Below are 57,671 nucleotides of genomic sequence, written 5' to 3'. Positions count from 1 at the left end.
CTCGGCCAGCCAGTGGGCGGCCCGCTCGCGCGCCTCGCGCCGCGAGGCGCCCGCGCTGCGGGGGCCGAACGCGACGTTGTCCGCCACCGACAGGTGCGGGAAGAGCCGCGCCTCCTGGGCGAGCAGGGCCACTCCGCGCGCGTGGGGCGGGACCCAGGTGCCGGAGCCGCGGGAGGAGGAGAGCACCCGATCACCGAGGCGGACCTCACCGCCGTCGGGACGCAGGAGCCCGGCCATGCAGGCGAGGGCCGTGGACTTTCCGGCACCGTTGGCGCCGAGGAGGGCGAGCGTCCGCCCCCGCGGCACCTGCAGCCGGAGGTCGAGGTCACGTCCGGTGACGCGCAGGGTGGCGTCGAGGCCCGCCCCGAGGGTCGGGCCCTCAGCCGGGTCGACGGCTGGGTCGACGGACCGGTCGGACGGCGGGTCGACGGTCACAGGGCGCTCCGCGAACGACGGGTGACGGTGATGACGACCGTGGCGACGACCACGAGGACGAGCGAGAGGGCGACCGCCGCCTGCGGGTCGGTCTCGCGCTGCAGGTAGATCTCCAGCGGCAGGGTCCGGGTCACGCCCTGCAGGCTGCCGGCGAACGTGATCGTCGCACCGAACTCGCCCAGGGCCCGGGCGAAGGCGAGCACCGCGCCCGAGGCCAGCCCGGGCAGGACCAGCGGCAGGGTGACGCGCAGGAACACCGTGGTCGGGCGGGCGCCGAGCGTCGCCGCGACCTCCTCGTAGCGCTGCCCTCCCGTGCGCAGGGCCCCCTCCAGGCTCACGACGAGGAAGGGCAGCGCCACGAACGTCTGGGCCAGGACGACGGCAGCGGTCGAGAAGGCGACCTGCAGTCCGAGCACCTCGAGGGTGTGGCCGAGCAGCCCACGGCGGCCGAACGTGTAGAGCAGCGCGATGCCCCCGACCACCGGGGGCAGCACCAGCGGCAGCAGGACCAGCGACCGCAGCACCGACTGCCCCCGGAACTGCGTACGGGCCAGCACCACGGCCATCGGCACGCCGAAGGCCACGCACAGCACGGTGCTGGCCGCCGAGGTCCGCAGGCTGAGCAGCAGGGCGGCCCGCGAGGAGTCCGAGGTCACGAGCTGGGGGAACTGGGTCCAGTCCACCCGGGTGAGCATCGCGAGCAGCGGCAGCACGACGAATGCCGCACCGAGGACCGCAGGGACGAACACCCAACCGGGCACCCCCAGCCGGGGACGGTGGGTGCGGCTCACGGCGCCTCGGCGAACCCGGCAGCAGCCAGGACCTGCTGACCCGCCGAGCTGGTGACGGCGGCCACGAACGCGTCGGCGACGGCCTTGTTCCTCGACGACTTGAGGGAGGCGACCGGGTAGGAGTTCACCACGGCCGAGGACTGGGGAAAGGTGATGCCCTGGACGGAGTCGCCTGCGCCCTTCACGTCGGTGACGTAGACCAGCCCGGCGTCCGCCTCCCCGGCGCTGACCTTGCCGAGCACGTCGGTCACCGACTGCTCCTCGCTGACCGGCTTGATGTCGACGCCTGCCGCCTGCTCGACCTTGGCGGCAGCTGCTCCGCAGGGGACGGCCGGGGCGCACAGGACGACCTTGACCCCGGGCCTGCCGAGGTCGGCGAGGGAGGCGACCTTCGCAGGGTTGCCCGGCGGGACCGCGATCTCGAGGGTGTTGGAGGCGAAGACGACCGGGGTGGCCGCGGTGAGCGACTCTGCGGTGGCCTTGTCCATGTTCTCGGTGTCGGCCGAGGCGAACACGTCGGCCGGCGCCCCCTGCTGGATCTGGGCGACGAGGTCGGAGGACCCCGCGAAGCTGAACGTCACCGTCGTGCCCGGGTGCGCCTTCTCGAAGTCGGCGCCGATCCGGGTGAACGTCCTCTTCAGCGACGCCGCCGCGAAGACGGTGATGCTGCCGGACAGCCCCAAGGACGAGCTCGACGAGCGGCTGGACGTCGTACCGCCCGCGGAGCCCGTGGAGCCGCCGCAGGCCGCGGTGCCCAGGGCGACCGTCGAGGCGGCCGCGACCAGGGCGAGGACAGCTGGGCGGCCGCAGCGGGAGCGGCTGGTCATGATGCTCCCAAGGGGGTCTCGACGATGACGGTGGTGGACTTGACCACGGCGATGGCCACCGAGCCGAGCTCGAGACCGAGGTCGCGGACGGCCTCGCTGCTCATGAGGGAGACGACCCGGAACGGTCCGCACTGCAGCTCGACCTGGGCCATGACGGTGTCGACCTTGAGGTCGGTCACGAGGCCGACGAACCGGTTGCGGGCCGACCGCCCGACGTTCGAGGGGTCGGTCGCGGTGTGCGCCTGGTCCCTCGCGAGCTGGGCGACCTGGTAGCCGTCGACGACCTTGCGGCCCGCGTCGTCGGTCTCCGCCGCGAGGGCCCCGCTGTCGACCCACCGCCGCACGGTGTCGTCGCTCACCCCGAGGAAGGTGGCGGCGTCACGGATCCGTAGCTGCGGCATACCCAGCAGCATAGATCCGCAGGTACGGTCCTGACGAGGGGTTCAGCCCGCTTCTGCGGGCTCCGGCGGCTCCTCGACGCCGTCCCGCTCGTCGCGTTCGGCCCACTCCACGAGCTGGTCGATCTCGAAGACGGCGTCGTCGATGCCGGCGTGCAGGTCGCCGAGCTCCGCGTAGCGCGCCGGGACCGTGGCGATGGTGAAGTCGCCGGGGCTGACGGCGTCGACCTCGTCCCAGCGGATCGGCGTCGAGACGGTGCCCTCGGGGTTGCCGCGCACCGAGTAGGCGCTCGCGATCGTGTGGTCGCGCGCGTTCTGGTTGTAGTCGACGAACAGTGCTGCAGGGTCGCGGTCCTTGCGCCACCAGGTCGTCGTCACGTCCTCGGGCGCGCGGCGCTCCACCTCGCGGGCGAAGGCGAGGGCGGCGCGCCGTACGTCCTTGAAACCCCACTCGGGCTTGATCCGGACGTAGACGTGCAGGCCAGAGCCGCCGCTGGTCTTGGGCCACCCGACGGCACCCAGGTCGTCGAGCACCTCGTGGGCGACGTGGGCCACCCGCTGCACGCGTTCCCACGGGCACTCCGGGCCCGGGTCGAGGTCGATCCGCCACTCGTCGGGCCTCTCGACGTCGGCCCGCCGGCTGTTCCACGGGTGGAACTCGACCGTCGACATCTGCACCGCCCAGATGACGTGGGCGAGCTCGGTGACGCACAGCTCGTCGGCGGTCCGGTTGTAGCGCGGGAACTTCACGCGCACCGTCTCCAGCCACGGCGGAGCGCCGTGGGGCACGCGCTTCTGGTGCACCTTCTCGCCGGCCACGCCCTCGGGGAAGCGGTGCAGCATGCAGGGGCGCTCGCGCAGCGCGTTGACGATGCCGTCACCGACCGACAGGTAGTAGTTGACGAGGTCGAGCTTGGTCTCGCCGCGCGCGGGGAAGTAGACACGGTCCGGGTTGGAGATGCGCACGTCGCGCTCGCCGACCTCCACCTCGACGGCGGGCGACGAAGCCTTGGCTGCCATGCAGCCAACCTAGGGCCGGTACGCCGCGGCGTCACCCGCGTGCCCTGTCGGCGCCCTCGGGGCCGGTCGTATGCTCGCCCCATGCTCGAGCAGAAGCGCGTCCTCGCCACCAGCATCCCCGGCCCGAAGTCCCAGGCCCTGCAGCAGCGCAAGAACGCTGCGGTCTCCGCCGGCGTCGGCACCGGCCTCCCGATCTACGTCGAGCAGGCGTCCGGCGGCATCCTGCGCGACGTCGACGGCAACCAGCTCATCGACTTCGGCTCGGGCATCGCCGTGACCACCGTCGGCAACGGCAACCAGCGGGTCATCGACGCCGTCACCGCGCAGGTCAACGACTTCACCCACACGTGCTTCATGGTCACGCCGTACGAGGAGTACATCCAGGTCGCGGAGGCGCTCGCCGAGCTCACGCCGGGCACCCACGAGAAGCGCTCGGCGCTGTTCAACTCCGGGTCCGAGGCCGTCGAGAACGCCGTCAAGGTGGCCCGCCACCACACCGGCCGTCAGGCGGTCGTCGCGTTCGACCACGCCTACCACGGCCGCACCAACCTGACGATGGCGCTGACCGCCAAGAACATGCCGTACAAGCACCGGTTCGGGCCGTTCGCCAACGAGATCTACCGCGTGCAGATGGCCTACCCCTACCGCTGGCCCACCGGCCCGGAGCGCTGCGCCGACGAGGCCTTCGAGACCTTCGTCGCCGACGTCCACGCCCAGGTTGGCGAGGACAACACCGCCGCCGTCATCCTCGAGCCGATCCAGGGCGAGGGCGGGTTCATCGTGCCCGCACCGGGATTCGTCAAGAAGGTCGCCGACTGGTGCACCGAGCACGGCATCCTCTTCATCGCCGACGAGGTGCAGACCGGCTTCTGCCGCACCGGTGACTGGTTCGCCTCCGAGCACGAGGGCGTCGTCCCCGACCTCGTCACCACCGCCAAGGGCATCGCGGGAGGTATGCCGCTCGCGGCGCTCACCGGGCGCGCGGACGTCATGGACTCGATCCACACCGGCGGCCTGGGTGGCACCTACGGCGGCAACCCCGTCGCGTGTGCTGCAGCCCTCGCCTCCATCGAGACGATGAAGGCCGAGGACCTGCGCGGCCGGGCGAAGCAGGTCGAGGCGATGTTCCGCCCGCGCCTGGAGGCCCTGGCCGACAAGTACGGCGTCATCGGCGACATCCGCGGTCGCGGCGCCATGCTGGCGGTCGAGCTCGTGAGCGACCTGGCGAAGAAGACGCCCGACGCCGACCTCACCGGCCGGATCAACAAGGCCTGCCACGCCGCCGGCCTGGTGACGCTGACCTGCGGCACGTTCGGCAACGTCTTCCGGTTCCTGCCGCCGCTGTCGGCCGGCGACGAGCTGCTGTCCGAGGGCCTGGACATCCTCGAGGACGCCTTCGCCGCCTCCGTCTGACCTCCCGGGCCACCACTGCTGACGTCGTGTCAGTAGTGGTGGCGCCACCGCCGCCTGTCCTGCCACCACTACTGGCGCAGGGGCGGCACCGGTGCCGTCGGCCACTGTTCATCCGGCCGTCGCGTGTCGGTGCCTGCACCCTGCCGTCGCCCCTGTTAGACAGGTGGTGACCCGGCCAAGTATGAGTTGGCCGGGTCCATTCATGCCCGCGGGACGGGGCGGTCGGGGGAGACTGCGGGGATGTCGCTGCCGTCCTTCCTCGACCTGTCCGGCCGCACCGCCCTGGTGACCGGGGCCGGCAGCCCGACCGGGATCGGCTTCGCCACCGCGCGCCACCTGGGCGCGCTCGGCGCCGGGGTCGTGCTTGCCGCCACCACGCACCGCGCCCTGGAGCGGGCGCGCGAGCTCGAGGATCTCGGTGTCGACGCCCTGGGCCTCGTGGGCGACCTCACCGACGCTGGCGTGGCCGCCGACCTCGTCGACGCCGCTGCCGAGTGGGGCGGCCGCCTCGACGTCCTGGTCAACAACGCCGGGATGGTCTCCACGAGCTGGCCGGACTACCTCGAGGGCGACCTGGCCGCCACCACCCCACGGCGCTGGTCGGAGTCGATGCAGCGCAACCTCGACACCGCGTTCCACGTCACCCGGGCGGCGCTCCCGCACCTGCGCACGAGCGGGTCGGGACGGGTGGTCATGGTCACGAGCGTGACCGGCGCCGTGATGGGGATGCGGGGTGAGGTGGCGTATGCGGCCGCCAAGGCAGGGCTCGTCGGGCTCACCCGTGCGCTCGCGGTCGACGAGGCGGCCCACGGCATCACCGTCAACGCGGTCGCACCCGGCTGGGTGGCCACCGGCTCGCAGACGGCGGCCGAGGCGGCCGAGGGCCTGGCCACGCCGGTCGGGCGCTCGGGGACGGCCGAGGAGGTCGCTGCGGCGATCGCCTTTCTCGCCAGCCCGGGCGCGAGCTACACGACGGGGCAGGTCCTGGTCGTCGACGGCGGCAACAGCGTCGCCGAGGAACGCGCGATGCCCCGCTGAGTGCAGGCACTCGAACGGGGCAGCGGCGGCCGGACGGTGTCCGGGCAGGGGCGTGGGTGCGTCAGCGGGGCGGCATCCGCAGCGCGCCGTCGAGGCGGATCACCTCACCGTTGAGCATCGCGTTGTCGACGATGTGGGCCACGAGGTTGGCGTACTCCTCCGGCCGACCGAGGCGAGAGGGGTGCGGGACCTGCTTCTCCAGGACCGCCTTCACGTCGCCGGGCAGCCCCGACAGCATGGGCGTCTCGAAGGTGCCGGGAGCCACGGTCATGACCCGGATGCCCTTGTCCGCCAGGTCGCGGGCGGCGCTGAGGGTGAGGCCGACGACGCCGCCCTTGCTCGCGGCGTACGCAGCCTGGCCGATCTGGCCGTCGTAGGCGGCGATGGAGGCGGTCATGACCACGACGCCGCGGTCGCCGTCGACCGGCTCGTTGTCGAGCATCGCGGCGGCCGCGAGACGCAGGACGTTGAAGGTGCCGACGAGGTTGATGCTGACGACGTTCGCGAAGTCGTCGAGCGGCAGGGGGCCGCGCTTGCCGACGACGCGGCCAGGGGTGCCCACACCGGCGCAGTTGACGACGACGCGCAGGGTGCCGAGCTGGCGCGCGGCGTCGATGGCCGCCTGCACCTGCGCCTCGTCACGCACGTCGGCCGGCGAGAACGTGACCATGTCGCCGAGCTCGTCGGCCAGCGCCTGGCCGGGGGAGCCAGGGAGGTCGACGATGACGACGGCAGCGCCCTCGGCGTGCAGCCGGCGGACGGTCGCGCCGCCGAGGCCGGAGGCGCCGCCGGTGACGAGGGCAACGGTGGAGTCGTTGATCTGCAAGGGTTTTCGACCTCTCGGTGGGCGCCGCGGACAGCGACGGGTGGCTCTGCTGGTGGGGGAGCTCTGCTGGGGAGTCGGGTCAGCCGCGGAGCAGCTGGCGGCTGATGACGAGACGCTGGATCTGGTTGGTGCCCTCGAAGATCTGGGTCACCTTCGCCTCGCGCATGTAGCGCTCGAGCGGGAAGTCCTGGGTGTAGCCGGCGCCGCCGAGGACCTGGACCGCGTCGGTGGTGACGCGCATGGCGTTGTCGGTGGCCACGAGCTTCGCGACCGCAGCCTCCTTGCCGAACGGCCGTCCGGCGTCGCGCAGCCGGGCCGCGTGGAGGTACGCGGCGCGCGCGGAGGTGACCGCGGCCTCCATGTCGGCGAGCAGGAAGGCCAGGCCCTGGTTGTCGCCGATGGGGCGGCCGAACTGCTGGCGGTCCTTGGCGTAGTCGACCGCGCGGTCCAAGGCGGCCTGCGCGAGACCCGTTGCGGCTGCGGCGATCCCGAGTCGTCCGGAGTCGAGCGCGGCGAGGGCGATCGACATGCCCTGCCCCGGCTTCCCGACGAGGCGGTCGGCGGAGACCTCGACGCCGTCGAGGTGCACCTCGCCGACCGTGTCGCAGTGCAGGCCCATCTTGCGCTCGGGGGTGCCGAACGACAGCCCCGACGCGTCGCCCGGGACCACGAAGCAGGACAGGCCGCGGGCGCCGTCGTCGCTCGTGCGGGCAAACGTCGTGTAGAAGTCGGCGTGACCGGCGTGGGAGATCCACGCCTTGGTGCCCTTGAGCCGGTACGCCGTGGGGTCGGCTGCGTCGTCGGCCGTCGCCTTCGTCGTCATGGCGGCGACGTCGGAGCCGGCGCTGCGCTCGGAGAGGCAGTAGGCGCCGAGCTGGTCGCCGGAGAGCATGTCCGGCAGCAGGGCCGCCTTCTGCGCCTCGGTGCCGAAGGTCGCCACGGGGTAGCAGGTGAGCCCGTGCACGGAGACGCCCACCGCGACGCTCATCCACACCGACGCGATCTCCTCCACGACCTGCAGGTAGACCTCGTACGGCTGGTCGGCGCCGCCGTGCTCCTCGGGGTAGGGGAGCGAGAGCAGCCCTGCACGGCCGAGGACGCGGAAGGCCTCGAGGGGCGGGGCCGGGGTCGTCGCCGCGGCGCGCTCCGCCTCGTCGACCAGCGGCGCGAGCTCCTTGGCGCAGATCTCGCGGGTGAGGTCGATGAGGTCCTGGCCCTCCTCGGTGGGCATCAGACGGGTGGCAGGCATGGCGTCGATGGTAGTAGTAGGACGTCCTACTACCTGAATCGCCGAGGTCAGGGCCGTGCGCCCCGGGGGTCGGCCCGAGTCCGGCCCGAGTCCGGCCCGCACACCAGGGTGCAGGGATCAGGGACGGCGCGCGGCCGGCTCCACCGGGATGAGCTCCGGGCGCTTGGCGGTGACCGTGTCGCCGGAGGACTCCCCGCGCAGGCGCCGCTGCACCCACGGGGCGAGGTGGGTCCGCGCCCAGGCGGCGTTGGCCGCGGTCGCCTCCCGGCGGCCCACCGGTGGCAGCGGCGGCAGCGGGGTGCTCCAGTCGGCGCGGTCGGTGGGGTGTCCGAGCGCGGACAGGGCGTTGAGCGCGACGCGACGGTGTCCCTCGCTCGTCATGTGGATGCGGTCCTCGGACCACAGCCGGAAGTCCTTGAGGGCGTCCATGCCCCACTGGTTGATGACGTAGCAGCCGTGCTGCTGGGCGATGCTGAAGATGTTGGCGGAGTGGATCGCGTGCCGACCGCGCAGGTGGCGCAGCAGGGGGGCGCCCTCGGGGTCGGTCGGGGTCGCCACCAGGACGTCGGCGCCTGCCGCGCGCAGGCGCACGACCGCGGCCTCCAGGCGCGCGGCGATGGCGTCGAGGTCGGCCTTCGGCCGCAGGATGTCGTTGCCCCCGCCGACCATGGAGACGAGGTCCGGCCCCAGGGCGAGCGCGGCGTCGAGCTGCGGGCCGATGACGTCGGCGAGCAGACGGCCCCGTACGGCGAGGTTGGCGTAGGAGAGGTCGCCACCGGCCTCGTGGGCGACGGTGGCGAGGTGGCCCGCCAGGCGGTCGGCCCAGCCGATGTAGCCGTTCGCACGCGTCGGGTCGGCGTCCGACATCCCCTCGGTGAAGGAGTCGCCGATCGCGACGTAGCGGTGCCACACCTTGCCGCCGCTCTCGGGCAGGTGGGTCTCGTTCTCCGGCAGGTCGTTCTCGGGCAGCTCGGTCACGGCAGGCTCCAGTCGACGGGGTCGGCCCCCTGCTGGGCGAGCAGCTCGTTCGCCCGGCTGAACGGGCGGGAGCCGAAGAACCCCGAGTGGGCGGACAGGGGTGAGGGGTGGGCGCTCTCGACGCGAGGGACGTCGCCGAGGTGGGGTGCGAGGTTGCGGGCGTCCCGGCCCCAGAGGATCGCGACCAGGGGGCCGCCGCGGGCCACGAGCGCCGAGATGGCCTGGGCGGTCACGGTCTCCCAGCCCTTGCCCCGGTGGCTGGCGGGGGCGCCGGGGCGGACGGTGAGCACGCGGTTGAGCAGCAGGACGCCACGGTCCGCCCAGGGGGAGAGGTCGCCGGTGGTGGGCCGCTCGACGCCGAGGTCGGCCTGCAGCTCGGTGTAGATGTTGGCCAGGCTCCGCGGGACCGGCTGCACGTCGGGCGCCACCGAGAACGACAGGCCGACCGCGTGGCCCGGGGTCGGGTAGGGGTCCTGGCCGACGATGAGGACGCGCACGGCGTCCAGTGGCTGCTCGAACGCCCTCAGCACGTGGCCGCCTGCCGGGAGGTAGCCGCGGCCGGCCGCGGTCTCGGCGCGCAGGAACTCGCCCATCGCCGCGACCGTCCCCGACACGGGCTCGAGCGCGCTCGCCCACGACGGGTGCACGAGCTCGGCGAGGGCGGCGGGCGGCATACCCAGAAACGTATCCCCGAGCGCACGAGCGAGCGCGGAGGGGGCCGGTCACCCGCGCTGCGGGCGGGCGTCGCGGCTGCCTACGCTGGCCCGGTGACCTCCCTGCGCTGGCCCGTGGTGCTCTTCGACTTCGACGGCACCCTGGCCGACACCATCCCCCTCATCGTCGCCTCCTACCGCCACACGCTCACCGCGGTGCTGGGTGAGGAGGCGCCGGAGCACGAGGTGCGGTCGTGGATCGGCCGACCGCTGCAGCCGGTGCTGGAGGAGCGGTACCCGGGGCGCGGGCAGGAGCTCACCGACGTCTACCGCAGCTGGAACCTCGCCAACCACGACGCCCTCATCCGCACCGTCGACGGTGTGCCGGCCCTCCTCCACGAGCTGCACGCCGCCGGCGCGCGGACAGGGGTCGTGTCGTCGAAGAAGGCGGAGACCGTGGAGCTGGGGCTGCGGGCCGTCGGCCTCGCCGAGCGCATCGACGTGCTGGCAGGGCAGGAGGCCACGCCGCACCACAAGCCGCACCCGGCCCCGCTCCTGCACGCCGCGGCGCGGCTCGGCGCCGCCCCGCAGGACTGCGTCTACGTGGGCGACGCGACGGTGGACGTCCAGGCCGCACTGGCGGCGGGTATGGGCGCGCTGGCCGTGACGTGGGGAGCCGGCCTGCGTGCCGCGCTGGAGGCCGCGGGACCGGTGGCCACGGTGGACGACGTGGCGGCCCTGAGGGCGGAGCTGTTCGCGGTGGCGCGGGCCTAGACTTCGCCGCGTGCACGGCTACAGCGACCAGCAGCTCGAGACCCTCGGCGACGCGATCCTCGCCTACTCCGCCGACCGGCTGAAGCTCGACCCGGTCCCCCTCGACGGCCCCCGGACGCTCGCCGAGCTCGACGTCTCGGCGGGCCTGACGATCACCCCCGAGGGCATCGGCGGCCTCGCGGCGCTCAAGCTGTTCGAGGAGGACCTCGCCCCGGCCTGCATCTCGACCGACCACCCGCGCTACCTGTCCTTCATCCCGTGCGCCCCGACCGAGGCGTCCGCGATGTTCGACCTCGTCGTGGGGGCGTCGTCGATCTACGGCGGCTCGTGGCTCGAGGGTGCCGGGGCCGTCTTCGCCGAGAACCAGGCGCTGCGCTGGATCGCCGACCTCGTGGGCATGCCGCCGGAGGCCGGAGGCGTCTTCGTCCCGGGCGGCACCATCGGCAACCTCTCGGCGCTCGTCGCTGCGCGCCACACCGCCCGCATGGAGGCGACCCAGGCGGGCCGACGGGGGGAGGGGGCTCGGCCCTGGCGGGTCGCTGCCACGCACGGCGCGCACTCCTCGATCCAGTCGGCCTGCGACGTCATGGACGCCGAGTTCGTCGGCGTGCAGGTCGACGACAGCGGTCGACTGACCGGCCCCGAGCTGCGGGAGGTGCTGCTCGAGCACGGACCGGAGACGTTCTTCGCCGTCGTCGCGACCTCGGGCACCACCAACTTCGGCATCGTCGACGACCTCGAGTCCGTCGCTGCGGTGTGTCGCGAGTTCGGCATCTGGTTCCACGTCGACGGCGCGTACGGCGGTGCGGGTCTCGCCGCGCCCTCGGTGCGCCACCTCTACGAGGGCATCGAGCACGCCGACTCCTTCATCGTCGACCCGCACAAGTGGCTGTTCGCGCCGTTCGACTGCTGCGCCCTGCTCTACCGCGAGCCCGCGCTGGCCCGCGCCGCGCACACCCAGCACGCGTCGTACCTCGACGTCCTCACCGCGGCCCCCGACTGGAACCCCACCGACTACTCCGTCGGGCTGACCCGGCGGGCCCGCGGGCTGCCGTTCTGGTTCAGCCTCGCCACCCACGGGACCGATGCCTACACCGAGGCGGTCGAGCGCACGCTGGAGGTCACGCGGTTCGCCGCCGCCGAGATCGCCCGGCGCGACCACCTCGAGGTCGTCCGCGAGCCGGACCTGTCGGTCGTGGTGTTCCGGCGGATCGGGTGGACCGCCGCTGACTACCAGGAGTGGTCGGACCGGCTGCTGGCCGAGGAGTTCGCGTTCGTGGTGCCCACCTCGCACGAGGGGGAGACGCTGACGCGGTTCGCCATCGTCAACCCGCGCACCTCCGAGGACGACATCGTCGCCATCCTCGACACCATGGCCTGAACGGCCTGCCGAGGGTGACGTAGGGCCCTGCCGCGAGACCCCCGTGCGCAGCAGGGTGGGCGTGACGGAGGTGTCCCATGGCGACCACGACGCCCACGAAGCAGTCCCGGCCGTTCTCGGTGCGGCTGACGATCAGCCTGCTGGTGTTCCTGGGCGTGACCGCGGCCGCCGGCGGCTTCGTCATGGCGACCGCGTGGGGCGGCGAGCAGGTGCGGCCGCCCCGCGAGTGGCTCGACGGCATACCCCTCGTCTCGAGCTGGGTGGTGCCCGGTCTGGTCCTCGGCCTGGGCTTCGGGCTGGGCTCGCTCGTGGTCGCCTGGGGGATGGCGCGGCGCCCGCGCTGGCCGTGGCTCGGCTGGGTGGAGCGCCGGACCGGTGAGCACTGGTCGTGGCTGGCCGCCGTGGTGGTGGGTGCGGGGCAGGTCGTGTGGATCGCCCTCGAGCTCGTCTACCTGCCCGCCCTGTCGTGGTTCCACCCGCTGTACGGCGCGGTCGGGCTGGCCCTGGTGGCGGCGCCCCTGAGCCGTTCCGGGCGAGCAGCCCTGCGGGTGCGCGGTGCCGGCCACCAGCGGGCCGAGACTGGGGCGCTGCGCACGTCCTGAGGCTGCTGTGACCGGTGGGACCAAGGGGTCACGAACCGTTCTGCGAAACCTCCGGAGTGGAATGACAAGCGTGTGATTCGGTCCGTATAGTTGGCCTCGCACGCACCACCACGAAGGGTCGAGAGTGAACGCCGCACACGAGCAGGATCACGTCAGCGCCTCAGCCTCGCTGAGCGAGCGCGACCGCGAGATCATCGCCTTCGAGCGGCAGTGGTGGAAGTACGCCGGGGCCAAGGAACAGGCCATCCGCGAGCTCTTCGACATGAGCGCCACCCGTTACTACCAGGTGCTCAACGCCCTCATCGACTCCCCGGCCGCTCTCGAGGCCGACCCCATGCTCATCAAGCGGCTCCGCCGGCTGCGCGCCTCGCGCCAGCGCGCCCGCAGCGCACGCCGGCTCGGCATCCAGCTGTAGCCCCCCAAGCACAGGAGCGCCCGTCCAGAATCGACTGGACGGGCGTTGCTGTGTCCGCGGGCGGGGCGCCGGAGGCTCCTCGAGTCCTGCGGGGCCACAGACCGGCCCGGTGCACGAGCGCGTCACGCCCTCAGCGTGCTTGACTGCCGCCGTGACCGACGTGCGCACCCGTCCCGCAGGTCCTGACGACGCCCTCGTCGTCGCCGGCCTGACCCTGCAGTGCGCCCTGCACCGCGGCGGCGCCACCGAACCCGGCTTCCTCGACCGCTACGCGCGGTCGTGGTCCGCCCAGCTGCGCACCCGCCCGACGTGGATCGCCGAGGTCGGCGACCAGCACGCCGGCTACCTCCAGGCCACCCTGCTGCCCGACCTCCCGTGGCCCGGTCGCCGCGACGGCGGCGGGGTGCTGGCGGTCGACACCTTCTTCGTGCGGCCCACCCACCGCGGCATCGGCGTGGGGGAGCACCTGCTGCGCGCCGCCGTCGGGTGGGCCCGGGTCGAGGGCCTCGGCGAGGTCCGGATGGCGGCGGGGACCCACACGCGGCCGATGGTCGAGCGCGTGGGGCTCCGGCCGCACGAGGCTGCCTACCACCTGGAGCTCCGGTGAGCGTCGGGCTGCGGATCGGCTCCATCGTCCTCAACGTTGCCGACGTGCCCCGGGCCACGGCGTTCTGGGCGGCGGCCCTCGGCTACGAGCCCCGCTACGAGCCCGAGCCCGACTGGGTCATCCTCCAGCCCCGCGACGGCAGTGGCCCCAACCTCTCCCTCAACCTCGGTGACACCCGGCCCGACCCGGTCCCGCACGTCCACCTCGACCTCTACGCCGCGGACCAGGCGGCTGAGGTCGAGCGCCTGGCCGGGCTCGGCGCCGACCGGGTCGAGGACTGGCCCTACCCCGACGAGCCGATCGACTACGTCGTCCTGCAGGACCCCGACGGCAACCGGTTCTGCGTCGTCGACGCCTCGCAGGACTGACTCCGTGCGCCCGGGCCCGACCAACACCCTGACCGACGTGCCCGGGCTGCGGGTGGGGCACGCGACGCGTACCGAGCCGGGCTGGCTCACCGGGACCACCGTCGTCCTGGCACCCGACGGGGGCGCGGTCGCCGGTGTGGACGTGCGGGGCGGCGCACCCGGCACCCGGGAGACCGACCTGCTCGACCCCCGCAACCTCGTCGACCGGGTGGACGCGGTCGTGCTGACCGGCGGAAGCGCGTTGGGCCTCGCGGCGGCCGACGGCGTCCTGCGGCGGCTGTTTGTCGCCGGACGTGGCTGGCCGATGGGCGAGCCGGGTGAGGTGGTGCCGATCGTCCCGGCCGCCGTCCTGTTCGACCTCGGGCGCGGCGGGGTGTTCGACCACGCCCCCACAGCCGAGGACGGCGCCGCGGCCGTCGACGCCGCCCACGCCGGGGCGGTGGAGCAGGGCTGTGTCGGTGCCGGGACGGGCGCCGAGGCGGGTGGTCTCAAGGGCGGCGTGGGGTCGGCCAGCGCCGTCCTCGACGACGGCACGACCGTGGCGGCGCTCGTCGTGGTCAACGCGATCGGCGACGCCGTGGACCCGCGGTCGGGCGAGCTCCTCGCCGCCCGCCACGGCCTGGGCGACGAGTTCGCCCGGCTCCGGGCGCCCGACCGCGCCGAGCTGGACGCCGCCCGGGACCGGGCCGCGGCGGCGCACGCGGAGCGCTCCATCCGGCCCGGGACGGCCACCACCATCGGCGTCGTCGCCACTGATGCCACCCTGACCAAGGCGCAGTGCCAGAAGGTGGCCGGGCTGGGCCACGACGGGCTCGCCCGGGCGCTGCACCCGGTCCACACGCTGCTCGACGGCGACACCCTCTTCACCCTCGCGACCGGGGAGCGACCCCCACCCGACCTGCCGGGGCTGCACGCCCTGATGGTGGCCGCCGGTGACTGCGTCACCCGGGCTGTCGGGCACGCCGTGCTCGCGGCCACGTCGGTGTCCAACGGTGCGGTGGACCTGCGCTCGTACCGCGACGCGTTCCCCTCGGCTGTCAGGATGGGGCGATGACGGCTGACTGGAGCACCCCCGAGGGACTCGCCGCGATCAAGGCCGCGCTCGCCGCGACGATCGACGGCTGGCGCAGCCCCGTCGCGTACGCCGTGGGCATCAGCCCTGCGTCGAGCTCACCGGAGTTCGAGTTCCCGCACGTGAACCCGCCCGGCGGGACGCACGGACTTCCGTGCGTCATCCTGGCCGCCGTCGTGGGACATGCCCACGGCAGCGAGACCTACCAGATGTCGGCACAGCAGCTCTCCCAAGCGGTGCACACGCTGGAGCCCGCCGAGGCGTGCACCTCGCTGTCCCACCCCAACCTCGACGCCTGGCGCGAGGTGCTCGCCGAGCTCGAGTCCAACCCCGCGCGCACCGCGTACGCCGTGTTCGTCGGCGACCTCGACGACCCCGTCACCTCCGAGGCGGACGCCACCCTGCGCACCCTGGTGCAGCCGTCGTCCTGACCGCCCGCTGCCGGGTTCGGCGGGCGCTGCCCTGACAAAGGGCGAGATTGTCACCGTGGACCCTTTTGCCCCGGTGTGGAAGGGTGCTGGTGCAGGTCAACGCGGACCTGCCGTCGGTGGAGGTCACCCCCAGGGCCATGGGGTGGGCGACACCGGCACCATCCCCCCGGAGGTCCATCGATGCGTCTCTCCCGCCGGGCGGTGCTGCTCACCAGCGGCACCGCCGTCTCCCTCGTCCTGACCGGCTGCGTCGGTGCCAAGGACTCGGGCGCCAAAGCCAACCCGAGCGCCAACGCGAGTGCCAAGGACGTCACCCTCGTGATCAGCGCCAACGACGTGGCGGGCGGCAAGAACGCCGCCGAGGCAGCCTGGATCACCGACTCGGTCATCCCCGGCTTCGTCGCCGCCCAGAAGGCGAAGGGCGTCACCGCCAAGGTCACCTTCAACGGGTCCGGCGTGGAGGACGAGCAGTACAAGACCAAGCTCGAGCTCAACCTCAAGACCGGCAGCGGCGCCGACGTCTTCGCCGCCGACGGCATCTGGCTGGGTGAGCTGGCCAGCGCCGGCTACGTCAAGCCGCTCGACGACGTCGTCGGTGCCCCGGCGAAGAGCTGGGACGGGTGGCAGCAGATCTCCAAGGCGGTGCAGCAGAACCTCGCCTTCAAGGACCAGCTGTACGGCATCCCCAACGGCACCGACGGACGTGTCCTGTACTTCAACAAGTCGCTGTTCTCGAAGGCCGGGCTGCCGGCCGACTGGCAGCCGAAGTCGTGGGCCGACATCATCTCGGCGGGCCAGGCACTCAAGAAGCTCCCCGGGGTCAACCCGATCCAGATCAACGCGGGCGTCCCCATGGGCGAGGCGACCAGCGCGCAGGGCTTCCTGCCGCTGCTCGCCGGCACCGGCCAGCCGCTCTACAACGACTCCGAAGCCAAGTGGCAGGGCGCGACCGAGGGCGTCAAGGACGTGCTGAAGTTCTACCAGCAGGTCTACGGCAGCGGCCTCGGCGACAAGCGCGTCCAGCAGGACAAGGCCGGGCGCGACCAGTCGTTCGCCGACTTCAGCAAGGGCAAGATCGGCATCCTCGCCGAGGGCGACTACTTCTGGCGTTCGGTGATCTGCCCGTCCAAGAAGGACTGCGGGACGACCTCGATGGCCAACCGCAACGACGTCGTCGGCTGGGCCAAGATCCCGGCCATGACCCCGGGCAAGGGCGTCAACGGTCAGGACTTCGTCAGCGTCTCCGGAGGTTCGGGCTGGCTTCTCAGCCCGAAGACGAAGTACCCGCAGCAGGCGTGGGAGCTCATGGCGTTCATGGCCTCCAAGGACATGCAGACCGCACTGTCGAAGGCGCAGATCCGCATCTCCGCCCGTGCCGACGTCAACGACGCGACCCTGACGAACGACCCGCTGCTGAGCTTCATCTCCAAGGAGGTGCTGCCGATCACGACCTACCGGCCCTCGGACGAGAAGTACAACGAGGTGTCGCTGGCGATCCAGGAGGCGACGGGCAAGGTCGTCACCGGCACCAGCCCGGACGAGGCCGCCAAGGCGTACCAGGCATCCCTGCAGAAGGCCGTCGGTGCCGAGCACGTCTCCGGAGGCTGAGGTCGCGCCGGTCGCGGCTGCGCCGGTCCCGGCCCGGCCGGGACCGGCGGCGCCCGACGGTGACGTCGTCGGGCTCGGCCGCGGTCGGGCGATGGTGTTCGTCGCGCCCGCCCTCGTCCTCGTCGGGGTGTTCCTCGTCTTCCCCGCGGTGTGGACGATCTACCTCGGCCTGCTCGACTACAGCCTCACCGGGTCCGCGGCGAAGGCACCCACCTTCGTCGGCCTCGGCAACTACGTCACGGCGCTCGGCGACCCGGCCTTCACCCGCTCGCTCTACCTCACGCTGCTCTACGTCGGGTTCTCGGCGGTGGTCGGCCAGAACGTGCTGGGCTTCCTGCTGGCGTGGTTCTTCCGCACCACGCACGCGGTCGTCCGCAACGTCCTCAACGTGCTGGTGCTGCTCGCGTGGATCCTTCCCGGATCGGTCGTGGCGTTCCTGTGGCAGGCGCTGCTCGACCGCCGCGACGGCACGCTCAACGCCATCCTCGGGACGACCGACTACGCCTGGGCCATCGACCACCCCATGGCCGTCATCATCGTGTTCAACATCTGGCGCGGCACGGCCTTCTCGATGCTGCTCTACGCCGCAGCCATCAACACCGTTCCGCGTTCCCACCTCGAGGTGGCGCGGATGGCGGGCGCGCGGCCGTGGCAGCAGCTGCGCGACGTCGTCCTGCCCACGGTGAAGCGCCACGTCCTGACCAACACGCTGCTCATCACGCTGTGGACGTTCAACGACTTCTCGCCCTACCTGCTGACCGGTGGCGGCCCGGACAACCAGTCCGAGATCCTGCCCGTCTACATCTACAAGGAGGCCATCATCGGCGGCCACCTCGGCTACGGGTCGGCGATCTCGCTGCTGCTGCTCGTGGCCAACCTCGTCATCGCGGTGGCCTACATCCGGCTGCTGCGCACCCGCAGCCACGACGAGGCCACGGCATGAGCGCCGCCGCCTCCGCCGCGCCGGTCCGGTCCTCAGCGCGGACGCTGGCCCCTGCCAGGACGGTCGCCACGCGCTCGCTCGTGTATGCCGGGGTGTGCGTCCTCGTCGTGTTCTTCGCGCTGCCGCTGCTGTGGCTCGTGCTCACGCCCTTCTCCCCGGCGCCGTCGTACCGGGCCACGCTGTCAGGCTTCACGCTCGACAACATGGCCAAGCTGTTCGACAACCCCCAGACCTGGCCCTCGATCCGCAACTCGCTCGTGCTGGCGATCGGCTCGTCGGTCCTGGTGATCGCGTTGGCGGCGCTGGCGGCCTACGCCCTGAGCCGGGTCCGCATCCCCGGCCGCGACCAGCTGCTCTACGCGCTGCTGCTGCTCAGCTCCATCGTCACCGGGACGGCGGCGATGGTGCCGATCTTCCTGATGCTGTTCCAGATCGGGCTCATCGACCGTCAGGTGGGAGTCGTCCTGGTCCTGTCCGGCGGTCTGCTGCCGGCAGCGGTGTTCATGCTCAAGGACTTCGTCGACTCGATCCCGCGGTCGTACGAGGAGTCCGCCCGCGTGTTCGGTGCGAGCCCGAGCCAGATCCTGCGCCACATCGTGCTCCCGGTCATCCGGCCCGGCATGGCCACGGTCGGCGTCTGGGCCCTGGTGCAGGTCTGGGGCAACTTCCTCGTCCCCTACGTCCTGCTGTCCGACCCGGCGAAACAGCCTGCGGCAGTAGTGATGTACACGTTCTACGACGCCGGCGGCCAGCCGAACTTCGCACTCATCTCGACGTTCGCGCTCGTCTACTCCGTGCCGGTCGTCGTGCTCTACCTCGTCGTGAACCGCCGCTACGGGTTCGCCTTCCAAGGAGGAATCAAGGGCTGATGGCATCTGTGACCCTGGCCGGGCTGGTCAAGGAGTACCCCGGCGGCGTGCGTGGCGTCGACGGCGTCGACGTCGAGATCGGCGACGGCGAGTTCTTCGCGCTGCTCGGCCCGTCCGGCTGCGGCAAGACCACCCTGCTGCGCACCCTCGCCGGGCTCGAGGCGGCGACCGAGGGGACGGTGGCGATCGGCGACCGCGACGTGACCCGGCTCGAGCCCGGTGACCGGGACGTGGCGATGGTCTTCCAGGACTACGCCCTCTTCCCGCACATGACGGTGACGGACAACGTCGCCTACCCGCTGCGCATCCAGAAGGTCGGCAAGGACGAGCGCGCCGCGCGGGCCCTCGAGACCGCGCAAGGTCTAAGCCTCGGCGCGCTGATGGAGCGGCGCCCGGCCCAGCTCTCCGGTGGCCAGCAGCAGCGGGTCGCCCTGGCCCGCGCGATCGCCTGCCACCCCCAGGTCTTCCTCTTCGACGAGCCCCTGTCCAACCTCGACGCGCGACTGCGGCTGGAGGCCCGCACCTTCCTCAAGCAGCTGCAGAAGTCGCTCGGCGTCACCACGGTGTTCGTCACCCACGACCAGGCCGAGGCGCTCGCCATGGCCGACCGGATGGCGGTGATGGAGTCCGGTCGCATCCGCCAGGTGGGGACACCCCGGGAGGTCTTCCAGCGGCCGGCCAACACCTTCGTCGCCAACTTCATCGGCGCGACCCCCATGAACCTGCTCGACGCGCAGGTCGTCGACGGGCGGCTCGACCTCGGCGGCTTCACGCTGCCCGTCCCCGACGGGTTCGCCGTCGCCGAGGGCGACAAGGTCGTGTACGGCGTGCGCCCCGAGTACGTGACGGCGGAGGGCGCGACCGCGGACGGCGGCGTGCCCGAGGGCTCGGTCGTCGGCACCGTGAGTGCCGTCGAGAACCTCGGCGTGCACGTGCTCGTGACGCTCGACGCCGGGGAGCAGTCGCTGCGGGCGGTCATCCCCGAGGCTGACGAGCCCGACCTCGGCGATGCCCTGACGGTCACCCCGGCGCCCGGACGGGCCCTGCTCTACCGCGCAGACGGGGACGGCGAGCTGGTCGGGTCGTGAGGGTCTTCGCCGGGACCTGGACGCCGGCCCACCGGGCCGAGTCCGTCTGGCACCAGCTGCCGTTCGACGTGCCCTCGTCGTGCGCGGGGCTGCGCGTGACCCTCGACTTCGACCGGTCGCACGGCTCGGCCGGCGTCCTCGACCTCGGCCTCGTCGACCCGCTGGGCTGGCGCGGGTGGTCCGGTGGGGCGCGCAGCGTCATCGCCCTCGGACGGGAGGGCGCGACCCCTGGCTACCTCGACCGGGGTCTCCCGCCGGGGCGGTGGGAGGTCGTCCTGGGGCTGCACCGCATACCCGAGGGCGGGCTGGCCTACGAGGTCACGGTCGACACCACCGCCACGGTCGCCCGAGAGGCCCTGGACGTGCCTCGGCCACCGGTGCCCGAGCGCCGGCCGCGTCGCGACCTGCCTGCTGTGGAGGGGCTGCGCTGGCTTGCTGGTGACTGCCACGCGCACACCGTCCACTCCGACGGCTTCCTCAGCATCGACGAGCTGGCGGCCCTGGCCGCCGGACGCGGGCTCGACTTCCTCTGGGTCACCGACCACAACACCACCAGCCACCACCCATGCCTCGCGGAGGCGGGCGCCCACTACGGCATCGACCTGCTGCCCGGTCAGGAGGTGACGACGGCCGACGGGCACGCCAACGCGTTCGGCGACATCGGCTGGGTCGACTTCCGCCAACCAGGGGGGACCTGGGCCGCCGACGTGCAGGCACGGGGTGGGCTGCTCTCGGTGAACCACCCCGTGTCGGGCGACTGCGCCTGGCGCCACCCGAGCGTTCCCGGCTCGCAGCCCACCCCGGCGTCAGAGGTCTGGCACTCCTCGTGGACCGACCTCGCCGACGGTGGGCCGCTCGCGTGGTGGGTTGCGGCCGGGTGTCCGATCCCATTGGGCGGCAGCGACTTCCATCGACCCGAGCCGTGGGTCGAGCTCGGCCGCCCGACGACCTGGGTGGCCTGCGCCGACGGTGACGTGCTCGGCGGCATGCTCGCCGGGCGCACTGCGGTCTCCGCCGGCCCGGACGCCCCGGTGCTGCTGCGCGTGGGCGACGAGCTGGTCGCCCTCGAGGCCGACGGCGCGATGCTCGTCTGCCCCGGCGGACGCCGGTCGCCGGTGCACGGCGACCGTGCCACCTTTGGGGGGCACGACGGGGCCCACCTCCTCGAACGCACCGACCGGACCGTCGTGGCCATCGCGGCCTGACCCACCTGCCCCACGCCATACCTGCCGCAACCACTCGCCCCCACGAGAAGGAGCCCCCCATGCACGACGACCGCCGCCTCATCGAAGGCCGGCTGCGCCGCACCCTCCAGCGGATCGAGGACGCCGTCTGGTCCCACCCCGTACCGGTGGACCTCGGGCGGTGGGACGCCCCGGGCGAGCCGGTGCCGGTCGCGGAGGGGCTGGCCGCGCCGTACGCGTCCGCGCGGGTGGGGGAGCCGTGGGGGCCGCCGTGGGGCACCACGTGGTGGCGCGTGCGTGGGGAGGTGCCCGTCGAGCACGCGGGCCGGCCCGTGGACCTGCGGCTGGACCTCGGGTTCGACCCGCTGCGCACCGGTTTCCACGTGGAGGGCCTCGTCTACCGCGCCGACGGCACACCGATGAAGGGGCTCAACCCGCGCAACCAGTGGGTGCGCGTCAGCGACGCCGGGGCGGGTGAGGCCGTCGACCTGTTCGTGGAGTCGGCGTCCAACCCGCTGCTGCTCGGAGGTGGCGGGTTCGACTTCCGCCCGTCGCCGCTGGGCGACCCCGAGACGGCAGGGCGCGAGCCGATGTACCGCGTGGTGCGGGCCGAGCTCGCCGTCTTCGAGCAGGAGGTGTGGGAGCTGCAGCAGGACCTCGAGGTCCTCGGCCAGCTGGCGTTCGAGCTCGACGCGCACGACCCCCGTCAGTGGCAGTTGCTCCGGGCCGTCGACCGGGCGCTCGACCGGCTCGACACGGCCGACATCGCGGGCACCGCGTCGGCCGCGCGAGGCGAGCTCGAAGGAGTGCTGTCCGACCCGGCCCGGGCGAGCGCCCACCGGATCTCCGCCGTCGGCCACGCCCACATCGACTCGGCGTGGCTGTGGCCGGTGCGGGAGACCGTGCGCAAGGTGGCCCGCACCTGTTCCAACGTCCTCGCGCTGATGGAGGACGACCCGGACCTCGTCTACGCGATGTCCTCGGCCCAGCAGTTCGCCTGGCTGCGCGACCACCGCCCGGAGGTCTGGACCGGCGTCGTCGAACGCGTGCGCGAGGGGCGTTTCGTGCCGGTCGGCGGAATGTGGGTCGAGTCCGACACCAACATGCCCGGCGGTGAGGCGCTGGCCCGCCAGCTCAACCACGGCAAGCGCTTCTTCCTCGACGAGCTCGGCATCGAGACCCGCGAGGTGTGGCTGCCGGACTCGTTCGGCTACACCGCCGCCCTGCCGCAGCTCATCGCGCTCTCGGGGTCTCAGTGGTTCCTCACCCAGAAGATCTCGTGGAACACCACCAACCGCTTCCCGCACCACTCGTTCCGCTGGGAGGGCCTGGACGGAACGCGCGTCTTCACCCACTTCCCGCCGGCGGACACCTACGGCTCCGAGGTCTCCGGGGCCGAGGTCGCCCACGCCTCCCGCAACTTCTCCGACAAGGGCGACGCGACGCGCTCGCTGCTGCCGTTCGGCTGGGGTGATGGCGGGGGCGGCCCCACCCGCGAGATGCTCGCGCGGGCCAAGCGGCTGCGCGACCTCGACGGCTCGGCGCGCATCGAGGTGGAGCGCCCCGACGCGTTCTTCCAGAAGGCGGAGGCGGAGTACCCCGGTGCCCCTGTCTGGGTCGGTGAGCTCTACCTCGAGATGCACCGCGGCACCTACACCTCGCAGGCGAAGACCAAGCAGGGCAACCGCCGGAGCGAGCACCTGCTTCGCGAGGCCGAGCTCTGGGCGAGCACCGCCACGGTCCGCACGGGGGCGCCGTACCCCGTCGAGGAGCTGGACCGGATCTGGAAGGTGGTGCTGCTGCAGCAGTTCCACGACATCCTGCCGGGCTCCTCGATCGGCTGGGTGCACCGTGAGGCGGTCGCCGCCTACGAGGCCGTCGCGCAGGAGCTCACGGCGATCATCGACGCCGCCCAGGCCGCCCTCGCCGGCGATGGTGAGGCCGAGGTCGTGTTCAACGCGAGCCCCGACCCGCGCGCCGGGGTGCCCGCGCTCGGCGCCGGGCCGCGGTCGTCCTCCGGTGACGCCACCGATCCCGTGACGGTCGAGGCCGACGGCCACGGGTGGGTGCTGTCCAACGGGCTGGTCACCGCCCGGGTCGACGACCACGGCCTGCTCACCTCCGTCGTCGACATGGCGTCCGGGCGCGAGGCGCTCGCCCCCGGGTCGGCGGGCAACCTCCTCCAGCTGCACCCCGACACCCCCGTCGACTTCGACGCCTGGGACGTCGACGCCTACTACCGCCGCACCTGGACCGACCTCACCGACGCCGAGTCGGTCGAGCCGGTCGAGGACGGGGTACGGGTGGTGCGCCGGTTCGGGGACTCAACGGTGACCCAGCTGCTCACCCTCACCTCCGGCGAGGCCAGGGTCGACGTCGGCACCGAGGTCGACTGGCGCGAGCGGGAGAAGATCCTCAAGGCCGGGTTCGACCTCGACGTCACCACCGAGCGCTCGACCTCGGAGGTGCAGTTCGGGCACGTCCACCGGCCGACTCACACCAACACCTCCTGGGACGCAGCGAAGTTCGAGATCTGCGCCCACCGCTGGGTCCACGTCGGCGAGCCCGGGTACGGCGCCGCCGTGGTCAACGACTCGACCTACGGCCACGACGTCAGCCGTCGCGACCGGGAGGGCGGCGGCACCACGACGCAGGTGCGTTTGTCGCTGCTGCGCGCGCCCCAGAGCCCCGATCCCGTCGCCGACCTCGGCGTGCACCGGCTGCGGTACGCCGTCGTGCCCGGCGCCGGGATCGCCGACGCCATCCGTGAGGGGTACCGCGTCAACCTGCCGCTGCGGGTCGTCCGTGGTTCCGGGGAAGTCGTCGAGCCGCTGGTGTCCGTGGACGGCGGCGGGGTGGTCGTGGAGGCCGTCAAGCTGGCTGACGACGGCTCGGGTGACGTCGTGGTCCGGCTCTATGAGTCGCTGGGGGCCCGGTCCTCGGCGATCGTGAGCGCCGGGTTCGAGTTCGACGGCGTCGAGGCGGTCGACCTGCTGGAGCGCCCGCTCGAGACCGCCGGGGTCGAGCGCGTCGAGGGCGGGGTGCGCCTGGCGCTGCGCCCTTTCCAGGTGGTGACCCTGCGCTTCGCCCGCGGCTGAGCCTGCCCGCCGCACCGTCCTGCCCTCTCCTCGTCGTCGGCAGCAACCTCTGCTAGCAGGGGTTGCTGCCGACGAGGTAGGCAGCACCGTGTGTCCTGGGCAGCACCCTGTGCTGAGCCGCGCTGGCGGTGAGGTTGGGGGTGGCAGGTCCGGTTCGGGTATGGCGGCTCGGGCCGCGTGCGGTCAGCTCTCTGCGTCCATCGTGTCGAACGCCAGCTCCACGGTCTCCATGACCGGCGCGCGGGTCGTGGTGTCGAGCGGGCTCAGGCGGTGGACGGCCGGGAACGCACCCCGGAACCGCCATGCCATGACCGGTTCGCCGGCACCGTCGAGCAGCCGCACGACGACCTCGCGGTGCATGCCGACGTCGCCGTCGCGGGCCTGCTTCCACCAGTTCCACAGCTCGAGGTCGGCCGTGAGGCTGCGGCTGAGCACGAGGTGGGAGTAGTGCGAGGTGCCCGGCTCCAGGTGTGACGCGGGGGTGAGGCCCGCACCCGAACGGTGGGTCACCTCGGTCACCGCCGCCTCCGGCAGCTCGACCCGGGAGAAGAAGGCGCTGGCGAGTCCGCCGACCTCCACCAGGAAGCTGGAGGCCGCGACCGGACCGTGCGCCGTACCGGGCATGGCTCAGGCTCCCACCCGGTCGCGTGGCCGCGCCATACCCCGAAGTCTGGGACTTCGGGCCTAGGCGGCCCCCTTTGCGCCGAAGTCTGGGACTTCGATCAGGCGACCAGGGCCGCGAGCTCGGCGACGAACCGGGCCAACCCGGCGCCGTACAGGTCCGCGGCAGTCATCCTCACGACCCGCCAGCCGAGTGACTCGAGCAACCGGGTGCGCTGTATGTCGCTCTGCCACTGGCGGCGGTCGGTCCGGTGCTGGTCGCCCTCGTACTCGACGATGACCCGCGTCTCCCGCCACAGGAAGTCGACCCTGGCCAAGAAGTGACCGTCCTCGGCGAACACGTCGGCGTTGAGCTCCGGCTCCGGGAGGCCGGCCCGACCGAACGCCAGCCGGGCCCGGGTCTCCATGGGCGAGCCACTCCCGCGACGCAGCAGTGGCCCGGCCTCCCTGAGCAGACGCCGCCCACGACCGGCTGCCTCGGCCGCCGCGTGCACCAGGGGTTCCAGGAGGTCCGGTGTGCGGGTGGCGAAGGCATCGCCGGCGATGACCAGGTCCTCGGCGGTGAGGCCCCGCACCCTCGCGAGGTCGACCCAGGTGTCGACGGGTGAGGTCACCGGCAGGCCGCGGAGGGTCTCGTGACGGCGCCCGGCGAGGCCGCGGTGCCCGACGACGCCAGCACGGCGCAGCGGCGTGGCGCCGCGCATGACGTGGAGTGGTTCCTCGCGGCTCCACGCGGTGGACAGTGGCAGCCGCCAGAGCCGGGCAGCCGTCAGGTGCGAGAACGCGTAGGTGCCCTCGAGGGCGAGGCCGACGGTGTGGGCGAGCTCGTCGACGGTGCGGGCGTGGTCGTGGGCGCGGACGCCCCAGGTGGGCCGCACCAGGTCCGCCGCCTCGAGCCGCGCCTGGCTGACCATCGCCGCCCGGGCCTCCACCAGCGTGAACGCGCGTCCCTGCAGGGAGGCGGGCAGCGATGGGAGCGGGAGAGGCACGGTACTCAGGCTGCCGTGCTCCGTACCCACGGCCCTCGAGTTGTCCACAGGTCCGGCCGCGTACCGGGCCCGGTAGCCGCCCACGCGGTGGTGCGCCGTGCCCCGAGGTCTGGGACTTGGGGTCAACGCAGGCTCGTATGGCCCGAAGTCCCAGACTTCGGCGCAGGTCCGGCTCGTATGACCCGAAGTCCCAGACTTCGGCGCAAGGGGGAGGGGTGAAGGGCGAGGCGCAAGGGGGAGGGGCAGGGGGACGCGCACCACGATCGCGGGCCGGGAGGCGTTTGCACTCTCCCCGGGGGAGTGCCAATAATGGCGTTAGCACTCTCGCCATGAGAGTGACAATCATGGCCTCAAAGTGAGGTCCGGGGAACGTGCGCGACGTGAGCCGCGGGAACCGGGCCGTCCGTCGCGGGCGCGGCGAGGCCGCCACACACGATTCGCGTGGGAGGAACCACCCGAATGGCCAAGATCATCGCATTCGATGAAGAGGCTCGCCGCGGTCTCGAGCGGGGCATGAACATCCTCGCCGACGCCGTCCGCGTCACCCTCGGCCCGAAGGGCCGCAACGTCGTCCTCGAGAAGAAGTGGGGCGCCCCCACGATCACCAACGATGGCGTGTCCATCGCCAAGGAGATCGAGCTCGACGACCCGTACGAGAAGATCGGCGCCGAGCTCGTCAAGGAGGTCGCCAAGAAGACCGACGACGTCGCGGGCGACGGCACCACCACCGCCACCGTGCTGGCCCAGGCCCTCGTCAAGGAGGGCCTGCGCAACGTCGCGGCCGGCGCCAACCCGATGGCCCTCAAGCGCGGCATCGAGAAGGCCACCGAGGCCGTCTCCGCCCAGCTGCTCGAGATGGCCAAGGACGTCGAGACCAAGGAGCAGATCGCCTCCACCGCCTCGATCTCTGCCGCTGACCCCCAGATCGGCGAGATGATCGCCGAGGCCATGGACAAGGTCGGCAAGGAAGGCGTCATCACCGTCGAGGAGAGCAACACCTTCGGGCTCGAGCTCGAGCTCACCGAGGGCATGCGCTTCGACAAGGGCTACATCAGCCACTACTTCGTCACCGACACCGAGCGCATGGAGGCCGTGCTCGAGGACCCCTACGTCCTCGTCGTGAACTCCAAGATCTCCGGCATCAAGGACCTGCTGCCCCTCCTCGAGAAGGTCATGCAGTCCGGCAAGCCGCTGCTCATCATCGCCGAGGACGTCGAGGGCGAGGCCTTGTCGACCCTGGTGGTCAACAAGATCCGCGGCACCTTCAAGTCCGTCGCCGTCAAGGCCCCGGGCTTCGGTGACCGTCGCAAGGCCATGCTCGCCGACATCGCCATCCTCACCGGTGGCCAGGTCATCTCCGAGGAGGTCGGCCTCAAGCTCGACACCGCAGAGCTCGACCTGCTCGGCCGTGCGCGCAAGGTCGTCGTGACCAAGGACGAGACCACGATCGTCGAGGGTGCTGGCGACAACGACCAGATCCAGGGTCGCGTCAACCAGATCCGCGCCGAGATCGACAAGTCGGACAGCGACTACGACCGCGAGAAGCTGCAGGAGCGCCTGGCCAAGCTGGCCGGCGGTGTCGCAGTCATCAAGGCCGGTGCCGCGACCGAGGTCGAGCTCAAGGAGCGCAAGCACCGCATCGAGGACGCCGTGCGCAACGCCAAGGCTGCCGTCGAGGAGGGGATCGTCGCCGGTGGTGGCGTGGCCCTGCTCCAGGCGACCAAGGCCGCGTTCGAGAAGCTCGAGCTCGAGGGTGACGAGGCCACCGGCGCGAACATCGTCCGCGTCGCCGCCTCTGCCCCGCTCAAGCAGATCGCGATCAACGCCGGCCTCGAGGGCGGCGTCGTCTCGGAGAAGGTCTCCAACCTTCCCTCCGGCCACGGCCTCAACGCCGCGACCGGCGAGTACGTCGACCTCATCGCCGCGGGCATCATCGACCCGGCGAAGGTCACGCGCTCCGCGCTGCAGAACGCCGCGTCGATCGCCGCGCTGTTCCTCACCACCGAGGCCGTCATCGCGGACAAGCCCGAGAAGGCTGCCCCCGCTGCGCCCGGTGGCGACGAGATGGGCGGCATGGGCTTCTGAGCCCAGCTGCACCACGCGTCACCAGCACGAACGTCGGAGGGCGGTTCCCCAGCAGGGGAGCCGCCCTTCGGCGTACCCGGCGCCATACCGCACGCCGGACGGGTGCCCCGGGGAGGGGGTTTGGCACCCACCGCACGGGTGCGACGTGTAGAAACAGTGCCGTGCCTCCACTCGAAGACAGCCCGCTCACGCTCGGTCCGCTCCTGCGCTACGTGGGTGAGACCAGCGCCACGGTGTGGGTGCAGACCCGGCAGCACGCCACGGTCACGGTGCGGGCCTTCGGCCGGTCGTGGGAGGCGTCCACCTTCAGCGCGCACGGCCACCACTACGCGCTCGTGGTCCTCGACGGGCTCGAGCCGGGAGCCACGAGCGAGTACGAGGTCGACGTCGACGGGGACACCGCATGGCCGCCGAAGGGCCCGGGGGTCGACGCGCTGACCGCCTCGCTGCCGCCGAGCCGCGTCACGACGCACCGGCACAGCGAGCCCACCCGTATGGCGTTCGGCTCGTGCCGCACCTCGGTCCCGCACGACGCCGAGGGCAACAAGAGCAACGGCGTCGACGCGCTGCGTGCCTACGCGTTCCACCTCACCCGCACCGACCCCGCCGAGTGGCCGCACCTCGTGGTCTTCCTCGGTGACCAGGTCTACGCCGACGAGACCTCGGAGGAGATGCGCGAGTTCATCGCCTCCCGGCGCAGCCTCGACGAGCCGCCGGGCGAGGAGCTGAAGGACTACGAGGAGTACGCCCACCTCTACCGGCTCGCGTGGACCGACCCGCTCAACCGCTGGCTGCTGTCGACGCTGCCGAGCGCCATGATCTTCGACGACCACGACATCCGAGACGACTGGAACACCTCGCAGGACTGGCACCGCGAGATGAACGCCAAGCCGTGGTGGCACGAGCGCATCGTCGGCGGCCTGGCGTCCTACTGGGTCTACCAGCACGCGGGAAACCTCAGCCCCGAGGACCTGGCGCAGGACGAGGTGTGGCAGCTCATCGCCGAGCACGCGGGCTCCGGTGCCGCCGGCGAGCTCGACCTCACCGAGGTCCTGGACGCCCTCGCCGCGCGGGTCGACGCCCAGCCCGAGACGTACCGCTGGAGCTACGCCCGCGACCTGGGCGAGTCCAAGCTCGTCGTCGTCGACTCCCGGGCCGCGCGGCTCCTCACGCCCGACCGTCGATCGATCCTCGACGACGACGAGATGGCGTGGGTCGACGGCCAGCTGCGCGGCGACGTCGACCACCTGTTCATCGCCACGTCCCTGCCGTTCCTCATGGCTCAGGGCATCCACGACCTCGAGGCCATCAACGAGGCCATGTCCAACGGTGCCTGGGGCCCCCGGGTCGCCAGGTGGGGCGAGAAGATGCGCCGAGCCCTGGACCTCGAGCACTGGGCTGCGTTCCAGGAGGGATTCAAACAGGTGCTCGACATGGTCGTCGAGGTCGCGCACGGCGAGCGGGGTACGGCGCCGGGCACCATCACGTTCCTCTCCGGTGACGTCCACAACTCCTACGTCACCGAGATCGACCCCAAGGAGCTGGGACCGGGCTCGAGCCGGATCATCCAGGCTGTGTGCTCACCCATCCGCAACCCGCTGCCACGGCAGGCGCGCATCGCGCAGGCGATGCTCGGCAAGGGCCTGGCCAGGCCCTTGCAGCTCCTGGTGGCGCGCACCTCCAAGGTGCCCAACGCGCCGTACCAGTGGCCGATGACCGAGGGCCCGTGGTTCGACAACAACCTCGCGACCCTGCAGGTCCGCGGACGCGGCCTGGTCATGCGCTGGGACCTCGGCGAGGTCAAGGGCGACAAGTACGACGAACCGGACCTGCGAGAGGTGGCTCGCGTCGTCATCTCCTGACGGGGGGCCATCCCTGCAACCTCAGGGTCGACTCAGGGGCCGGTGGGGGTCTCACCTGAGGGTGGAGCAATCGGGGCCGCCCTAGCGTTGTCCTCCGTGACGACCGACGCCCTGTCCCCGGGAGGACCCATGACCGCCAGCACCCCCGTATCCACCACGGAGCCCACCCGCAAGGCCGCCCCGGCGGCGCGGGTGCGCGACCTCACCAAGGTCTACGGGAAGGGCGAGGCGCAGGTCCGTGCCCTCGACGGGGTCAGCGTCGACCTCGCGGCCGGTGAGTTCACCGCGATCATGGGGCCGTCCGGCTCGGGCAAGTCCACGCTCATGCACTGCGCCGCCGGCCTCGACGCCGCGACGTCGGGTGAGGTGTTCGTCGGCGACGTCGACATCACCGGCCTCAAGGACAAGGACCTGACGACGCTGCGGCGTGACCGGATCGGCTTCGTCTTCCAGTCGTTCAACCTCATCCCGACGCTCGACGCGCAGGAGAACATCCTGCTGCCCCTGGCCATCGCGGGTCGCAAGCCGGACCAGGCGTGGTTCGACACCGTCATCGACACCGTCGGCCTGCGCGACCGCCTCGACCACCGGCCCAGCGAGCTCTCCGGCGGCCAGCAGCAGCGCGTCGCCTGCGCCCGCGCCCTGGTGAGCAAGCCCGAGATCGTGTTCGCCGACGAGCCCACCGGCAACCTCGACTCGACCTCCGGCACGGAGGTGCTCAACTTCCTGCGACACAGCGTCGACGAGTTCGGGCAGACCATCGTCATGGTCACCCACGACCCGGTCGCGGCCGCCCACACCGACCGCGTGGTGTTCCTGGCCGACGGCAAGGTCGTCGACGAGATGCGCGAGCCCACGGCCGAGAAGATCCTCGAGCGCATGAAGCGGCTGGACACCCGGCTTTCGGGCCAGCCCGCCCAGGACCACCCCGCCGCAGGGGCCTGACCGTGCTCAAGGCCAGCTGGAAGAGTCTTCTCGGCCGCAAGCTGCGGCTGTTCATGAGCGCGTTCGCGATCATCCTCGGCGTCTCGTTCGTCTCCGGGTCCTTCATCTTCACCGACACCCTCGGGCGCGCCTTCGACGGCATCGTCAACACCGTCGGTGACGTCGTGGTCCGCCCGGAGTCGGCGAGCTCGGACTTCGACTCCGGCCCGACCTCCAAGACGGTGCCCGGCTCCCTGGTCCGCAGCCTGGCCGCGCTGCCCGGTGTGGCGCGTGCNCCTCGGCCGGCGAGCCGCCCGCCTCCCTGTCCAGGGGGCGCTGGCCCACCACCAGCGGCGAGGTGGTGCTCGACTCCAGCACCGCCAAGCGGGCCGGGTACGCCGTCGGCGACACGGTCAAGCTCGTGACCAGCGGCGCCCAGCCGGTCGTCACGGCACGGCTCGTCGGTATCGCCGAGTTCAAGGGCGGCACCGTCGGGGCGACCCTGTCCTTCTTCGACACCAGGACGGCCCAGCAGCTCTTCCTCGGCGGCAAGGACGAGTACAGCGACGCCTGGGTGACCGCCGCCGACGGGACCAGCGCGGAGGACCTCGCCAAGGCGGTGCAGGCCAAGCTCCCCAGCGGCTACGAGGCCGTGACCGGCGCGTCCGTCGCCAAGGAGTCGGCCACCGGCATCAACAAGGCGCTCAACTTCATCAACGTCTTCCTTCTCGTCTTCGCCGGCATCGCCCTGTTCGTCGGCTCGTTCCTCATCATCAACACGTTCTCGATCCTCGTCGCCCAGCGCAGCCGCGAGCTCGCCATGCTGCGTGCCCTCGGCGCCGGCCGGCACCAGGTGACGCGGTCGGTGCTGTTCGAGGCGTTCGTCGTCGGGCTCGTCGGGTCGACGGTGGGCCTCGGCCTCGGGTTCGCCCTCGCCATCGGCATCCAGAAGCTGTTCGCCCAGTTCGGGCTCGACCTCAGCGGCTCGCCGCTCGTCTTCCGCCCGAGCACCGCGGTGATCGCGTATGCCGTGGGCCTGGTCGTGACGATGGTCGCCGCCTACCTGCCCGCGCGCCGGGCAGGCAAGATGCCGCCGGTCGCCGCGATGCGCGACGACGTGGCGCTGCCCGAGTCGGCCCTGCACCGCCGGGTGTGGGTGGGGGCCGTGCTCTTCATGGGAGGGCTCGTCGCCGGCTACCTCGGTGCGTTCACGTCGATCTCCAACTCGGCCTACTGGGTCGGCGGTGGTGTCCTTGGCGTCGTCCTGGCCGCCATCCTCACCAGCCCCGTGGTCGGTCGCCCCGTCATCGCCCTCCTCGGGTGGGGCTACCGCCGCAGCTTCGGCGCAGTCGGGGTCATGGCCGAGCAGAACGCCACCCGCAACCCCCGGCGCACCGCAGCAACCGCCTCGGCGCTGATGATCGGCCTCACGCTGGTGTCGATGATGTCGGTCTTCGGCGCCTCGGCGAAGGCCAGCGTCGACAAGTCGATCAACGCCAACTTCGCCGCGGACTACGTGCTGTCCAACGCGGTCGGGTTGCCGTTCTCGACCGCCGTGACCGCCGACGTGGCCAAGGTGCCCGGCGTCGCGACCGTGGCCGCCGTCCGCTATCTGCCGGTGTCGGTCAACCAGGACCGCGGTTTCGCGGCGGCGGTCGACCCGGCGACGTTCGGGAAGGCCGTCCCGGTCGAGTTCCGCAGCGGGTCCCTCGCCGGGCTGAAGGACGGCACCGTCCTGGTGTCGGAGGACCGGGCGAAGAAGCAGCACCTGGCGGTGGGCTCGACGGTGCGCACCGACGTGTCGGGCACTCAGGGCTCGGCGAAGGTGGCCGGGGTCTTCGTCAGCTCGGCAGCGCTGCCCAACTCGATCCTCGTGTCGCTGGCGACCGCGGAGAAGGCCGGGGTGCCGGTGCAGGACAGCGCCGTGTTCGTCGTGCGCGACCGCGGGGCCAAGGCGGCCGCCGTGGAGGCCGGCATCGACAAGGTCATCGCCGACGTGCCGACGGTGACGCTCAAGAACCAGGACGAGTTCGCGGCCGAGCAGCGCAAGCCGATCGACCAGCTGCTCTACATCATCTACGCGCTGCTCGGCCTCGCCGTCATCATCGCGGTGCTCGGCATCGTCAACACCCTCGCCCTGTCGGTGATCGAGCGCACCCGCGAGATCGGGCTGCTGCGGGCGGTCGGCCTGAGCCGACGCCAGCTGCGCACCATGCTGCGGCTCGAGTCCGTCGCCATCGCGCTGCTGGGGGCGGTCCTGGGTGTCGTGCTCGGCCTGGCTGCCGGGTGGGCCCTGCAGCGCAGTCTCGCGGACGACGGCATCGACGTGCTCTCCATCCCCGGGGTCCAGCTCGCGGTGTTCGTCGTGCTGGCCGGGCTGGTCGGGGTGCTGGCCGCGTTGTGGCCGGGGCGCCGGGCCGCTCGTCTCGACGTGCTGCGAGCCATCACCACCGAGTAGCGGACACCGGGCGGGGCGGTCGTCTCTCCGCCCCGGCCCGGTGTCAGCTGAACATCCGCAGGGTCTGCGCCTCGGTCTCGGCGTACTGCGCCCCCGCCGCGGCGAGGACGCCGCCGATGGAGTCGAGCGAGGCGCGGACCTGGCGCTGCGTGCCTTGCCACTCGGCGACCAGCGCCTGGAACCGGGACGACGCGGTGCCGGTCCACGCACCCTGGAGCCCGTTGAGCCGGCCCATCATCGCCGTCACCTGCGCGTCGATCTCGCCCGAGATGCGGGCGATGTCACCGGACGCCGCCTGGATCTGCTCGGTGTCCACCTGGAACTGTGCCGCCATGGCTCCTCCTGAAAAGGGTCTCGGTGCCGGTGCGACACCTCCTGCCGGGAGGCTAGGCCGGACCGACCGACAGGCCGCCGGGTTTTCCACAGGGCCGCCCGGCTCGGGGTAGCGTCGGTCCGTGACCATCTGGATCGACCCGCCCGCGTGGCCCGCCCACGGGCGGCTCTGGTCCCACCTGGTCAGCGACACCTCGTACGCCGAGCTGCACGACTTCGCTGCGGCGCAAGGCATCCCACATCGCGGGTTCGAGGGCGACCACTACGACGTGCCCCAGGAACGCTACGACGCACTCGTCGCCGCGGGGGCGGTCGAGGTCGGCGGCAAGGAGATCGTCCGGATCCTGCAGCGCAGCGGCCTGCGGGTGCAGAAGCGCAAGCACGAGCGAGTCGTCCGCGCGGTCCCCAGTGCGGCCTGGCTGCCCCCGGGGTCACGGGCCGACGTCATCGCCTCCCGACAGCCCGAGCCCCCGGCGAGCACCGTGGTCGTGCGGCTGGCCCTGCTGCGCGGCCCTGACCTGCTCGTCCTGGAACGCCTCACGGGCGGCCTCGACCTCCCGTCGGCGCCGGTCGGCCGGCTCGCGCCCGCGGACGCGCTCGCACGGCTCCTCGAGGTGGTGGCGGGGCCCGGCCACAGGCTGGCGCCGGAGCTGCTCGGCTACGTCCGCAACACCGTGCCGGAGCCGGACGCCGACTACCCGTGGCCGGTGCCGAAGGCCTGCTTCGCCGTCTGGCACGACGCGCTCGGGGTGACGGAGGAGCTGCGCACCGGGGTCGGTCTGTGGGTCCGTCGCGACGAGGCGGCGGCAGAGCTCGGCGAACGCCACTGGTGGCCGCTGGTCACGCACCTCGACGAGTCGCCGCGGTGACCGCTCTCCCCCTGCGGCTGGAGGCGGTCGAGTTCGCCGACGGCTCCGTCGCCCACGTGGTGCTGACGCCGACAGCCGAGCTCGCGCCCCCGGCGGACGTCTTCGCGGCGATGGTCGTGCTGCGCGACGCCCGCGGCTGGTGCGCCGTCACCTGGAGCCCCCGTCGCGGCGAGTGGGGACCGCCAGGCGGCTGGCGCGAGCCCGGTGAGTCGGTCGTCGAGTGCGTGGTCCGCGAGGTCGCGGAGGAGGTCGGGCTCGACCTCGACCCCGAGATGCTGGTGCCCATCGGCCACGAGCAGTTCGAGCCGGTCACCAGCACGGGGCGGTGGCCGAGGCAGGGCGGCTTCATGCAGCTGTATGCCGCCGCGTGGCCGGCGGTGGGGGAGGCGCTCGTCGCACGGGAGGACGACGCCGTCGACCCCCAGTGGGTTGATCCGGGCGAGTTCCTGGCCCGGTCGGGGCGGCAGTTCTGGTGGCCCCTGGTCGAGGTGGGCCTGGCGGACTGACCCCTGGCAGGTCCTGGTCAGATCCGGGTCCGAGCCCGGTCAGCGCCCGGTCAGGGCGTCGAGCTCGTGGGCGAGGTTGGCACGTGCCGCGTCCTCCCAGCGGTCGCGACCCGTCGCCGTCGCGTAGACCGCCTCACGGTCGAGGAACGGCCGCAGGACCGCCGCCCGGCCCGAGCGGAACGCGGCATCGGGTACGGCGGCATACTCCTCGCGCACCTGGGCGGTGTAGTCGGCGTAGCGAGCGGCGTCGGCGGACAGGATCCACAGGTCGGCGTCGTGGAAGGCCGCGGCCAGGCCCTTCGTCGGCAGGGCGTGGGTGGTGCTGGCAAGGACGAGGTCGCGCACCGTGGCCACGTCGTGGGTGCCGAGCCCCAGCGCCCTCAGGTCACGGACGGCGAGGTCGGCGCTCTCCTGCTCGTTGCTCCCGGCTGCGGCGGACGGGTCGTAGACGGCGTCGTGGAACCACCCGGCCAACCGTCCCAGCGCGCCCTCTCGGGCCGTCACCTCGCCACCCTCCTCGAGGTCCTCGAGTGCCCAGAAGACCTCCACGAGGTGGCGGGTGGAGTGGTAGCGGCGGTGCGGCTCGGTCCACCGCTGCAGCAGGTCGGAGCCGATGGCGAGCACGGCGTCGTGGTGGGCGTCGGGCGCGAGCTCGGCGAGGTCGAGCTTCCACCAGGTGATGAGCGCGGGCACGGGGACGAGTGTGTCAGGCCTCGGTGGCGAGAGCCGGGGGAAGCGGCTGGGCGTGGACGACGGTCAGCGCCGACACCGCTCGGGTGAGGACGACGTAGAGGCGTCGCAGACCGGTGCGCTCGTCGGGCTCCGCCGCGGCGATGGCGGTCGGCTCCACGACCACGACCCTGTCGAACTCCAGGCCCTTGGCGACGGTGGCGGGCACGACGTCGACCTGGTGGTCGATGTCGCCATGGTCCTGGCCGAGCACGCCGTGGTCGATCCCCTTGTCCTGCAGCGCCTTCGACACCTTCGAGACCCACTCGTCGGGCACGATGACGCCGATCGACCCGGGCTCGGTGGACTCGGTCGCCACCACCGACGCCGTCTGCGCCAACGCCTTCCCTTCGGCCACCGGGACGATGTCGAGCCGGCCGGGGTTGTCACGGACGGAGACCGGTGCGCCGAGCCCTGCAGCCATGTGCGGGAGCAGCTGCGCGGCGTACTCGATCACGCTGGCAGGCACGCGGAAGCCACGGTCGAGCACCTCGACGTGACTTCCCGGCTTGCCGAGGTGGACCAGCGAAGACTCCCAGGAGTCCGTCGCCCACGGGGTGGTGCCCTGGGCGATGTCGCCGAGCACGGTCGCTGCGCCGGTGGAGCAGCGGCGGCCGACGGCACGCAGCTGCATGGGCGAGAGGTCCTGCGCCTCGTCGAGGACGACGTGGCCGAGCGACGGGGTGCGGGCGATGTGGTCGGCCAGCTCGTCGAGCAGCACCGCGTCGGCGCGCGACCAGCGCGCGGCTCCCTTGCTGCGCGGTGGCTTCTCCCACACGAGGAGCGCCTGCTCGTCGGCGTCCAGGTGGTCCTGCGCATGGCGTGCCAGCTCCTCGCCGTCGGAGAGCAGGGAGAAGAGCACCGCCTTGGCGTCGAGCGCGGGCCACAGCGACGCGGCGTACTTCTTGACGACGGCGCTGCGCGCGACGGTGTCCTGCACCCGGTCGTCGGGGGAGTCGCCCGCGCGCTCCATCTGCAGCAGCACCGCGTGGGCGAGCCTCTGGGGCAGCATCTGCCGGGCTGCGTCGTAGCGCACCCCACGCGTGCGCAGCTCGTCGAGGATCTCGTTGACCTCGTAGGCGGGGACGCGCCACTTGCGCACGCCGCGCGGTACGACGAGCGCCTCGGTCGCGGTCCCCACCTGGGACCACACGGCCGTCCGCAGCACCTCGGCGAGGCGGGCGTCGCCCTTGAGCACCGCCGTCGCCGTGGCGTCGGTGCCACGGACGGGGACGGAGGCGACGAGCTCCTCGATGGTCGTGTGCCCCACGGCCACCTCGCCGAGCGCAGGGAGCACGGCCCCGATGTGCTCGAGGAAGGCGCGGTTGGGACCGATGACCAGGACGCCCGAGCGGGCGAGCTTGTCGCGGAACGCGTAGAGCAGCCATGCGGCACGGTGCAGGCCGACCGCGGTCTTGCCCGTGCCCGGGGCGCCCTGGACGCAGATCGTCTGCTCGGCACCGGCGCGCACGATCTCGTCCTGCTCCGGCTGGATGGTGGCGACGATGTCGCGCATCGGCCCGACTCGCGGCCGCTCGATCTCCTCGGCGAGGATCTGGCTGCGCACGTCGTGCTCGGCGCGGTCCTGGAGGTGCTCGTCCTCGTACGCCGTGATGGCGCCGCGGTCGAGCCCGAACCGGCGGCGCAGCACGATGCCCATCGGCTGGGTCCGGGAGGCGCGGTAGAACGCGGTCGACATCCCGGCGCGCCAGTCGATGACGAGTGGGTCGCCACGGTCGTCGGCGACGTGCCGCCGTCCCACGTACCAGCGTTCGTCGCTGTCGGTGTCGATCCGGCCGAAGAACAGCGTCGTCGAGGGGTCGTCCTCCAGGGACGCCGCCCGCAGGTGGAGGGTACGGGCCAGGTGTTCCGCCGAGATCGGGTCGTGCGCCTGCACCTTGAGCGCCAGGGTCTGCTCACGCATGCGGGCCAGGGCGGCCCGCGCGGTGGTGAGGTAGTCCTGCTCTCGCTTCAGCTCCGGGGCGGGTGTGGAGGCGGCAGACACAAGGACCTACCTTGCCACCGGACGGCCGTCAGGTCGAACGGGTTTCGCCCCACCCCTGGCCCGCACCCACGCACTTGGGGGCAGGAAGGTGAGCGCTGGCTCACCCGCCTGCCCCCAATCGCGGGACCGTCCGGCCAGTCCCTCTACTGGGTGCTGCCGGACTTGGCCACCAAGGTCGCCGTCAGGTCGAGCTGCTTGCCGTCGCGCAGCACCGTCAGAGAGACCTTGTCGCCGACTCCGCGCTCACGGATGTTCGCCACCAGGGCCAGGGCCGAGTCGACGCGCTCGCCGTCGACCGCCACGACCACGTCGCCCTTCCGCAGGCCGGCCTGGGCGGCAGGCGTGCCCTGGGAGATCTGCGAGATCTGGGCGCCGGCCCGCTGGCTGGTGCCGTCGGACGCGGTCCCGTCGGCGAGGCTGACCCCGAGGAACGCGTGCTCCGCCGTGCCCTTGTCGATCAGCTGGCTCGCGATCGACTTGGCCTCGTTGGCCGGGATGGCGAAGCCGATGCCGATGCTGCCGCTCTGGCTGCTGCCACTGGACTGGCCGAGGCTGGCGATGGCCGAGTTGATGCCGATGAGCTGGCCCGAGGCGTTGACGAGCGCGCCACCCGAGTTGCCGGGGTTGATCGCCGCCGACGTCTGGATGGCGTTGGTCACGACGTCACCGGTGCCCCCGGTCTGCGTCTGCGGCTGGCCCTGCCCGAACGGGTTCTGCTGCTGGCTGTTGTCGTCCTCGGCCGCCGTGGTCACGGGCCGGTTGAGGGCGCTGACGATGCCCGTGGTCACCGTGCCCGCAAGCCCGAGCGGGTTGCCGATCGCCATGACCGGGTCGCCGACCTTGATGTCGTCGGAGTTGCCGATGGCGATGGGGGTTAGGTTGCTCGGCGGGTTGTTGAGGGTGATGACGGCGAGGTCGGTGCTCGGGTCGGTGCCCGCGACGGTGGCCGAGTAGGTGCGGCCGTCGTTGAGCGAGACGGTGAGCTTGGCGCCCTGGCCGGCACCGCTGACGACGTGGTTGTTGGTGAGGATGTGGCCCTTGCCGTCGATGATGACGCCGGAGCCCTGGCCCTCGGCGGAGCTCGACGCGACGGTGATGGACACGACGCTCGGGGCGACCGCGGCGGCGGTGGCCGTCCAGTTGGGGTTGGTGGCGTCGGCCTGCACGACCGGCGCGCTGTTCGTGCCGCGGCCCAGCGCCGTCGAGGACGCAGCGGAGGAGGACTGCGCGTCGTCGGTGAGCTGGGCCGCGGCATAGGTGCCGCCGCTCGCGAGGAGGGCGGCGAGCGCCGCGACGGTGGTGAGCTCCGTCCAGCGGCGCCGCTTGCCCGGCTGGGCAGGCTCTGCACCATCCCGTGTGAACGCGGAAGGGGGCGGCCCAGCCGGTGGCTGTGCGGTCGGGGGGTAGGTGGTGCCGGCGCCCGACGCGCCGTGGTGCGGGTCGGCGACGACGGCGCCCTCGCGGGGGAAGGCCTGCGTCTGGCCGTACCAGACCGGCGCCGTGTCGTCGCCGCGGCCGGTGTGCTCCTGCGCGCCGGGGAAGCCGCCGGGAGAGGTCGCGGGGTACGCGCCCTGGTCCGGCGCGGGCTGCTGTGGTGGCTTGCCGCCCTCGCCGGTCGCGCCCGTGTGGGTGTCGTGGTGGGTCTGGGTCATGGCTGTCGCACTCCTCGGTCTGGCTTGGTGACGTCAGTCAACCCTGCCGACGTCAAGGGGTGCTGGGCGCCGGCTGGGAGTTTGCTGTGGGCAGCTCCACGACGAACGTGGCGCCGCCACCAGGGGTCTGCGCGACCCCGATACGCCCCCGGTGACCTGCGACGATGGCAGCGGCGATGGCGAGGCCGAGGCCGTTGCCGCCACCCGATCCGCGCACTCGGGAGGGGTCGGCGCGGAAGAACCGCTCGAAGACCTTCTTGGCCTTGTCCGGCTCCACCCCCGGCCCGTGGTCGCGCACCTCGAGGACCGCCATCCCGTCCGTACGGCGCGAGCCCACCGCGACCTCGAGGGGGGTGCCGGTGGGCGTGTGGTTGAGCGCGTTGGACATGAGGTTGGCGAGCAGCTGGCGCAGCTTCGCCTCGTCGCCCGGCACGGTGGTGGGAGCAAGTGGGCCCTCGAGCCCGCTGACGGTGATGGTGCGGTCGGGCGCGATGGCGCGGGCGTCCTGGGTCGCGTCGGCCGCCAGCACCGTGAGGTCGACGTCGGTGAACCGCAGGGGCCGCTGGTCGTCGAGCCGGGCCAGCATGAGCAGGTCCTCGACGAGCCCACCCATCCGACCGGCCTCGCCCTCGATGCGGGCCATTGCGCTCGCCACGTCGGCCGGCTCGCGGACGGCGCCCTGGCGGTAGAGCTCGGCGTAGCCGCGCACGGCCGCGAGCGGGGTGCGCAGCTCGTGGGAGGCGTCGGCCACGAACTGCCGCATGCGCTCCTCGGAGGCTTCCCGCTGGCTGAACGACTGCTCGATCTGCGCCAGCATCACGTTGAGCGAGCGCGACAGTGAGGTGACCTCGTCCTTGGCGGTGCGGGTGGGTATGCGTCGGGTGAGGTCCCCGTCGGCGATGGCGGCGGCGGTGTCCTCGATCTGGCGCAGGGGCCGAAAGGCGCGTTGCACGGCGTACCAGCCGCCCACGGCGCACGCGACGAGGACGGCGAGGCCGATGAGCAGCTCGACGAGGACGAGCTTGCGCACGGTGCGGTCGACGCTGCCGAGGGGCACCGCGACCACGACCACCGCCTGGCTGCGCCGGATCTGGCCCGCCACGGCCCGCCACTGCATCGGTCCGTCCGCGGAGCCGATCGTGAAGGGTCGACCCGAGCGCACCTGGGGGCTCGACGCGGTCAGTGCGGGGACCTGGGGGTGCAGGGACTCGCCCACCGGGTTGGCGGTGATGGGGGCGCGGCCGTCGTTGGGCAGCACGATGAAGGCGTAGCCGTTGGGGATGCCCTCGCTGATCGCCGAGCCCAGGTCGTTGAAGGCCTGCTCGGCCACGGGGTCGGCAGCCAGGCGGAGCTGCTGGTCGACCCGGCCGAGCAGGTCACGGCGCATGAGGACGGCCGTCGCCGAGGCCGTCAGGGTGAGCGCGAGGAGCAGCAGGACCAGCATGATCGCGATGAGCCGCAGGCGCAGGGGGAGTGCCTCGAGGTGCCGGGCGAACCGCTCGGGCACGACCGGTCGGGCCGCATCGGGACGCCCGGTGGGAGCGACCGGTGACGCAGTCGGCGTGGCCTGCGAAGTGGTCGGCGCGGCCGGCGCGGTGGGCTGGGTCATGGCTCAGGCCTCCGGCGGGCGGCGCAGGACGTAGCCGACACCGCGCTTGGTGTGGATCAGTGCCGGGACGCCGTCGACGTCGATCTTGCGGCGCAGGTAGGAGATGTAGGACTCCACGATGCCGCTCTCGCCACGGAAGTCGTAGTCCCACACGTGGTCGAGGATCTGCGCCTTCGAGAGCACCCGGTTGGGGTTGAGCATGAGGTAGCGCAGCAGCTTGAACTCCGTCGGCGACACGTCGATCGACCGGCCGCCGCGGCGCACCTCGTGGGAGTCCTCGTCGAGCTCGAGGTCCTCGAAGCGCAGGGCCGCGCTCTCGTCGAGCTCGCCGCGGGTACGCCGCAGCACGGCCCGGATGCGCGCGACGACCTCCTCGAGGCTGAACGGCTTGGTGACGTAGTCGTCGCCGCCGACGGTCAGGCCCTTGATCTTGTCGTCGAGGGAGTCGCGGGCGGTGACGAAGACGATCGGCACCTGGCGTCCGCTGTCGCGCAGCTTGCGGGTGACGGTGAACCCGTCCATGTCCGGCAGCATGACGTCGAGCACGACGAGGTCGGGCTGGTGGGCGGCCGCCACGTTCAGGGCGGTCGCGCCGTCGCCGGCGACGTGGACCTCGAACCCTGCGAAGCGCAGCGAGGTCGCGAGCAGCTCACGGATGTTGGGCTCGTCCTCGACGACGAGCAGGCGTGCTTCAGGTGGTGCGGTGGTCACGACCACCAGTGTCCGGGCAGAGTCTGGGAGTTGCCTGTATGGCGTCTGGGCGCGTCGAGCGGCTCGGCGCTGGTCGTCAGGTGGAGCGGGCCACGGCCTTGCGCAGCCCGGCCTGCATCGACTCGAGGGTGAGCGAGAAGTGGGCCTGGGCGCAGCGCCCGGCGCCGTCGGCGTCGCCGAGGACGACGTGGCGGACGAGCTCGGCGTGCTCGGCGCGGGCCTGGGCGAGGAACTCCGGGGCGTAGGGCTCGGCGCCGAACCCCAGGGTCGCCGCGGCGGTGAGGCGGGCGCTGAGCAGGCTGAGGTGGGGGTTGCGGGCGGCGGCCGTGATGAGGCCGTGGATGCGGTGGTCGAGCGCGCGCGCCTCGATCATCCCCTCGACCCGGTCGAAGTCCGCGAGCGCGGCGTGCAGCTCGGCGACGTCGTCGGCCGTGCGTCGCTCGGCGGCCGTGCGCGCGATCATCCCCTCCACGAGGCAGCGGAAGTCGAAGAGCTCGCGCAGCCGCGGCAGCTCGACCTCGAGGGTGCGCCGGGCGACCTGCGGCGCCACCTCCCCCCAGTCCACGGTGGAGACGAAGGTGCCCCCGCCGCGACCGCGACGGGCCTCGACGAGACCCAGCTCGGAGACCTGGCGCAGCGCCTCGCGCAACGTCACGCGCGAGACCCCGAGCGAGGCGGCGAGCTCGCGCTCCGGGGGCAGCCGCTCGCCGGGGGAGTAGGCGCCGACCGCGATCGCCGTGACGAGCCGGTCGGTCAGGGAGGCGGTCATGCTCACGCGCAACGGGTCGAGCCCGATGCCGTGGCCGCTCCCCAGCTGCTCGCCCTCGCTCACGGCCGGAGTCTACGGGTCGCGCGTCTCACGACGGCGTCAAAGGTATTGTCACCAGACCATTTGTGCGGTTGAGTGGCGCGGTCGTCCACCAGGAGATCGTCGTGACAGAAGACAAGGCACCGACAGCAGGCCGCGCCATACCGGCACCGAGCCGGACGGGCACCGTCCCGTTCCGCGGCCACCAGACGTGGTTCCGCGTCACCGGCGACCCCGAGGCGCTGCGACCGGACGCTTCCCAGGCGCCGCTCGTAGTGCTCCACGGCGGCCCGGGCGTCGCCCACGACTACACCCTGGCGATGACGTCACTCGCCGGGGACGGGCGCGCGGTCGTCCACTACGACCAGCTCGGCTGCGGCCTGAGCGCCCACCTGCCCGACGCGGACCCGGCGTCCTGGACGGTGGAGCTGTTCGTCGAGGAGCTGCGCGCGGTCGTGGACCACCTCGGGATCGCCGACCGGTTCCACCTGCTCGGCCAGTCGTGGGGCGGGATGCTCGCCAGCGAGGTCCTGCTCGCCGCGCCCGGTGGCGTTGCCAGCCTGACCATCGCCGACAGCCCCGCCTCGATGACGTTGTGGCTGGAGGCCGCTGCCACCCTCCGGACCCGGCTCCCGGAGGAGGTGCAGGCCACGCTCCTGCACCACGAGGAGCAGGGCACCACCGACAACGCCGAGTACGCCGCGGCCATGCAGGTCTTCTACGACCGGCACGTCTGCCGGGTGGTGCCCAACCCGCCGGAGGTGCTGGCGTCCTTCGCCCAGCTGGAGGCCGACCCGACCGTCTACCACACGATGAACGGCCCGTCGGAGTTCCACGTCGTCGGCACCCTCAAGGACTGGAGCGTCGTCGACCGGCTGCCCGGCATCGCCGTGCCGACGCTGGTCGTCAGCGGCGCGCACGACGAGGCGATGCCGCTGGTGTGGGAGCCGTTCGTCGAGCGCATCCCCGGCGCGCGGTCCCACGTCTTCGCCGACTCCAGCCACATGCCCCACGTCGAGGAGCCCGAGGCCTTCACCCAGGTCGTCGGTGGCTTCCTGCGCGAGCACGACTGAGGCCCGCCCCATACCCCCACCACCCCTCCCACGCTAGGAGCGCCGTGAGCAGCAGCACGCACGACACCGAGCTCGCCGAGTTCGGCTACAAGCAGGAGCTCAACCGCACCCTGTCCACCACCGACCTGATCATCTACGGGCTCGTCTTCATGGTGCCGATCGCGCCGTGGGCCATCTTCGGCGTCGTCTACAACGAGTCCAAGGGCATGGTGCCGCTCGTCTACCTCATCGGCCTGGTCGCGATGATCTTCACGGCGATGTCCTACGCGCAGATGTCGCGCGCCTTCCCGATCGCGGGGTCCGTCTACTCCTACGTAGGCCGCGGGCTCAACCCCAAGCTCGGCTTCCTGGCGGGGTGGACCATCCTGCTCGACTACCTGCTGGTGCCGACGCTGCTCTACGTGTTCGCCGCGGAGTCGATGGCCGGCATCTTCCCGAACATCCCCAAGGCGCTGTGGATCGTCGTCTTCCTCGTCGTCAACACGGGGGTCAACTACATCGGCATCTCGTTCACGGCGATCGTCAACCGGCTCTTCCTCGCGGCGGAGCTGCTGTTCATCGTCGTCTTCATCGTCATGGCCGTCGTCGCGATCTCGCGGGGCACGGGTGGGGCGCACTTCACGACCACGCCCCTGTTCGACTCCGGCGAGTTCACCCCGGGACTCGTCGCGACGGCCCTGTCGATCGCGGTGCTGAGCTTCCTCGGGTTCGACGGCATCGCCACCCTCAGCGAGGAGGCCAAGGGTGGCCGCAAGGCTGCCGGCCTGGCCATGGTCGTCGGCCTCGTGCTCGTCGCGACCTTCTTCGTCTCCCAGACCTGGCTGGCCGCGATGCTCGTCCCCGACACCAAGGAGTTCGCCGCGGCCGACGTCAACAACGCCTTCTTCGGCATCGTCGAGAGCGTGAGCAGCCATGGCTGGCAGGTGGCGTTCCTCGCGATGAACGCGCTCGCGGTCGGCATCGCCAACGCGGTGGCCGCCCAGAGCGCCACCTCGCGGCTGCTCTTCTCGATGAGCCGCGACGGCCGGCTCCCCGGCTTCCTGGCGCACGTCAACACCCGGACCAAGGTGCCCGAGCGCGCCATCCTGCTCGTCGGCGCGCTGACGCTGGTGACCGGCCTCTTCTTCGTCGGCCAGGTCGGGCTCATCTCGTCGCTGGTGAACTTCGGTGCGCTGACCAGCTTCCTGCTGCTGCACGTGTCCGTCTTGAGCTGGTATGCCGTTCGCAACCGGTCGCGCAACGTGTTCCTGCACTGGGTGTCGCCCATCCTGGGCTTCGCCGTGATCGCCTACGTCCTGTGGAACGCCGAGCCGGCCGCGAAGATCGGTGGGCTCGTCTGGCTGGCCATCGGCGTCCTCGTGCTGGCCTGGTACACGACGCACGACCGCGGCATCCTGCCCGAGCACGCCGCGGGCCACTCCGCCGGCATCGGCGCCGTGGACGAGGACCCAGGAGAAGACCCGGAAGAGGGCGCGGGCGAGCGGGCGGAGATCGCGACGGGGGAGCGCGCATGAGCACGCACCTGCTGACCAGGGACCAGGGACGCCCGGGGCTCTCGGCGGCCGACGAACCCGTGCTGCGGGTCGCTGCCGGGGCCGGCGACCGGATCTCCTTCGAGACCGACGACGCCGCCTACGCCCAGATGGAGGAGCTGCGCGACCTCTCGAAGATCACCGCGCCGCTCAACCCGGTCACCGGACCGGTGTTCGTCGAGGGTGCCGAGCCGGGGGATGCCCTCGCCGTCACCATCCACGACATCACCTTCGGCGACGTCGGCTGGTCGGTCTACATCCCGGGCGCCGGCGCGCTCGCCGGCCCGATGGGCGAGGAGTGGTTCGTCCGGCGGATCCCGTTGCGGGACGGGCGAGCCCAGCTCACCGAGCGGCTCGACTGCGCAGTCGCACCGATGGCCGGGTGCGTCATGGTGGCACCGGCCGACGGTGAGCTGTCGACCGTGATGCCCAGCTACCCCACCGGCGGCAACATGGACCTCACGGATGCCGCTCCCGGCTCGACGGTCTACCTGCCGGTGCAGGTGCCCGGTGCGCTGCTCTCCCTCGGCGACCTGCACGCCGTGATGAGCCGTGGCGAGTCGTCGTTCGTCGCGATCGAGGCGGCCGGCCGGGTCACCGTCAGCGTCGACGTGGTCAAGGGACTCGGCTCACGGATGCGGGCCCCGCGGGTCGACACCGGCCGCGAGCTGGTCTGCGTGGGGCTCGGCGACCCGGTCCAGGACTCGATCGACATGGCCTACGAGTCGCTGTTCTCGGTCCTGGTCGACGAGCGCGGCGTGAGTCGTGAGGACGCGTACGTCGTGATGAGCGCCCTCGCGCACACCGAGCTGGGCGGTCCCACCGGCTCCGTCGCGCCCGACCCGCTGCACCCGTTCCGCCCTGTCGGTGCCGTCACGCTCGCCCGCATCGCCCGCGAGGTGCTCGACACCCTCTGACGGCCACGAACTTTCGGCCCATGGCCCGGTATCGGGGCGCGTGAGTGTGGGCGCGCCACGAACTTTCGGCCCATGGCCCGGTATCGGGGCGCGTGAGTGTGGGCGCGCCGTGAACTTTCGGCCCATGGCCCGGTATCGGGGCGCGCGAGGACGACGACGGCGCCCTCCCGTTGCAGGGAGGGCGCCGTCGCCGTGGCGCTGGGGTGCGGCCGCTCCGCTCAGAAGCGGATGAAGGTGTCGAACTGGCCGTGCGCCGAGCCGCGGCTGACGGTGCGCGTGCCGTAGTGCTCCGGGTGGGTCCAGTTGTACTCCTCGACCACGAAGGTGCCGTTGGAGTTCACCTTCGCGACGTAGGCGACGTGGCCGAAGCTGCCTGCGTCGCTCTGGGCGATGTCACCGACGTGCGGGACGCTGCTCGTGGTGACGCCGGCCGCGCGCGCCGCGTCGTCCCAGTGGTTGGCGTTGCCCCAGTGCTGGCCCTTGTAGGAGTTGGTGAAGCCGACGTGCTTGACCGAACGGGCGCGCCAGGCGGCGAAGGACGTGCACTGGCCCTTGTAGAAGTTCCACGGGTCGACGCCGGAGGTCTGGCCGCTGTAGGGGTAGTTGTTGCCGATCACGCCGCTCGGGGTGCTCGGGGCGGGGGTGGAGCCGCCGCAGCTGGGGGCCACGCGACCGTCGGAGCCGGTGTAGACGTAGGCGTCGGAGACGAAGCGGCCGGTGCCGATCTTGTCCCAGGTGTTGGAGGTGCCGTAGGTGCCCTTGACGCTGCTGCCGGTGGTCTGGCAGATGATGTTGACCTTCGTGCCCTTGGCGACGGTGCCCACCTTGGCGTAGCTCGTGCCCGGGCCCTTGCGGACCGACAAGCTCGCGCCGGAGGTCTTGATGGTGCCCGTGGCGGCGTCCGCGGCGACGGCGATCCCGGCGACGGTGCCGAGGCCGACGACGGACGCCACGGCGAGGCGGACCGGCTTGGACGCGATGGTGTTGATGCCCATTCTCTTCAGCTCCTGTGGTGTGGCCCGGCCCCCTCGGCCCGGCTGCTGACCTGAAGGTAGGAGCGCCGGCGCACCGGTGGCGATGGGGAGAGCTCCCCGCCGGGTCGCCATTTCAGCTGGACCGCGTTGGCTGGATTCGTTGCAGCGCAACGTGTCTCGCGCCATGCGGGTGAGGTGGGCGGCGGGGGGAGGGGAGCGCTCCCCCATCGTCACTCCGGGGTCAGGCGGTCGCGGTCGGGAGGTCGTCCGCGTCGACGATGCGGTAGGCGTAGCCCTGCTCGGCGAGGAACCGCTGGCGGTGCGCGGCGAACTCGGCGTCGACGGTGTCGCGGGAGACCACGGTGTAGAAGTGCGCGGTCCGGCCGTCGCCCTTGGGGCGCAGGACCCGACCGAGCCGCTGGGCCTCCTCCTGCCGCGAGCCGAACGTGCCGGACACCTGGATGGCGACGCTCGCCTCGGGCAGGTCGATGGAGAAGTTGGCGACCTTGGACACCACCAGCAGGTCGATCTCCCCGACGCGGAACGCCTGGAAGAGCTTCTGCCGCTGCGCGACCGGCGTCTCACCGGTGATGACGTCGGCACCGAGGCGCTGGGCCAGCTCATCGAGCTGGTCGAGGTACTGCCCGATGACCAGGGTCGGCTCGCCGCGGTGCCGGGCCACGATCTTCTCGACCACCGGGATCTTGACCGGGCTGCACGACGCCAGCCGGTAGCGGTCCTCGGGTTCGGCGGTGGCGTAGGCGAGTCGCTCGGTGTCCGGGAGCGTCACCCGCACCTCGACGCAGTCCGCCGGAGCGATGTAGCCCTGGGCCTCGATGTCCTTCCACGGGGCGTCGTAGCGCTTGGGCCCTATGAGGGAGAAGACGTCGGCCTCGCGGCCGTCCTCACGCACGAGGGTCGCGGTCAGCCCGAGGCGACGCCTGGCCTGCAGGTCGGCCGTCATGCGGAAGATGGGCGCGGGCAGCAGGTGCACCTCGTCGTAGACCACGAGGCCCCAGTCGCGGGCGTCGAGGAGGTCGAGGTGGGTGTAGACGCCCTTCCGGCGGGTCGTCAGCACCTGGTAGGTCGCGATGGTGACGGGCCGGATCTCCTTGCGGGCACCGGAGTACTCGCCGATCTCGTCCTCGGTCAGGCTGGTGCGCTTGAGCAGCTCGTCGCGCCACTGCCGGGCCGAGACGGTGTTGGTGACGAGGATCAGGGTGGTCGCCTTGGCCTGCGCCATCGCACCGGCACCAACGAGGGTCTTGCCGGCGCCGCAGGGGAGGACGACGACGCCCGAGCCGCCGTGCCAGAACCCGTCGACCGCCTGCTGCTGGTAGGGCCGCAGCGACCAGTCCGCGTTGTCGAGGTCGATGCGGTGGGCCTCGCCGTCGACGTATCCGGCCTCGTCCTCAGCCGGCCAGCCGATCTTGAGGAGCTCCTGCTTGAGGTGTCCGCGCTCGGAGGGGTGCACCAGGACGCGGTCCTGGTCGAGGCGGTCTCCGACGAGGGGCTTGATCTTCTTGTGCCGCAACACCTCCTCGAGGACCGGGCGGTCGGTCGTGCGCAGCAGGAGGCCGTGCTCCGGGTCCTTCTCGAGGGTGAGCCTGCCGTAGCGGTCCATCGTGTCGGCGACGTCCACGAGCAGCGCGTGCGGCACGGCGTACCGGCTGTGCGTGATGAGCGCGTTGACGACCTGCTCCGCGTCGTGGCCGGCGGCACGGGCGTTCCACAAGCCCAACGGGGTGACCCGGTAGGTGTGGATGTGCTCCGGTGCGCGCTCGAGCTCGGCGAACGGCGCGATGGCGCGGCGCGCCTCCTCGGCGCTGGGGTGGTCGACCTCCAGCAGCAGGGTCTTGTCGCTCTGGACGATCAGGGGGCCGTCAGGCACGCGTCAGTACCCCGAGCTCGTACCGGTGGAGACGGCCAGCGCGACGAACCCCACGATGGCAATGACCACGACCACGACGGTGATGCCGAGGGCGATCCAGCCCCAGCGGGTCCACTTGGCGGCCTCGGCCGGCTCGTCCTTCTTCGTGGCGGCGAGGATGGCGAAGACCAGCGCCGGGATGCCCGTGCCGCAGGCGCCGATGGTCAGCAGGCCTGAGACGACCAGCAGCGCGATGGTGCTGCCGCTCATGGCCGCCGGGCTCCCCTGGGCGGGGGTCCCGTAGCCGGGGGCGGAGCCGTAGGGCGCGTTGCCGTAGCCGGGAGCCGAACCGTACGGCGCAGAGCCGTACCCGGGCTGCGGCGACGCGGCGCCGTACCCGGGCGGGGAGGGTGGTGTGCCGTACCCGGGCTGGGCGCTGGGAGCGCTGCCGTACCCCGGCTCTGCACCCGGGGCGTTGCCGTAGCCGGGCGGCGGTGGGGGCGGCGGGTAGCTCTGCCCGTAGGGGTTGGGCGGGGGCGCATCGGGGCTCGACGCCGCCGGGACCTGCTGGGTGTCGCCACTGGTGGGCAGCTGCTCGGTGTGCTCGGTGGCGCCGGCGTCGCGGGCCTGGTCCGCCTCACCGCTCTGCCCGAAGGAGGGGCCGCTCGTGGAGAACGACTCGTCACCAGGCGCGGTGGGGTCGCGGTAGGGCTGGCCCTCCGGGTCGTCGTGCCTGGGGGTGTCGCTCATGGGCCGTCCTTCGCTCGTCCGGTACTGCGCCAAATCTAACCCGCGCCCCGCCTGCCGGGGACCAGCCGTACGGATCGGGCTCCGGCCGGCGTGCGGACCCGGGCTGCGGCTGGCCGCGCGGATCAGCCCGTGCGGGTCCGGCCGTGCCCACCCGGAGTGGCAGGATCGGCGTGTGAGCACCGGACTGCCCCAGCGCGAGCCTGCGACCGACCTGCCCGCCGCCGTGACCATCTACGAGGTGGGTCCCCGTGATGGGCTGCAGAACGAGAAGGCCGTCGTGCCTGCGACGGTGAAGGCCGAGTTCGTGCGACGGCTCGCGGGCGCCGGACTCGGCACCATCGAGACCACGGCCTTCGTGCCCCCGAGCTGGGTGCCGCAGCTGGCCGATGCGACCGAGCTGCTCGAGCTGCTCGGCGACGAGGGGCTCGGCCCGCGACGGCCCGTCCTGGTGCCCAACGAACGCGGCCTCGACCGTGCGCTCGAGGCGGGGGTCGGCGCCGTGGCGGTGTTCGGCAGTGCGACCGAGACGTTCGCGCGCAAGAACCTCAACCGCACGGTGGCGGAGTCGGTCGACATGTTCGCGCCGGTGGTCGCCCGGGCCCGCGACGCGGGGCTGTGGGTGCGGGCCTACCTCTCGATGTGCTTCGGCGACCCGTGGGAGGGCCCGGTCCCGGTGGACCAGGTCGTCGACGTCGCCGCCCGGCTCATGGACCTGGGCGCCGACCAGCTCTCCCTCGGCGACACCATCGGGGTCGGCACGACCGGCCACGTGAGCCGGCTCCTGGAGGCGCTGGTGTCCCGCGGCATAGCCGTCGAACGCATCGGTGTGCACTTCCACGACACCTACGGGCAGGCGCTCGCCAACACCATGACCGCCCTGCGCCACGGCGTGACCGTCGTCGACGCCTCGACCGGCGGCCTGGGCGGCTGCCCCTACGCCAAGAGCGCCACCGGCAACCTCGCCACCGAGGACCTCGTCTGGGCCCTCGACGGCGCCGGCGTGAAGACCGGCGTCGACCTCGACGCGCTGGTGCAGACCAGCGTGTGGATGGCCGGCCAGCTCGGGCGCCCGTCGCCCTCGCGGGTCGTGAAGGCCCTCGCCGGCAGCGACGACTGACCCACCGCTGCCCGGTCGGGCGACGACGACCTAGCCGGCTGCTGCCCCGGTGACGCGGTGGATCGACAGCGTGCGGGCGGTGCCGTCGACGGTCCCGTGGACCCGCCCGCCCTCGACGCGTTCGGGCTGGAACAGCAGGCGCTGGACGTGGCCGTCCGCGTCGGAGTAGCCGATCCACACCGGCTGGCGGTCCGCCGCCGCGTCGCGCAGGACGGCGAGCGTGGTGGTCGGGTCGGTGCTCGGCAGGCTGGGTCCGGGACGGCTCGCCAGCTGGTCGCGGTGGTACTGCGCGGCCTCCTCACCGGCGCGCAGCGCACCGACGAGGGTGGTGACCAGCTCGTCGTCCACCCCCGTGGCGGTGACGGGGGCGGAGCGGCGCTGCAGCGGCGTACGGTGCCGCCCGGCCTGGGGGACGACGATGCCGCCGTCCGGGGTCTCGGCCGCCGGGGCGAAGCCGTTCTCGCGCAGGAAGTCGAGCACCGTCTCGGCGGCGACGGGGGAGACCAGCACGGTGGGCGCCACGCTCCTCAGCTGCAGCGGTGACAGCTCGCGCTCGGCGAGCATCGCGCCGAGGGTCGTCTCGTCGTCACAGCGGATGTAGGCCCTCATGGCGCCGACGCGAGCCTGCCCGTGGCGCCGGGCGACGTCGCGGACCAGGTAGTCCAGTGGCTGGGGGATCGGGGTGTGGCTGGCGTCGCCGAGGGCTCCGAGGACCTGGTCGACCGACCAGCCGGCGTCCAGGCACCGTCGCACGGAGTCGGGGGTGAAGCGGTAGACCGTCGCCCCGCCCCGTGACTCGACGTCGGCAACGAGGCGCATGAACGTCGCCAGCCCCCCGGCCAGCGGCCCCGGTGCGATCGCAGTGAGGTCGGCCTGGAGCAGGACGTGCTCGACCGGCGTGGGCAGGTGCGGGTGCATGGCCGCCGCGAGGGACGACTCGTCGCGACCCTCCAAGAGCGCGCGACCCGCGCTGGAGAGAGCTCCACGACCGGTGACCCCGAGCCACTCGGCCTCGCGCAGCACCGCGGCCACGACTGCGTCGACGCTGCCGGGCACCCGTCGGGGGCGGTGCCAGCGGAGGCTGGCCACGACCTCGTCGGCCCGGGGGGCCAGCCCGGTGGGGACTGACGCCAGCAGGTCCAGCACGTCGCGGCGAAGCCCCCGCGCCGGCGGCCAGTGCGCGTCCGGCCCGAGGGCGTTGACCGTCCCGGTCGCGCCGGGAGGTGTCGTGCCCACCACGTGCGGAGCCCGGGTCGTCAGCAGCCAGGCCCGGGCAAGGGCCGCCCAGCGCTGGTCGCCCGGCTGCTGCTGCCACTCGTCGTACGCCGGGGTCGGGGCCCAGGACGGCTCCAGGGAGCCGTCGTCCGCCACGAGACCGGCCGTGTAGGTGAGCTCCGCGACGAAGGCTGCGCGCACCTGGTCGACGTCGAGGACCGAGCCGAGGCGCTTGAGGTCGCGCACGGCCAAGCCGCCCGAGCGCAGTACGCGCGGGGGTCGAAGGCCCCACTCCGCGGCCAGCTCGTCGACGAGCGAGAGCAGGTCGGTGACCTGCTGGCCGGCCGCGGCGTCGACCGCGCCCGGCTCGCGGGTGTCGCCGGTCGGGGCGGGCGCCGACAGGGCGGGCTCGGCGTGGCTGCGGCCGCCGCGCAGCGCCAGGGCGACCTCACGCGGCAGGACGAGCTGCTCCGTACCCACCGACGCGACCAGGTGGTGCTCCAGCAGCCAGCGGGCGCCGGTGGCCACCCGCTCCGGGGTGCCGGCGGGCAGGACCGCCACCGGCGGGCCCCAGGTGAGGCGGTCGAGGATGGCGCGGGCTGCCGCCGGTGCCTGGTCGACCAGCGTCGCCACGTCGTCCGGCGCTGTCGGCCTGCCTGCGAGGTCGCTCGCACTCGGACCGAGCCCCGCCGGGTGCACGAGCACCTCGCCGACGGTCCGCACCACCCGCAGCCCCTCGGGGCTGCGCCAGAGCAGGGCCAGTGCCCAGAGGTCGTCCACGGTGGGGGCCACCTGCTCCGTCGTCGCACCGAGGAGGGCGGCGAGGGCCTCCGCCGTCACGGGTTGGGGAGCTGCGCTCGCCGCCTCGAGGACCTGGAGGTGGGCCAGGTCGAGGGAGTCGACCGCACGCTGCACGCTCGCGCGGGTGCTGGCCCGGGCTGCCAGGGCGGAGAGGTCGGCGGGAGCCGGGCGGGCCAGGTCCTGACGCCGGTGGAGCAGGTCGTGCAGCTCGGCGTCGGTGCGTGCCCGCACGTCGTCGGCCATCGACCGCGCTGCGACCGGCGCGGGTCGGGTCGGAGTGGGCACCGGACCACGGTAGTCCGCGGGGCCGACGCCGCGTCGACCGCGCCACCGCTCGGCCGGGCGGTCGACGACCGTCCACGGCCTCCTGCTCGTGGTGCCGAGCTCGCCTGGAGGTCCCAGCCCGTTCCCAGCACGGTCACAGGTTTCCCATCCAGACTCGTGCTCGCGAGAGGAGCCGTGATGTCGGAACCGACAGGACCCACCAACCCGCCCCAGGGGCAGCCGCTCGGCGGCACGCCCCAGGGAGGGCAGCCCACGCAGCCGCTGCAGGCCGGCGCCGTGCCGCCCACGGGTCGACCCGGCCCGCAGCCCCAGGGTGCGCCACAGCCCCAGGGCGCCCCACAGCCCCAGGGCACGTCGTACGGCGCCCCTGCACCGGGTCCCCACCACCCCGCACCCGGCCCCGGGCCCGGCGGTCCCTCACCCGCTGTGCCCGAGCCGGGTGCGGCACGACCGGGCCTGTGGCGCCAGGCCACCTCGACCACCGGCGGCGTCATCGCTGTCGTCGTGGCCGCGGGGCTGTGCCTGCTGCTCGTCCTCGGGTTGGTCGGCGTCGGTGCCGTCGCCGCGGTCCGCGCCTGGTCGGGACACGACCGGGGCGCCCGGGTCGAGCAGGTCGGACCAGCCCAGCGCGAGCTCGGCCGCCAGGGGCCGGGTCGCATGCCCATGGGTGGAGGCGCTCGCGGCATGGGGGGAGGGGCGCGCGGCATGGGCGGTGCGGGCGCCGACCCCCTCGCCGGAGGTCGGCTGGGTGGCCCGCTGGGTACGGTGCAGCACGGCGAGGTGACGGTGCGCGACAGCTCCGGCACCACGGTCGTGATGACGGTCCAGCGCGGGACGGTCACGGCCTCGAGTGCCTCGTCGCTGTCGGTCAAGAGCGCCGACGGCTTCGTGGGCACGTACACCGTCGACTCGACCACGCGTGGCGCCGGCTCGGCTCCGGCCAAGGGTGACGTGGTCCTCGTCGTGGCGAAGAAGTCCGGCGGCCCGGCGGTCGTCGTCCGGGTGCTGCGCAAGGCCTGACAGCCGGTTCGGCGGCGCACTGCTGTTGCTGGGGAGGGTGGTCGAGGCGGCGAGGCCAGCTGCCCGGCGGCCGCGACCGGTGGCCGCTAGCGTGGGCCGGGTGAGCACCTTTCCCAGTGGTGAGCAGTGGGTCCTGCGTCACGGTCGCCAGGAAGCCACCGTCGTCGAGGTCGGCGGCGGCCTGCGCACCTACACGGTCGGCGGCGTCGACGTCGTGGCCGGCTACGCCGCCGACGAGGTCTGCCGCTCCGGCCGCGGCCAGGTGCTGATGCCGTGGCCGAACCGGGTCCGCGGCGGTCGCTACACCTTCGCCGGTGCCGACCACCAGGTGGCCATCACCGAGATCCCCCTGTCCAACGCCAACCACGGCCTCGTCCGATGGTTGCCCTGGCAGCTGCACTGGCACGCCGACGACTGGTCGGCGCTCACCGTCCGCGCGCGTCTGCACCCGCAGCCCGGCTGGGACGGCATCCTCGACGTCAGCGTCAACTACGTCCTGGACTCCGGCGGCCTCACGGTGAGCGCCCACGCCGTCAACGTCGGGGGCAGCCCCGTGCCGTTCGGGTACGGCGCGCACCCCTACGTCGCGCTCGGGGAGACGTCCCTCGCCGAGGTCGAGCTGACCGTCCCGGCGGCGCAGGAGGTGCTGGTCGACGACACGATGATCCCGACCGGCACCGCGACCGTCCGCCCGGAGATGGACTTCCGGCACCCCCGGGCGCTGGGGAGCACCAGCCTCGACACCGCGTACACCGGCCTCGAGCGCACCCGGGACGGCGGCGCCTGGGGTGTGGTCGTCGGCGGTCTCTCGACCGGTGACGTCACGGTCTGGGGCGGTCCGGGCCTCGACTGGGCCCAGGTCTTCACCGCCAAGGGCGCCGACTCCGGGGTCGACGGGGTCCGTGGCATCGCCGTCGAGCCGATGTCGTGCCCGAGCAACGCGTTCAACTCCGGCGACGGCCTGGTCGTGCTCGACCCCGGTCAGTCGTGGTCGGGCACCTGGGGCATCGCGCCCGCGCTGCTGGGCTGAGCCACGCTGCTGGGAGTCGCCGCGAGGCCCGGTGCCGGAGCGGGGGCAGCCTCGGCCGCATCGGTTGCCGTGAGGGGTGGCTGCACGCCGTTGACGAAGGGCGTGATGCGACGCTCGACGGCCCGGGCGAGCAGCACCATCAGCCCACAGCTGACGACGAGCATGACCACGAACTCGGTGGACCACCCGTGGTTGAGCATGAAGCCGGCCACCACTGGTCCGAGGATCGTGCCGCCCTGGAAGGCGCCGGCGCTCACCGCGTTGTAGCGGCCACGCAGGTGGTCCGGTGCCAGGTCGTTGGTGATCGCCGGGATGGTGGGCTGCAGGAGCGTCTCCCCGAGGGCGAAGAACGCGTGGAACGCCAGCACCCCGGCCGCCGCCAGGGCTGTCCCCGGCGCGAACCCGGTCGAGCCGAGCACCACCCACGCCAGGGCCCAGAGCCCGGCCATGACCGTGAGGACCCGGGTGCGGCGCCGGCCGCTGATCCGGTGGAGCACGGCGAACTGCAGCCCGACGATAACCGCGGTGTTGAGGGCGAACGCGAACCCGATGACCTCCGTCGGCACCTCGCTGACCTTGCGCGCGAAGGCGGGGAACCCGGCCTCCATCTGGCCGTAGCCGACGAACGTGCCGAGGAAGGTCAGCACCGTGATCCACACGACCACCGGGTTGCGGACGATCTCGAGGTAGGACCCACCCGAGCCCTGGGTGCCCTCAGGCTTCTCGGCACGGCCGTGGACGTGGCGCAGCGGCCCGAGGAGCAGGGCGATCGGCACCAGCATGCTGGCGGCGTCGGCGAGGAAGATCACCGTGAACGTCGAGGGGTGGTGCACGTCGGCGTAGAGGCCGCCGATGATGCCGCCGAGGCCGATGCCGAGGTTGACCAGGGCGAAGTTGATGCCGAAGTACTGCTGGCGCGCAGGCCCCGTGGTGATGGCGGCGACGAGGGCGTTGAACGCCGGCCACGAGACGCCGAAGTTGAAGCCCAGGAACGTGAACGCCAGGGCCACACCCAGCGGTGTCGTCGCGAAGGCCAGCACCACGCACCCGACGAGCTGGGCGGCCGTGGCCAGCAGCAGCATCCGCCGCGCCCCGACCCGGTCGGTCAGGGCGCCGCCGGGGCCGGTCACGACCAGCGCGACCACGGCGATGAACGCCATGAGCGCCCCGGCGAGGTCGAGGGAGATGCCGCGGACCTCGTTGAGGTAGATGACGGTGAACGGCAGGGTGAGCCCACGGCCCAAGGTCTGGATGGCCACGGTCGACAGGAGCCAGCGACCCGGGACGGGCAGGTCGGCCCAGAACTGGCGCACGCCAGGTTTGGGGGTCGAGGACTCACTCACCCGCACATCCTCCCGCACCCCACCGACAGCCCGACACCGGTTATCCCGCACGGGGGAGCCGTGCGCAGCGGCCGCCCCGGCGGCATACGCAGGACGAACGCGGTCGCGCACGGGAAAGGATTTGGCACCCTCAGATAGCCTTGCGATGCGCACCGAGCGCACCCAGACTTTTTCGATGTAGAGGTGGACAGTGCCCACTGGCAAGGTCAAGTGGTACGACGCGGAGAAGGGCTTCGGCTTCATCTCCGGCGACGACGGCAGCGACGTGTTCCTGCACGCCAACGCGCTCCCTGAGGGCGTGAGCACGCTCAAGGGCGGCACGCGCGTCGACTTCAGCGTGGCCGAGGGGCGCCGCGGCACCCAGGCGCTCGCGGTGACGCTGCTCGAGCCGGCCCCCAGCGTGGCCGCGGGCAAGCGCGAGCAGGGCCGCAAGTCGCCCGAGGACCTCGCGCCGCTCGTCGAGGACGCCATCAAGCTGCTCGACAGCGCGTCCAACTCCCTTCGTCGCGGCCGTCGCCTCGACAAGGAGCACGGCACCAAGGTCGCCCAGGTGCTCCGGTTCCTCGCCGACCAGCTGGAGCCGTGAGGATGGCCGCCCTCAAGCGGGACCTGGTTTTGCACGCCGCCGTCGACCTGGCCCGCGAGGCCGCCGAGTCCATCGCCGAGTCGGGCACGGTCGGCGACCACCTCGGGATGGAGATGGACGACGAGCGCCTCGCCACCCACTACTTCGCCTGCACCGCGCGGTCCTACCCCGGCTGGCGCTGGGCCATCACCGTGGCCCGGGTACCGCGCGGCAAGGTCGCCACGGTGTGCGAGACCAACCTCGTCCCCGGTGACGGCGCGCTGCTCTCTCCGGAGTGGCTCCCGTACGCCGACCGCATCGCCCCCGGCGACCTCGGTGCCGGCGACGTGCTCCCCTACAAGGAGGACGACCCGCTGCTCGAGCCCGGGTTCGAGGCCACGGGCGACGAGGAGGTCGACGAGCTCGCGACGTTCGAGCTCGGCCTCGGCCGCAAGCGCGTGCTGTCGGCCGAGGGTCGCGAAGCCGCGGCGCAGCGCTGGTACGAGGGTGAGAACGGCCCGCACGCCGACGTCGCCGAGAAGGCCTCCGCACCCTGCTCCTCCTGCGGCTACTTCCTGCCGATGGCAGGTGCCCTCCGCTCTTTTTTCGGCGTGTGCGCCAACGCCTGGTCGCCTTCCGACGGTCGCGTCGTGAGTCTTGACCACGGCTGCGGCGCCCACTCCGAGGTCGACGCCGAGCCCGCCGAGCACGTCCACACCGGCGAACCCATCGTCGACGAGCTGAGCTACGACCTCGTCTGACCCGGGTNTGGGCGCCCTCGGGTCGACCCGGCCCCGCGCGCCTCGACCCCTTCTGCGCAAAGCGGGTGTCGTTCGGCAACACGGGACTTATATGCCCGGTGTTTGCCGAACGACACCCGCTTTGTCGCGTCGGCGGCGTCCACAGGACGACTCGCTGTCCAGCGTTGTCCACAGCCGACGCCCTGCGGA

Annotated in this window: 53 protein-coding genes (1 of these 53 only partly in view); 30 read left to right on the top strand and 23 right to left on the bottom strand. The window is 72.5% G+C overall.

What is annotated here, in order from left to right:
• From ASG70_RS01130 to ligD, 5 genes are all read right to left on the bottom strand, one after another.
• Window positions 1-345 carry the 5' end (the start) of a sulfate/molybdate ABC transporter ATP-binding protein gene (locus ASG70_RS01130; protein ID WP_056882077.1) on the bottom strand. Its footprint begins 696 nt before the window's first position, so 345 of the gene's 1,041 nt are visible here — the first part of the coding sequence; the start codon lies at window positions 343-345; its stop codon lies off the left edge, out of view.
• A gap of 86 nt (window positions 346-431) precedes the next feature.
• Entirely contained in the window at window positions 432-1,226 is a 795-nt protein-coding gene (locus ASG70_RS01125) for an ABC transporter permease (RefSeq protein WP_056882010.1), read from the bottom strand.
• Entirely contained in the window at window positions 1,223-2,053 is an 831-nt protein-coding gene (gene modA, locus ASG70_RS01120) for a molybdate ABC transporter substrate-binding protein (RefSeq protein WP_056882009.1), read from the bottom strand. The genes ASG70_RS01125 and modA overlap by 4 nt, the downstream gene beginning before the upstream one ends.
• On the bottom strand, window positions 2,050-2,454 hold the full coding sequence (locus tag ASG70_RS01115) for a molybdopterin-binding protein (protein WP_056882076.1): 405 nt from the start codon (window positions 2,452-2,454) through the stop codon (window positions 2,050-2,052). The genes modA and ASG70_RS01115 overlap by 4 nt, the downstream gene beginning before the upstream one ends.
• A gap of 42 nt (window positions 2,455-2,496) precedes the next feature.
• Window positions 2,497-3,471, bottom strand: coding sequence for a non-homologous end-joining DNA ligase (ligD, locus tag ASG70_RS01110; protein ID WP_056882008.1), 975 nt, complete (start codon window positions 3,469-3,471; stop codon window positions 2,497-2,499).
• Window positions 3,472-3,552: 81 nt separating this feature from the next.
• Between ligD and gabT the strand changes: the two genes are divergently transcribed.
• Window positions 3,553-4,884 (top strand): 4-aminobutyrate--2-oxoglutarate transaminase, encoded by a 1,332-nt coding sequence (gabT, locus tag ASG70_RS01105; RefSeq protein ID WP_056882007.1) that lies wholly within the window; start codon window positions 3,553-3,555, stop codon window positions 4,882-4,884.
• Window positions 4,885-5,124: 240 nt separating this feature from the next.
• Entirely contained in the window at window positions 5,125-5,922 is a 798-nt protein-coding gene (locus tag ASG70_RS01100) for an SDR family NAD(P)-dependent oxidoreductase (protein ID WP_056882006.1), read from the top strand.
• Window positions 5,923-5,983: 61 nt separating this feature from the next.
• Here ASG70_RS01100 and ASG70_RS01095 read toward each other — a convergent pair whose 3' ends face one another.
• From ASG70_RS01095 to ASG70_RS01080, 4 genes are all read right to left on the bottom strand, one after another.
• Window positions 5,984-6,748, bottom strand: coding sequence for an SDR family NAD(P)-dependent oxidoreductase (locus tag ASG70_RS01095; protein ID WP_056882005.1), 765 nt, complete (start codon window positions 6,746-6,748; stop codon window positions 5,984-5,986).
• Window positions 6,749-6,827: 79 nt separating this feature from the next.
• Window positions 6,828-7,997 (bottom strand): acyl-CoA dehydrogenase family protein, encoded by a 1,170-nt coding sequence (locus ASG70_RS01090; protein ID WP_056882004.1) that lies wholly within the window; start codon window positions 7,995-7,997, stop codon window positions 6,828-6,830.
• A 117-nt stretch (window positions 7,998-8,114) separates the two neighbouring features.
• Window positions 8,115-8,966, bottom strand: coding sequence for an SGNH/GDSL hydrolase family protein (locus tag ASG70_RS01085; RefSeq protein ID WP_056882075.1), 852 nt, complete (start codon window positions 8,964-8,966; stop codon window positions 8,115-8,117).
• Window positions 8,967-8,971: 5 nt separating this feature from the next.
• Window positions 8,972-9,649, bottom strand: a complete 678-nt coding sequence (locus ASG70_RS01080; protein WP_056882003.1) for a uracil-DNA glycosylase — start codon at window positions 9,647-9,649, stop codon at window positions 8,972-8,974.
• A 93-nt stretch (window positions 9,650-9,742) separates the two neighbouring features.
• Between ASG70_RS01080 and ASG70_RS01075 the strand changes: the two genes are divergently transcribed.
• The 14 genes from ASG70_RS01075 (at window position 9,743) to ASG70_RS01010 (ending at window position 24,068) form a co-directional block, all read left to right on the top strand.
• A complete protein-coding gene (locus ASG70_RS01075) occupies window positions 9,743-10,402 on the top strand; it encodes an HAD family hydrolase (protein WP_056882002.1) in 660 nt (219 codons plus the stop codon).
• A 10-nt stretch (window positions 10,403-10,412) separates the two neighbouring features.
• Complete coding sequence (locus ASG70_RS01070; protein WP_056882001.1) at window positions 10,413-11,783, top strand: pyridoxal-dependent decarboxylase; 1,371 nt, start codon at window positions 10,413-10,415, stop codon at window positions 11,781-11,783.
• A 77-nt stretch (window positions 11,784-11,860) separates the two neighbouring features.
• On the top strand, window positions 11,861-12,385 hold the full coding sequence (locus ASG70_RS01065; RefSeq protein WP_056882000.1) for a hypothetical protein: 525 nt from the start codon (window positions 11,861-11,863) through the stop codon (window positions 12,383-12,385).
• A 124-nt stretch (window positions 12,386-12,509) separates the two neighbouring features.
• Entirely contained in the window at window positions 12,510-12,800 is a 291-nt protein-coding gene (locus ASG70_RS01060; protein ID WP_056881999.1) for a DUF3263 domain-containing protein, read from the top strand.
• A gap of 151 nt (window positions 12,801-12,951) precedes the next feature.
• On the top strand, window positions 12,952-13,407 hold the full coding sequence (locus tag ASG70_RS01055) for a GNAT family N-acetyltransferase (protein ID WP_056881998.1): 456 nt from the start codon (window positions 12,952-12,954) through the stop codon (window positions 13,405-13,407).
• Window positions 13,404-13,775, top strand: coding sequence for a VOC family protein (locus ASG70_RS01050; protein WP_235531285.1), 372 nt, complete (start codon window positions 13,404-13,406; stop codon window positions 13,773-13,775). The genes ASG70_RS01055 and ASG70_RS01050 overlap by 4 nt, the downstream gene beginning before the upstream one ends.
• A gap of 4 nt (window positions 13,776-13,779) precedes the next feature.
• A complete protein-coding gene (locus ASG70_RS01045) occupies window positions 13,780-14,829 on the top strand; it encodes a P1 family peptidase (RefSeq protein ID WP_056881997.1) in 1,050 nt (349 codons plus the stop codon).
• Complete coding sequence (locus ASG70_RS01040; RefSeq protein WP_056881996.1) at window positions 14,826-15,278, top strand: hypothetical protein; 453 nt, start codon at window positions 14,826-14,828, stop codon at window positions 15,276-15,278. The genes ASG70_RS01045 and ASG70_RS01040 overlap by 4 nt, the downstream gene beginning before the upstream one ends.
• A gap of 180 nt (window positions 15,279-15,458) precedes the next feature.
• Entirely contained in the window at window positions 15,459-16,886 is a 1,428-nt protein-coding gene (locus ASG70_RS01035; protein ID WP_056881995.1) for an extracellular solute-binding protein, read from the top strand.
• A complete protein-coding gene (locus ASG70_RS01030) occupies window positions 16,861-17,829 on the top strand; it encodes a carbohydrate ABC transporter permease (protein ID WP_056881994.1) in 969 nt (322 codons plus the stop codon). The genes ASG70_RS01035 and ASG70_RS01030 overlap by 26 nt, the downstream gene beginning before the upstream one ends.
• Window positions 17,826-18,698 (top strand): carbohydrate ABC transporter permease, encoded by an 873-nt coding sequence (locus tag ASG70_RS01025; protein WP_082589887.1) that lies wholly within the window; start codon window positions 17,826-17,828, stop codon window positions 18,696-18,698. The genes ASG70_RS01030 and ASG70_RS01025 overlap by 4 nt, the downstream gene beginning before the upstream one ends.
• Window positions 18,698-19,786, top strand: a complete 1,089-nt coding sequence (locus ASG70_RS01020) for an ABC transporter ATP-binding protein (protein ID WP_056881993.1) — start codon at window positions 18,698-18,700, stop codon at window positions 19,784-19,786. The genes ASG70_RS01025 and ASG70_RS01020 overlap by 1 nt, the downstream gene beginning before the upstream one ends.
• Window positions 19,783-20,991 (top strand): CehA/McbA family metallohydrolase, encoded by a 1,209-nt coding sequence (locus ASG70_RS01015; RefSeq protein ID WP_056881992.1) that lies wholly within the window; start codon window positions 19,783-19,785, stop codon window positions 20,989-20,991. The genes ASG70_RS01020 and ASG70_RS01015 overlap by 4 nt, the downstream gene beginning before the upstream one ends.
• Window positions 20,992-21,050: 59 nt before the next feature.
• On the top strand, window positions 21,051-24,068 hold the full coding sequence (locus ASG70_RS01010; protein ID WP_056881991.1) for a glycoside hydrolase family 38 C-terminal domain-containing protein: 3,018 nt from the start codon (window positions 21,051-21,053) through the stop codon (window positions 24,066-24,068).
• Between the two features lie 183 nt (window positions 24,069-24,251).
• On the opposite strand, the gene ASG70_RS01005 is transcribed toward ASG70_RS01010, so the two are convergent.
• Both ASG70_RS01005 and ASG70_RS01000 read right to left on the bottom strand, forming a co-directional pair.
• Window positions 24,252-24,692: a phage tail protein gene (locus ASG70_RS01005; protein WP_056881990.1), complete on the bottom strand. Its 441-nt coding sequence runs from the start codon at window positions 24,690-24,692 to the stop codon at window positions 24,252-24,254.
• 98 nt (window positions 24,693-24,790) lie between these two features.
• Window positions 24,791-25,678, bottom strand: coding sequence for an endonuclease domain-containing protein (locus ASG70_RS01000; RefSeq protein WP_156399753.1), 888 nt, complete (start codon window positions 25,676-25,678; stop codon window positions 24,791-24,793).
• Window positions 25,679-26,137: 459 nt separating this feature from the next.
• Here ASG70_RS01000 and groL point away from each other — a divergent pair, with 459 nt between their 5' ends.
• The 4 genes from groL (at window position 26,138) to ASG70_RS00980 (ending at window position 33,007) form a co-directional block, all read left to right on the top strand.
• Window positions 26,138-27,763 (top strand): chaperonin GroEL, encoded by a 1,626-nt coding sequence (groL, locus tag ASG70_RS00995; RefSeq protein WP_056881988.1) that lies wholly within the window; start codon window positions 26,138-26,140, stop codon window positions 27,761-27,763.
• 161 nt (window positions 27,764-27,924) lie between these two features.
• Window positions 27,925-29,625: an alkaline phosphatase D family protein gene (locus ASG70_RS00990; RefSeq protein ID WP_056881987.1), complete on the top strand. Its 1,701-nt coding sequence runs from the start codon at window positions 27,925-27,927 to the stop codon at window positions 29,623-29,625.
• A 129-nt stretch (window positions 29,626-29,754) separates the two neighbouring features.
• Window positions 29,755-30,570, top strand: coding sequence for an ABC transporter ATP-binding protein (locus ASG70_RS00985; protein ID WP_056881986.1), 816 nt, complete (start codon window positions 29,755-29,757; stop codon window positions 30,568-30,570).
• Window positions 30,571-30,907: 337 nt separating this feature from the next.
• Complete coding sequence (locus ASG70_RS00980) at window positions 30,908-33,007, top strand: ABC transporter permease (RefSeq protein WP_369818857.1); 2,100 nt, start codon at window positions 30,908-30,910, stop codon at window positions 33,005-33,007.
• Between the two features lie 43 nt (window positions 33,008-33,050).
• On the opposite strand, the gene ASG70_RS00975 is transcribed toward ASG70_RS00980, so the two are convergent.
• Window positions 33,051-33,341, bottom strand: a complete 291-nt coding sequence (locus tag ASG70_RS00975) for a WXG100 family type VII secretion target (RefSeq protein ID WP_056881985.1) — start codon at window positions 33,339-33,341, stop codon at window positions 33,051-33,053.
• A 121-nt stretch (window positions 33,342-33,462) separates the two neighbouring features.
• On the opposite strand from ASG70_RS00975, the gene ASG70_RS18720 reads away from it, so the two are divergent.
• Entirely contained in the window at window positions 33,463-34,209 is a 747-nt protein-coding gene (locus tag ASG70_RS18720) for a DUF4031 domain-containing protein (RefSeq protein WP_082589885.1), read from the top strand.
• Window positions 34,206-34,715, top strand: a complete 510-nt coding sequence (locus tag ASG70_RS00965) for an NUDIX hydrolase (RefSeq protein ID WP_056881984.1) — start codon at window positions 34,206-34,208, stop codon at window positions 34,713-34,715. The genes ASG70_RS18720 and ASG70_RS00965 overlap by 4 nt, the downstream gene beginning before the upstream one ends.
• Window positions 34,716-34,754: 39 nt before the next feature.
• Here the strand turns inward: ASG70_RS00965 and ASG70_RS00960 are convergent, their stop codons facing one another.
• The 6 genes from ASG70_RS00960 to ASG70_RS00935 form a co-directional block, all read right to left on the bottom strand.
• The gene (locus ASG70_RS00960) at window positions 34,755-35,408 is read right to left on the bottom strand and encodes a hypothetical protein (RefSeq protein ID WP_056881983.1); all 654 of its coding nucleotides are present in this window, start codon (window positions 35,406-35,408) and stop codon (window positions 34,755-34,757) included.
• A gap of 13 nt (window positions 35,409-35,421) precedes the next feature.
• A complete protein-coding gene (locus ASG70_RS00955; RefSeq protein ID WP_056881982.1) occupies window positions 35,422-37,449 on the bottom strand; it encodes an AAA family ATPase in 2,028 nt (675 codons plus the stop codon).
• Window positions 37,450-37,592: 143 nt separating this feature from the next.
• Complete coding sequence (locus ASG70_RS00950; protein ID WP_082589883.1) at window positions 37,593-39,101, bottom strand: trypsin-like peptidase domain-containing protein; 1,509 nt, start codon at window positions 39,099-39,101, stop codon at window positions 37,593-37,595.
• Window positions 39,102-39,153: 52 nt separating this feature from the next.
• The gene (locus tag ASG70_RS00945; RefSeq protein ID WP_082589881.1) at window positions 39,154-40,710 is read right to left on the bottom strand and encodes a cell wall metabolism sensor histidine kinase WalK; all 1,557 of its coding nucleotides are present in this window, start codon (window positions 40,708-40,710) and stop codon (window positions 39,154-39,156) included.
• Between the two features lie 3 nt (window positions 40,711-40,713).
• Window positions 40,714-41,421 carry a response regulator transcription factor gene (locus ASG70_RS00940; RefSeq protein ID WP_056882071.1) on the bottom strand — a complete coding sequence of 236 codons (708 nt, stop codon included), beginning with the start codon at window positions 41,419-41,421 and terminating at the stop codon, window positions 40,714-40,716.
• Window positions 41,422-41,497: 76 nt separating this feature from the next.
• Window positions 41,498-42,253, bottom strand: a complete 756-nt coding sequence (locus ASG70_RS00935; RefSeq protein ID WP_056881981.1) for a FadR/GntR family transcriptional regulator — start codon at window positions 42,251-42,253, stop codon at window positions 41,498-41,500.
• A 101-nt stretch (window positions 42,254-42,354) separates the two neighbouring features.
• Here ASG70_RS00935 and ASG70_RS00930 point away from each other — a divergent pair, with 101 nt between their 5' ends.
• The 3 genes from ASG70_RS00930 to ASG70_RS00920 are packed head-to-tail and all read left to right on the top strand — an operon-like array spanning window position 42,355 to window position 45,751.
• Entirely contained in the window at window positions 42,355-43,302 is a 948-nt protein-coding gene (locus tag ASG70_RS00930) for a proline iminopeptidase-family hydrolase (RefSeq protein ID WP_082589921.1), read from the top strand.
• 44 nt (window positions 43,303-43,346) lie between these two features.
• Window positions 43,347-44,816: an APC family permease gene (locus tag ASG70_RS00925; RefSeq protein ID WP_082589880.1), complete on the top strand. Its 1,470-nt coding sequence runs from the start codon at window positions 43,347-43,349 to the stop codon at window positions 44,814-44,816.
• Window positions 44,813-45,751 (top strand): acetamidase/formamidase family protein, encoded by a 939-nt coding sequence (locus ASG70_RS00920; protein ID WP_056881980.1) that lies wholly within the window; start codon window positions 44,813-44,815, stop codon window positions 45,749-45,751. The genes ASG70_RS00925 and ASG70_RS00920 overlap by 4 nt, the downstream gene beginning before the upstream one ends.
• 218 nt (window positions 45,752-45,969) lie before the next feature.
• On the opposite strand, the gene ASG70_RS19450 is transcribed toward ASG70_RS00920, so the two are convergent.
• The 3 genes from ASG70_RS19450 to ASG70_RS00905 all read right to left on the bottom strand — a co-directional run bounded on the left by ASG70_RS19450 (window position 45,970) and on the right by ASG70_RS00905 (window position 49,345).
• Window positions 45,970-46,746 carry a CHAP domain-containing protein gene (locus tag ASG70_RS19450; protein ID WP_056881979.1) on the bottom strand — a complete coding sequence of 259 codons (777 nt, stop codon included), beginning with the start codon at window positions 46,744-46,746 and terminating at the stop codon, window positions 45,970-45,972.
• A gap of 220 nt (window positions 46,747-46,966) precedes the next feature.
• Window positions 46,967-48,616 carry a DNA repair helicase XPB gene (locus ASG70_RS00910; protein WP_056881978.1) on the bottom strand — a complete coding sequence of 550 codons (1,650 nt, stop codon included), beginning with the start codon at window positions 48,614-48,616 and terminating at the stop codon, window positions 46,967-46,969.
• Between the two features lie 3 nt (window positions 48,617-48,619).
• Window positions 48,620-49,345: a hypothetical protein gene (locus ASG70_RS00905; protein WP_056881977.1), complete on the bottom strand. Its 726-nt coding sequence runs from the start codon at window positions 49,343-49,345 to the stop codon at window positions 48,620-48,622.
• 172 nt (window positions 49,346-49,517) lie between these two features.
• On the opposite strand from ASG70_RS00905, the gene ASG70_RS00900 reads away from it, so the two are divergent.
• Window positions 49,518-50,462, top strand: coding sequence for a hydroxymethylglutaryl-CoA lyase (locus ASG70_RS00900; RefSeq protein ID WP_056881976.1), 945 nt, complete (start codon window positions 49,518-49,520; stop codon window positions 50,460-50,462).
• Between the two features lie 30 nt (window positions 50,463-50,492).
• Here ASG70_RS00900 and ASG70_RS00895 read toward each other — a convergent pair whose 3' ends face one another.
• Window positions 50,493-52,763 (bottom strand): helicase-associated domain-containing protein, encoded by a 2,271-nt coding sequence (locus tag ASG70_RS00895; RefSeq protein ID WP_235531284.1) that lies wholly within the window; start codon window positions 52,761-52,763, stop codon window positions 50,493-50,495.
• A 177-nt stretch (window positions 52,764-52,940) separates the two neighbouring features.
• Between ASG70_RS00895 and ASG70_RS00890 the strand changes: the two genes are divergently transcribed.
• The gene (locus ASG70_RS00890; protein WP_156399752.1) at window positions 52,941-53,783 is read left to right on the top strand and encodes a hypothetical protein; all 843 of its coding nucleotides are present in this window, start codon (window positions 52,941-52,943) and stop codon (window positions 53,781-53,783) included.
• A 100-nt stretch (window positions 53,784-53,883) separates the two neighbouring features.
• Window positions 53,884-54,813 (top strand): aldose 1-epimerase family protein, encoded by a 930-nt coding sequence (locus tag ASG70_RS00885; protein WP_235531283.1) that lies wholly within the window; start codon window positions 53,884-53,886, stop codon window positions 54,811-54,813.
• On the opposite strand, the gene ASG70_RS00880 is transcribed toward ASG70_RS00885, so the two are convergent.
• Window positions 54,765-56,156, bottom strand: coding sequence for an MFS transporter (locus ASG70_RS00880; RefSeq protein ID WP_235531282.1), 1,392 nt, complete (start codon window positions 56,154-56,156; stop codon window positions 54,765-54,767). The two genes, ASG70_RS00885 and ASG70_RS00880, sit on opposite strands and share 49 nt — an antisense overlap.
• Window positions 56,157-56,346: 190 nt before the next feature.
• Here ASG70_RS00880 and ASG70_RS20240 point away from each other — a divergent pair, with 190 nt between their 5' ends.
• Entirely contained in the window at window positions 56,347-56,742 is a 396-nt protein-coding gene (locus ASG70_RS20240) for a cold-shock protein (protein WP_056881972.1), read from the top strand.
• A gap of 2 nt (window positions 56,743-56,744) precedes the next feature.
• Window positions 56,745-57,482, top strand: a complete 738-nt coding sequence (locus ASG70_RS00870) for a DUF3027 domain-containing protein (protein WP_056881971.1) — start codon at window positions 56,745-56,747, stop codon at window positions 57,480-57,482.
• Window positions 57,483-57,671: the final 189 nt, after the last annotated feature.

The sequence above is a fragment of the Phycicoccus sp. Soil748 genome (genome assembly GCF_001428025.1).
Lineage (GTDB): Bacteria > Actinomycetota > Actinomycetes > Actinomycetales > Dermatophilaceae > Pedococcus.
This window is presented reverse-complemented; position numbering and strand designations above follow the sequence as displayed.

Excerpts from the sequence above, each read along its gene's own strand:
- ASG70_RS01025 (WP_082589887.1), top strand. The coding sequence starts at position 17,826 with ATGAGCGCCGCCGCCTCCGCCGCGCCGGTCCGGTCCTCAGCGCGGACG.
- ASG70_RS01020 (WP_056881993.1), top strand. The coding sequence starts at position 18,698 with ATGGCATCTGTGACCCTGGCCGGGCTGGTCAAGGAGTACCCCGGCGGC.
- ASG70_RS01040 (WP_056881996.1), top strand. The coding sequence starts at position 14,826 with ATGACGGCTGACTGGAGCACCCCCGAGGGACTCGCCGCGATCAAGGCC.
- ASG70_RS00945 (WP_082589881.1), bottom strand. The coding sequence starts at position 40,710 with ATGACCCAGCCCACCGCGCCGGCCGCGCCGACCACTTCGCAGGCCACG.
- groL (WP_056881988.1), top strand. The coding sequence starts at position 26,138 with ATGGCCAAGATCATCGCATTCGATGAAGAGGCTCGCCGCGGTCTCGAG.
- ASG70_RS01115 (WP_056882076.1), bottom strand. The coding sequence starts at position 2,454 with ATGCCGCAGCTACGGATCCGTGACGCCGCCACCTTCCTCGGGGTGAGC.
- ASG70_RS01100 (WP_056882006.1), top strand. The coding sequence starts at position 5,125 with ATGTCGCTGCCGTCCTTCCTCGACCTGTCCGGCCGCACCGCCCTGGTG.
- ASG70_RS00975 (WP_056881985.1), bottom strand. The coding sequence starts at position 33,341 with ATGGCGGCACAGTTCCAGGTGGACACCGAGCAGATCCAGGCGGCGTCC.
- ASG70_RS00985 (WP_056881986.1), top strand. The coding sequence starts at position 29,755 with ATGACCGCCAGCACCCCCGTATCCACCACGGAGCCCACCCGCAAGGCC.
- ASG70_RS00950 (WP_082589883.1), bottom strand. The coding sequence starts at position 39,101 with ATGACCCAGACCCACCACGACACCCACACGGGCGCGACCGGCGAGGGC.
- ASG70_RS01090 (WP_056882004.1), bottom strand. The coding sequence starts at position 7,997 with ATGCCTGCCACCCGTCTGATGCCCACCGAGGAGGGCCAGGACCTCATC.
- ASG70_RS19450 (WP_056881979.1), bottom strand. The coding sequence starts at position 46,746 with ATGGGCATCAACACCATCGCGTCCAAGCCGGTCCGCCTCGCCGTGGCG.
- ASG70_RS01005 (WP_056881990.1), bottom strand. The coding sequence starts at position 24,692 with ATGCCCGGTACGGCGCACGGTCCGGTCGCGGCCTCCAGCTTCCTGGTG.
- ASG70_RS01065 (WP_056882000.1), top strand. The coding sequence starts at position 11,861 with ATGGCGACCACGACGCCCACGAAGCAGTCCCGGCCGTTCTCGGTGCGG.
- ASG70_RS00890 (WP_156399752.1), top strand. The coding sequence starts at position 52,941 with ATGTCGGAACCGACAGGACCCACCAACCCGCCCCAGGGGCAGCCGCTC.
- ASG70_RS01080 (WP_056882003.1), bottom strand. The coding sequence starts at position 9,649 with ATGCCGCCCGCCGCCCTCGCCGAGCTCGTGCACCCGTCGTGGGCGAGC.
- ASG70_RS00920 (WP_056881980.1), top strand. The coding sequence starts at position 44,813 with ATGAGCACGCACCTGCTGACCAGGGACCAGGGACGCCCGGGGCTCTCG.
- ASG70_RS00905 (WP_056881977.1), bottom strand. The coding sequence starts at position 49,345 with ATGAGCGACACCCCCAGGCACGACGACCCGGAGGGCCAGCCCTACCGC.
- ASG70_RS00870 (WP_056881971.1), top strand. The coding sequence starts at position 56,745 with ATGGCCGCCCTCAAGCGGGACCTGGTTTTGCACGCCGCCGTCGACCTG.
- ASG70_RS01035 (WP_056881995.1), top strand. The coding sequence starts at position 15,459 with ATGCGTCTCTCCCGCCGGGCGGTGCTGCTCACCAGCGGCACCGCCGTC.
- gabT (WP_056882007.1), top strand. The coding sequence starts at position 3,553 with ATGCTCGAGCAGAAGCGCGTCCTCGCCACCAGCATCCCCGGCCCGAAG.
- ASG70_RS01010 (WP_056881991.1), top strand. The coding sequence starts at position 21,051 with ATGCACGACGACCGCCGCCTCATCGAAGGCCGGCTGCGCCGCACCCTC.
- modA (WP_056882009.1), bottom strand. The coding sequence starts at position 2,053 with ATGACCAGCCGCTCCCGCTGCGGCCGCCCAGCTGTCCTCGCCCTGGTC.
- ligD (WP_056882008.1), bottom strand. The coding sequence starts at position 3,471 with ATGGCAGCCAAGGCTTCGTCGCCCGCCGTCGAGGTGGAGGTCGGCGAG.